This is a genomic window from Novosphingobium anseongense, assembly GCF_037482895.1.
GTDB classification, from domain to species: domain Bacteria; phylum Pseudomonadota; class Alphaproteobacteria; order Sphingomonadales; family Sphingomonadaceae; genus Novosphingobium; species Novosphingobium anseongense.
Window position 1 is genome coordinate 1 of the sequence record NZ_JBBHJZ010000010.1, and the last position, 54258, is coordinate 54258.

The 54258-nt window shown below is 63.8% G+C and carries 61 protein-coding genes (1 of these 61 only partly in view); 32 read left to right on the forward strand and 29 right to left on the reverse strand.

The genetic code is table 11. The features are described 5' to 3' along the window. Positions 1–187: 187 nt before the first annotated feature. Positions 188–643, reverse strand: coding sequence for a hypothetical protein (locus WG901_RS23255; RefSeq protein WP_339589529.1), 456 nt, complete (start codon positions 641–643; stop codon positions 188–190). Between the two features lie 458 nt (positions 644–1101). Between WG901_RS23255 and WG901_RS23260 the strand changes: the two genes are divergently transcribed. Then, complete coding sequence (locus WG901_RS23260) at positions 1102–1626, forward strand: PAS domain-containing protein (protein WP_339589530.1); 525 nt, start codon at positions 1102–1104, stop codon at positions 1624–1626. After that, positions 1527–2084, forward strand: coding sequence for a sensor histidine kinase (locus WG901_RS23265; RefSeq protein ID WP_339589531.1), 558 nt, complete (start codon positions 1527–1529; stop codon positions 2082–2084). Before WG901_RS23260 ends, WG901_RS23265 begins: the two co-directional genes overlap by 100 nt. 9 nt (positions 2085–2093) lie before the next feature. Here the strand turns inward: WG901_RS23265 and WG901_RS23270 are convergent, their stop codons facing one another. Continuing rightward, positions 2094–2321 (reverse strand): DUF3072 domain-containing protein, encoded by a 228-nt coding sequence (locus WG901_RS23270; protein ID WP_339589532.1) that lies wholly within the window; start codon positions 2319–2321, stop codon positions 2094–2096. Between the two features lie 148 nt (positions 2322–2469). Between WG901_RS23270 and WG901_RS23275 the strand changes: the two genes are divergently transcribed. Further along, positions 2470–2766: a plasmid stabilization protein gene (locus tag WG901_RS23275; protein WP_339589533.1), complete on the forward strand. Its 297-nt coding sequence runs from the start codon at positions 2470–2472 to the stop codon at positions 2764–2766. A 15-nt stretch (positions 2767–2781) separates the two neighbouring features. Here the strand turns inward: WG901_RS23275 and WG901_RS23280 are convergent, their stop codons facing one another. Continuing rightward, the gene (locus tag WG901_RS23280; protein WP_339589534.1) at positions 2782–3045 is read right to left on the reverse strand and encodes a hypothetical protein; all 264 of its coding nucleotides are present in this window, start codon (positions 3043–3045) and stop codon (positions 2782–2784) included. 168 nt (positions 3046–3213) lie between these two features. Between WG901_RS23280 and WG901_RS23285 the strand changes: the two genes are divergently transcribed. Together WG901_RS23285 and gstA are read left to right on the forward strand one after the other, a co-directional pair. Beyond that, a complete protein-coding gene (locus WG901_RS23285; RefSeq protein ID WP_339589535.1) occupies positions 3214–3546 on the forward strand; it encodes a hypothetical protein in 333 nt (110 codons plus the stop codon). Positions 3547–3562: 16 nt separating this feature from the next. Beyond that, a complete protein-coding gene (gene gstA / locus WG901_RS23290; protein ID WP_339589536.1) occupies positions 3563–4156 on the forward strand; it encodes a glutathione transferase GstA in 594 nt (197 codons plus the stop codon). A gap of 10 nt (positions 4157–4166) precedes the next feature. Here the strand turns inward: gstA and WG901_RS23295 are convergent, their stop codons facing one another. Further along, positions 4167–5018: an SDR family oxidoreductase gene (locus tag WG901_RS23295; RefSeq protein ID WP_339589537.1), complete on the reverse strand. Its 852-nt coding sequence runs from the start codon at positions 5016–5018 to the stop codon at positions 4167–4169. A gap of 110 nt (positions 5019–5128) precedes the next feature. Between WG901_RS23295 and WG901_RS23300 the strand changes: the two genes are divergently transcribed. Both WG901_RS23300 and msrB read left to right on the forward strand, forming a co-directional pair. After that, the gene (locus WG901_RS23300) at positions 5129–5734 is read left to right on the forward strand and encodes a flavodoxin family protein (RefSeq protein ID WP_339589538.1); all 606 of its coding nucleotides are present in this window, start codon (positions 5129–5131) and stop codon (positions 5732–5734) included. 269 nt (positions 5735–6003) lie between these two features. Next, complete coding sequence (gene msrB, locus WG901_RS23305) at positions 6004–6453, forward strand: peptide-methionine (R)-S-oxide reductase MsrB (RefSeq protein ID WP_339589539.1); 450 nt, start codon at positions 6004–6006, stop codon at positions 6451–6453. On the opposite strand, the gene WG901_RS23310 is transcribed toward msrB, so the two are convergent. The 3 genes from WG901_RS23310 to WG901_RS23320 form a co-directional block, all read right to left on the reverse strand. Then, positions 6423–6977 carry a DUF1993 domain-containing protein gene (locus WG901_RS23310; RefSeq protein ID WP_339589540.1) on the reverse strand — a complete coding sequence of 185 codons (555 nt, stop codon included), beginning with the start codon at positions 6975–6977 and terminating at the stop codon, positions 6423–6425. The two genes, msrB and WG901_RS23310, sit on opposite strands and share 31 nt — an antisense overlap. A 13-nt stretch (positions 6978–6990) precedes the next feature. After that, positions 6991–7659, reverse strand: coding sequence for a peptide-methionine (S)-S-oxide reductase MsrA (gene msrA / locus WG901_RS23315; RefSeq protein WP_339589597.1), 669 nt, complete (start codon positions 7657–7659; stop codon positions 6991–6993). A 145-nt stretch (positions 7660–7804) separates the two neighbouring features. Then, entirely contained in the window at positions 7805–8428 is a 624-nt protein-coding gene (locus tag WG901_RS23320; RefSeq protein ID WP_417603996.1) for a fasciclin domain-containing protein, read from the reverse strand. 237 nt (positions 8429–8665) lie between these two features. Between WG901_RS23320 and WG901_RS23325 the strand changes: the two genes are divergently transcribed. The 4 genes from WG901_RS23325 (at position 8666) to WG901_RS23340 (ending at position 11594) form a co-directional block, all read left to right on the forward strand. Continuing rightward, entirely contained in the window at positions 8666–9253 is a 588-nt protein-coding gene (locus WG901_RS23325; protein ID WP_339589542.1) for a sigma-70 family RNA polymerase sigma factor, read from the forward strand. Further along, positions 9246–9932: an anti-sigma factor gene (locus tag WG901_RS23330; protein WP_339589543.1), complete on the forward strand. Its 687-nt coding sequence runs from the start codon at positions 9246–9248 to the stop codon at positions 9930–9932. The genes WG901_RS23325 and WG901_RS23330 overlap by 8 nt, the downstream gene beginning before the upstream one ends. Before the next feature lie 104 nt (positions 9933–10036). Next, positions 10037–10546 (forward strand): fasciclin domain-containing protein, encoded by a 510-nt coding sequence (locus WG901_RS23335; protein ID WP_339589598.1) that lies wholly within the window; start codon positions 10037–10039, stop codon positions 10544–10546. 199 nt (positions 10547–10745) lie between these two features. Continuing rightward, positions 10746–11594 carry an outer membrane protein gene (locus tag WG901_RS23340; protein ID WP_339589544.1) on the forward strand — a complete coding sequence of 283 codons (849 nt, stop codon included), beginning with the start codon at positions 10746–10748 and terminating at the stop codon, positions 11592–11594. A 112-nt stretch (positions 11595–11706) separates the two neighbouring features. On the opposite strand, the gene WG901_RS23345 is transcribed toward WG901_RS23340, so the two are convergent. Genes WG901_RS23345 through WG901_RS23365 form a run of 5 tightly spaced genes read right to left on the reverse strand, consistent with a single transcriptional unit; the run spans position 11707 to position 14711 of the window. Then, a complete protein-coding gene (locus WG901_RS23345; protein ID WP_339589545.1) occupies positions 11707–12912 on the reverse strand; it encodes a serine hydrolase domain-containing protein in 1206 nt (401 codons plus the stop codon). 12 nt (positions 12913–12924) lie between these two features. Continuing rightward, positions 12925–13137 (reverse strand): hypothetical protein, encoded by a 213-nt coding sequence (locus WG901_RS23350; protein ID WP_339589546.1) that lies wholly within the window; start codon positions 13135–13137, stop codon positions 12925–12927. After that, positions 13137–13880: a DUF899 domain-containing protein gene (locus WG901_RS23355; protein WP_339589547.1), complete on the reverse strand. Its 744-nt coding sequence runs from the start codon at positions 13878–13880 to the stop codon at positions 13137–13139. Before WG901_RS23355 ends, WG901_RS23350 begins: the two co-directional genes overlap by 1 nt. Further along, positions 13870–14328, reverse strand: coding sequence for an SRPBCC family protein (locus WG901_RS23360; RefSeq protein ID WP_339589548.1), 459 nt, complete (start codon positions 14326–14328; stop codon positions 13870–13872). Before WG901_RS23360 ends, WG901_RS23355 begins: the two co-directional genes overlap by 11 nt. Continuing rightward, positions 14325–14711: an ArsR/SmtB family transcription factor gene (locus tag WG901_RS23365; protein WP_339589549.1), complete on the reverse strand. Its 387-nt coding sequence runs from the start codon at positions 14709–14711 to the stop codon at positions 14325–14327. Before WG901_RS23365 ends, WG901_RS23360 begins: the two co-directional genes overlap by 4 nt. An 85-nt stretch (positions 14712–14796) precedes the next feature. Between WG901_RS23365 and WG901_RS23370 the strand changes: the two genes are divergently transcribed. From WG901_RS23370 to WG901_RS23380, 3 genes are all read left to right on the forward strand, one after another. Further along, a complete protein-coding gene (locus WG901_RS23370) occupies positions 14797–15168 on the forward strand; it encodes a VOC family protein (protein WP_339589550.1) in 372 nt (123 codons plus the stop codon). Between the two features lie 14 nt (positions 15169–15182). Next, on the forward strand, positions 15183–15830 hold the full coding sequence (locus WG901_RS23375; RefSeq protein WP_339589551.1) for a glutathione S-transferase family protein: 648 nt from the start codon (positions 15183–15185) through the stop codon (positions 15828–15830). A 173-nt stretch (positions 15831–16003) separates the two neighbouring features. Further along, positions 16004–16630, forward strand: a complete 627-nt coding sequence (locus WG901_RS23380; RefSeq protein ID WP_339589552.1) for a glutathione S-transferase family protein — start codon at positions 16004–16006, stop codon at positions 16628–16630. A gap of 155 nt (positions 16631–16785) precedes the next feature. Here WG901_RS23380 and WG901_RS23385 read toward each other — a convergent pair whose 3' ends face one another. Further along, the gene (locus tag WG901_RS23385; RefSeq protein ID WP_339589553.1) at positions 16786–17316 is read right to left on the reverse strand and encodes a hypothetical protein; all 531 of its coding nucleotides are present in this window, start codon (positions 17314–17316) and stop codon (positions 16786–16788) included. Positions 17317–17394: 78 nt separating this feature from the next. Next, positions 17395–18081, reverse strand: a complete 687-nt coding sequence (locus WG901_RS23390) for a phytanoyl-CoA dioxygenase family protein (RefSeq protein WP_339589554.1) — start codon at positions 18079–18081, stop codon at positions 17395–17397. 266 nt (positions 18082–18347) lie between these two features. Between WG901_RS23390 and WG901_RS23395 the strand changes: the two genes are divergently transcribed. Continuing rightward, entirely contained in the window at positions 18348–19163 is an 816-nt protein-coding gene (locus WG901_RS23395) for a hypothetical protein (RefSeq protein ID WP_339589555.1), read from the forward strand. Between the two features lie 73 nt (positions 19164–19236). Here the strand turns inward: WG901_RS23395 and WG901_RS23400 are convergent, their stop codons facing one another. Together WG901_RS23400 and WG901_RS23405 are read right to left on the reverse strand one after the other, a co-directional pair. Beyond that, complete coding sequence (locus tag WG901_RS23400; RefSeq protein WP_339589556.1) at positions 19237–19749, reverse strand: nuclear transport factor 2 family protein; 513 nt, start codon at positions 19747–19749, stop codon at positions 19237–19239. Positions 19750–20046: 297 nt separating this feature from the next. After that, complete coding sequence (locus WG901_RS23405; protein ID WP_339589557.1) at positions 20047–20925, reverse strand: LysR family transcriptional regulator; 879 nt, start codon at positions 20923–20925, stop codon at positions 20047–20049. 133 nt (positions 20926–21058) lie between these two features. Between WG901_RS23405 and WG901_RS23410 the strand changes: the two genes are divergently transcribed. Beyond that, complete coding sequence (locus WG901_RS23410) at positions 21059–21811, forward strand: SDR family NAD(P)-dependent oxidoreductase (protein WP_339589558.1); 753 nt, start codon at positions 21059–21061, stop codon at positions 21809–21811. 55 nt (positions 21812–21866) lie between these two features. Next, positions 21867–22313 carry a nuclear transport factor 2 family protein gene (locus WG901_RS23415; RefSeq protein WP_339589559.1) on the forward strand — a complete coding sequence of 149 codons (447 nt, stop codon included), beginning with the start codon at positions 21867–21869 and terminating at the stop codon, positions 22311–22313. Between the two features lie 274 nt (positions 22314–22587). On the opposite strand, the gene WG901_RS23420 is transcribed toward WG901_RS23415, so the two are convergent. From WG901_RS23420 to WG901_RS23440, 5 genes are all read right to left on the reverse strand, one after another. Continuing rightward, the gene (locus tag WG901_RS23420; protein ID WP_339589560.1) at positions 22588–24168 is read right to left on the reverse strand and encodes a serine hydrolase domain-containing protein; all 1581 of its coding nucleotides are present in this window, start codon (positions 24166–24168) and stop codon (positions 22588–22590) included. A gap of 31 nt (positions 24169–24199) precedes the next feature. Further along, positions 24200–25525, reverse strand: coding sequence for an MFS transporter (locus WG901_RS23425; protein ID WP_339589561.1), 1326 nt, complete (start codon positions 25523–25525; stop codon positions 24200–24202). A 35-nt stretch (positions 25526–25560) separates the two neighbouring features. Continuing rightward, complete coding sequence (locus WG901_RS23430) at positions 25561–27762, reverse strand: TonB-dependent receptor (RefSeq protein ID WP_339589562.1); 2202 nt, start codon at positions 27760–27762, stop codon at positions 25561–25563. A gap of 173 nt (positions 27763–27935) precedes the next feature. Then, on the reverse strand, positions 27936–28601 hold the full coding sequence (locus WG901_RS23435) for an XRE family transcriptional regulator (RefSeq protein ID WP_264447716.1): 666 nt from the start codon (positions 28599–28601) through the stop codon (positions 27936–27938). A 118-nt stretch (positions 28602–28719) separates the two neighbouring features. After that, positions 28720–29766 carry a dipeptide epimerase gene (locus tag WG901_RS23440; RefSeq protein WP_339589563.1) on the reverse strand — a complete coding sequence of 349 codons (1047 nt, stop codon included), beginning with the start codon at positions 29764–29766 and terminating at the stop codon, positions 28720–28722. 51 nt (positions 29767–29817) lie between these two features. Here WG901_RS23440 and WG901_RS23445 point away from each other — a divergent pair, with 51 nt between their 5' ends. Next, a complete protein-coding gene (locus WG901_RS23445; protein ID WP_339589564.1) occupies positions 29818–30867 on the forward strand; it encodes a Glu/Leu/Phe/Val family dehydrogenase in 1050 nt (349 codons plus the stop codon). A gap of 97 nt (positions 30868–30964) precedes the next feature. Beyond that, the gene (locus WG901_RS23450) at positions 30965–31132 is read left to right on the forward strand and encodes a hypothetical protein (RefSeq protein WP_339589565.1); all 168 of its coding nucleotides are present in this window, start codon (positions 30965–30967) and stop codon (positions 31130–31132) included. Here the strand turns inward: WG901_RS23450 and WG901_RS23455 are convergent. After that, the gene (locus WG901_RS23455) at positions 31129–31953 is read right to left on the reverse strand and encodes a LytTR family DNA-binding domain-containing protein (RefSeq protein WP_339589566.1); all 825 of its coding nucleotides are present in this window, start codon (positions 31951–31953) and stop codon (positions 31129–31131) included. The two genes, WG901_RS23450 and WG901_RS23455, sit on opposite strands and share 4 nt — an antisense overlap. Positions 31954–32104: 151 nt before the next feature. On the opposite strand from WG901_RS23455, the gene WG901_RS23460 reads away from it, so the two are divergent. The 9 genes from WG901_RS23460 to WG901_RS23500 all read left to right on the forward strand — a co-directional run bounded on the left by WG901_RS23460 (position 32105) and on the right by WG901_RS23500 (position 43706). After that, on the forward strand, positions 32105–33658 hold the full coding sequence (locus WG901_RS23460) for a hypothetical protein (RefSeq protein WP_339589567.1): 1554 nt from the start codon (positions 32105–32107) through the stop codon (positions 33656–33658). Between the two features lie 237 nt (positions 33659–33895). Then, positions 33896–35362, forward strand: a complete 1467-nt coding sequence (locus WG901_RS23465; RefSeq protein ID WP_339589568.1) for a hypothetical protein — start codon at positions 33896–33898, stop codon at positions 35360–35362. A gap of 147 nt (positions 35363–35509) precedes the next feature. Continuing rightward, positions 35510–35806 (forward strand): hypothetical protein, encoded by a 297-nt coding sequence (locus WG901_RS23470; protein ID WP_339589569.1) that lies wholly within the window; start codon positions 35510–35512, stop codon positions 35804–35806. 158 nt (positions 35807–35964) lie between these two features. Continuing rightward, on the forward strand, positions 35965–36315 hold the full coding sequence (locus tag WG901_RS23475; RefSeq protein WP_339589570.1) for a DUF2200 domain-containing protein: 351 nt from the start codon (positions 35965–35967) through the stop codon (positions 36313–36315). Positions 36316–36496: 181 nt separating this feature from the next. After that, positions 36497–37624, forward strand: a complete 1128-nt coding sequence (locus WG901_RS23480) for a helix-turn-helix transcriptional regulator (protein WP_339589571.1) — start codon at positions 36497–36499, stop codon at positions 37622–37624. Positions 37625–37773: 149 nt separating this feature from the next. Beyond that, the gene (locus WG901_RS23485; RefSeq protein WP_339589572.1) at positions 37774–39972 is read left to right on the forward strand and encodes a TonB-dependent receptor; all 2199 of its coding nucleotides are present in this window, start codon (positions 37774–37776) and stop codon (positions 39970–39972) included. Positions 39973–40006: 34 nt separating this feature from the next. Continuing rightward, positions 40007–41278: a serine hydrolase domain-containing protein gene (locus tag WG901_RS23490; RefSeq protein ID WP_339589573.1), complete on the forward strand. Its 1272-nt coding sequence runs from the start codon at positions 40007–40009 to the stop codon at positions 41276–41278. Between the two features lie 35 nt (positions 41279–41313). Next, positions 41314–43113 (forward strand): CocE/NonD family hydrolase, encoded by a 1800-nt coding sequence (locus WG901_RS23495; protein ID WP_339589574.1) that lies wholly within the window; start codon positions 41314–41316, stop codon positions 43111–43113. After that, positions 43110–43706, forward strand: a complete 597-nt coding sequence (locus tag WG901_RS23500) for a DUF3237 domain-containing protein (RefSeq protein WP_339589575.1) — start codon at positions 43110–43112, stop codon at positions 43704–43706. The genes WG901_RS23495 and WG901_RS23500 overlap by 4 nt, the downstream gene beginning before the upstream one ends. A 387-nt stretch (positions 43707–44093) precedes the next feature. On the opposite strand, the gene WG901_RS23815 is transcribed toward WG901_RS23500, so the two are convergent. After that, positions 44094–44468, reverse strand: coding sequence for an energy transducer TonB (locus tag WG901_RS23815; protein ID WP_417603998.1), 375 nt, complete (start codon positions 44466–44468; stop codon positions 44094–44096). A 503-nt stretch (positions 44469–44971) separates the two neighbouring features. Here WG901_RS23815 and WG901_RS23505 point away from each other — a divergent pair. Further along, positions 44972–45331: a hypothetical protein gene (locus WG901_RS23505; protein ID WP_339589576.1), complete on the forward strand. Its 360-nt coding sequence runs from the start codon at positions 44972–44974 to the stop codon at positions 45329–45331. Positions 45332–46108: 777 nt separating this feature from the next. Here the strand turns inward: WG901_RS23505 and WG901_RS23510 are convergent. Genes WG901_RS23510 through WG901_RS23525 form a run of 4 tightly spaced genes read right to left on the reverse strand, consistent with a single transcriptional unit; the run spans position 46109 to position 47913 of the window. Then, the gene (locus WG901_RS23510) at positions 46109–46849 is read right to left on the reverse strand and encodes an SOS response-associated peptidase family protein (RefSeq protein WP_339589577.1); all 741 of its coding nucleotides are present in this window, start codon (positions 46847–46849) and stop codon (positions 46109–46111) included. A gap of 2 nt (positions 46850–46851) precedes the next feature. Beyond that, a complete protein-coding gene (locus tag WG901_RS23515; RefSeq protein WP_339589578.1) occupies positions 46852–47208 on the reverse strand; it encodes a hypothetical protein in 357 nt (118 codons plus the stop codon). A gap of 12 nt (positions 47209–47220) precedes the next feature. Further along, positions 47221–47544 carry a hypothetical protein gene (locus WG901_RS23520; RefSeq protein ID WP_339589579.1) on the reverse strand — a complete coding sequence of 108 codons (324 nt, stop codon included), beginning with the start codon at positions 47542–47544 and terminating at the stop codon, positions 47221–47223. A 3-nt stretch (positions 47545–47547) separates the two neighbouring features. After that, positions 47548–47913 (reverse strand): hypothetical protein, encoded by a 366-nt coding sequence (locus WG901_RS23525; RefSeq protein ID WP_339589580.1) that lies wholly within the window; start codon positions 47911–47913, stop codon positions 47548–47550. A 119-nt stretch (positions 47914–48032) separates the two neighbouring features. Between WG901_RS23525 and WG901_RS23530 the strand changes: the two genes are divergently transcribed. Beyond that, positions 48033–48446, forward strand: a complete 414-nt coding sequence (locus tag WG901_RS23530; protein ID WP_339589581.1) for a LexA family protein — start codon at positions 48033–48035, stop codon at positions 48444–48446. After that, complete coding sequence (locus WG901_RS23535; protein ID WP_339589582.1) at positions 48443–49711, forward strand: Y-family DNA polymerase; 1269 nt, start codon at positions 48443–48445, stop codon at positions 49709–49711. Before WG901_RS23530 ends, WG901_RS23535 begins: the two co-directional genes overlap by 4 nt. A gap of 167 nt (positions 49712–49878) precedes the next feature. Here WG901_RS23535 and WG901_RS23540 read toward each other — a convergent pair whose 3' ends face one another. Continuing rightward, positions 49879–50520, reverse strand: a complete 642-nt coding sequence (locus tag WG901_RS23540; RefSeq protein ID WP_339589583.1) for an SOS response-associated peptidase — start codon at positions 50518–50520, stop codon at positions 49879–49881. 532 nt (positions 50521–51052) lie between these two features. Next, a complete protein-coding gene (locus WG901_RS23545) occupies positions 51053–52744 on the reverse strand; it encodes a ShlB/FhaC/HecB family hemolysin secretion/activation protein (RefSeq protein WP_339589584.1) in 1692 nt (563 codons plus the stop codon). 148 nt (positions 52745–52892) lie between these two features. Here WG901_RS23545 and WG901_RS23550 point away from each other — a divergent pair, with 148 nt between their 5' ends. Beyond that, a protein-coding gene (locus WG901_RS23550) for a FecR family protein (RefSeq protein ID WP_339589585.1) crosses the window boundary here: on the forward strand, positions 52893–54258 show its 5' portion. The gene runs 329 nt beyond the window's last position; the window shows 1366 of its 1695 coding nt (coding positions 1–1366); the start codon lies at positions 52893–52895; its stop codon lies beyond the right edge, outside the window.

Below are 54258 nucleotides of genomic sequence, written 5' to 3' on the forward strand. Positions count from 1 at the left end.
GGAAACCGGACTGTCCGGAGCCCACGACCAGGCCGCCCCGTGCTCGAGCCGGCTAGGTGAGGGCGACTGGCGGCAACGTTTTTGGCCACTCCGCGGGCGATTGTGAGCCTCAAGACACGCCGTTTGTTCACGGGACGCATGGAAGACCCATGCATGAATATGCCGATAATCGGAATGCCTGAGGCCGCTACTCGAAACGGTTCATCTTCGGCCAGCAGGTCTCCAGTTTGGCCAGCGCCGCATCGATCCACGATCCGACGTGCCCGCTTCCACTGGTAATGATATCGACCTTGTCGCCATCAATCTGAAGCTCGACGGTCAGTCTGTACGTCGTCCCGTCGCCAACAATGATAGTGTCTGTTTTCGGGGAGAGCGCCGGAAGGTGAAGGCTTCGAATGCCCTCCGCGACGGATGAGATGGCGGGGCACCTGGTGCTGTTGCTGATTTTATCTCCTCGCTTGGCCCAGTAGACGATCGTTCCATCCGGATTGACGATTAACGTCCCAATTGCGCCAGTCGCGGGAGGGCCGCGCCGCGCGACAGAACGTGAAAATTCAGCCCATGGATTGGACGTGCCGGCTTCATCGCCTGACGGTACTCCGGCCGACGCAATCGATGCGGAAAGCAAAATCACGGAGATCATTGTTGAGACATATCATCTGGAGACTTCCTCTTCGTGAACAGCGAGAGATGCGACGGTCACTGTAATGAGCGCCAACGACTCGTCTGCACCTGTGTCACTCAGCGCCAACATTTTAGACATTCAGCGCTCCAAAGCGGCTCCCTGAAACCTGCCGATCATTCATATTACCGGTGCGGTGGTGGGAGCGACTTGCTTTGGGACAAACCCGTCGTTCGCGAGCACGATCTCGAAAGTCAGCTAAAGAGAAAATCGGACGATCACGAGAGGTCCGCTTCGGCGCCAATACAAGCAAGCGCAGCAAGCAGGATGGCTGACCAACCACGACACCGGCAGCCTGCCAAGGCGTTGCCGTCACCCGTCGATCTTTCTAAGTTCTTGCGACGAGTGCTGCGGCGACTCTGCTCACCGGCCGTCATAGTTTTTCACATGACTGCCGGGCATTCCGGGAACGAGAGAACATGAGCCAATCGACGATGTACGATCCCAAATTCGACGCCGGCTTGTGGCTCTCCTCGGTGGTCGACAATTCCGGCGATGCCATCCTCAGCAAGACCCTCGACGGCATTATCACCAGCTGGAATGCCGGAGCGGAGAGACTGTTCGGTTTCACCGCGAACGAGGCGATCGGCCAACCCATCACGCTGATCATCCCCGAAGACCGGCTCCATGAGGAAGCGGACATCATCAGCAAGCTGCGGGCCGGCGAACGCATCGACCGGTTCGAGACGGTGCGCCGCCGCAGTGATGGCGCGTCCGTGCATATCGAAGTCACCATCTCGCCGGTGCGCAACGCCGCGGGCGCGATCATCGGGCGTCAAAGATCGCGCGCGATATCGGCGAGCGTCTGTGTCATGCCGAGGACCAGCGGCTGCTGGTCCGCGAGATGCATCACCGCATCAAGAACCTGCTGTCTATCGTGCAGGGCCTCGTCAGCGTCGGCCGGCGACGGGCCGAAGACGTCGATGACTTCGCCGACGACCTGAGCAGCCGGATTACGGCGCTCGGCGCCGCACAGCAACTCGTCCTTGGGCTTCCGGGCGAAGAGCAGCCCGGTGCGGCGCTGAGCGAGGTCATCGGTGCGGTACTGGAGCCCTATCGCGACGACGGTCAGGTCACCGTCGCGCAGTGCGACGCACCTGTGGGCGCGCGTGCTTCGACCTCACTCGCGCTGCTACTGCACGAACTCGCCACCAACGCCGTGAAATATGGTGCTCTCTCCAATCCCGACGGTCGGCTCGTGGTCGACATCTCTACAATGGAAGCGAACGTCACCATCGCGTGGCGCGAACGCGGTGGAAGCGAAGACAATGGCGATCGGGGGTTCGGGACAGAGCTGATGCGCGCGGCGCTGCATGGGCTCGGTGGTACGATCGAACAGGCGTGGCAGGACGGCGAACGGGTCGTGACGATCTGCCTCGCGCGCGACCAGCTCACCAACTGACCACCGCAGTCAGTCGAGCCCGAGCTTCGCCTTGAGCGCGTCGATGCGCTTTGATGCCTCGGCCTTGCTGAGATCGGCAGGCGGCGGCGCTTCGCCCGCCTCCTCGCACAGCGTCGTCAGATAGGAGCCCTGCGCCCCGGTCATCGGATCATCGCCGGACACCCAGTCTTCGGGATTCTTTTCGGTGTTCGAGCCGGGATGCTCGTCGAGCTTGGGATTGTGCAGCTGTTTGGTCATGGCGATCTCATGTTCCTATATTGTTCCTCTTCAGAACGGAGACATGAACCGTCGGTTCCCGTACCGGCATCCGCGACGAAGCGAGGAAGCAAATTTGCGGGTTGGTCGTTCTCGCAGAATGCGGGGGCGAGTGTTCAGGAGACCAGCGATGCCGCAGGGCGACAAGTCGAGCTACACGGACAAGCAGAAGCGCAAGGCCGAGCATATCGAGGAAGGCTATGAGGACCGCGGTGTCGGCAAGAAGGAAGCCGAACGCCGTGCGTGGGCGACGGTGAACAAGGAATCCGGTGGCGGCAACAAATCCGGATCGGGCCGCGGCAAGCCCGAGAACCACAGCGCGTCGCGCAAGGGTGGTGGCAAGATCGGTTCGTCCCAGAGCCACGAGAAAAGGTCGGCCGCCGCAAAGAAAGGCTGGGAAACCCGCCGCAGGCAAGCGCGCGGCTAGACCTTCGCGATCGCCCTAGTCGTCAGCCTTCAGGCCGGCATACCAGTCGGCATAGGGACCGGTGCGCGCCATGTGGCGGTTGAGATCTGGCGCACCGTCGCTCCACCAGACCGGACCACGCTCGCCCAAGGCGCGTTTCGCCACGTCGACATCGGCGTGGGCTGCATCCTCGGTCGCCATGTCGCCGGCCCTTCTGGCCTGCGCGACCGCGCGCCGGGCCGCCATCAGTTGCCGGACCAGCCGCTCGCGCTTGTCCGGTTCGAGCGTGGGATTAGACATGCGCCAAAGCCGACCGCGCACGACGAAATATCGTCCATCAGGCGTGACGGGATGGTGTCCGGCCTTGGCCGGCGATGATCGTTCGTTCGCGATGCTAACTTCCACCAATGCTCTCGCGAAACCCTCTCCGCATCGACGGCGTTCCTCAACCGGACAGGAGTGACGGTGATGACCGCGAAGACTTTCAAACCCAATCTGAGGATGGCGTCAGCGGCCCGGCGCGGCCTGCGCCTGCGCGAGAAGTTCAACCGGGGCGGCACGCAGGTCGGTGTCGATCGCGCGCACCAACTCGCCGAGCAGCGGGACCTGAGCGAAGCGGATGTGAAGTCGATGCACAGCTTCTTCGCGCGCCATGCGGTCGACAAGGACACGAAAACGCACAAGTGGAACTCCGACGGTGATCCGTCCGCCGGCTTCATCGCCTGGCTGCTGTGGGGCGGCGATGCCGGCAAGCGCTGGGCGGACGCCAAGGCCCGCAGTCTCGAAACGTCCAGCCGATAATCGCAGGAGAGATGGCATGAAGCTTTATTATTCACCGGGCGCGTGCAGCCTCGCCGACCATATCGCGCTCATCGAGAGCGGCCTGGCGTTCGAGACAGAGCAGGTCGATCTGAAGTCCAAGACCACGGCAAGCAGCAAGGACTATACGACCATCAATCCCAAGGGCTATGTACCCGCGCTCGCGCTCGATGACAGCGGCGTTCTCACCGAGAATATCGCGATCCTGAGCTATATCGCCGACAAGGCGGGCAAGCTGATGCCGATAGGCGACCTTGGCCGCTTTCGCACCCTCGAAGCGCTCGCCTATATCTCGACCGAGCTACACAAGGGTTTCAAGCCGTTCTTCATGCCCGGCAGCAGCGAAGAAGAAAAGTCCGCCGCGAAAGAGACGCTGACCAAGCGCTTGTCCCTGTTCGAACAGGCCTTGGCATCGCAGCAGTTCGTGCTAGGCGATGGCTTCACGGTCGCCGACTGCTACCTGTTCGTGATGCTGTTCTGGGCCAAGACAAAGGTCGGGCTGGATATCGCTCCAAGCCTGTCAGCCTATTATGACCGACTGGTAGCGCGTGACAGCGTGGCCAAGGCCCTCGCTGACGAAGGCCTTGGTTGAAGCGTCTTATTCAGCCGTTAACGATCGTCCCGCCATTGGGATGCAGCACTTGCCCCGACATATAGATTGAGTCCTGGCAGGCGAGGAACAGGAAGGCGGGCGCGACCTCATTGGGCTGGCCCGGCCGTCCCATCGGGGTCTGCTCGCCGAATGTCTCCAGCTTCTCCGGGCTGGCCCCGCCACAGGGATTGAGCGGGGTCCAGATCGGCCCAGGCGCGACGGCATTCACGCGGATGCCATGCTCTATCAGGTTTTCGCTGAGTGAGCGCGTGAACGCGGTGATCGCGCCTTTGGTCGAGCTGTAATCAAGCAGTTCCTTCGATCCCTGGTACATGGTGACCGAGGTGCAGTTGACGATCGCCGCGCCGGATTTGAGGTGCGGCCGCGCCGCCTGCACGAGGAAGAACATCCCGAAGATGTTGGTTTGGAAGGTGCGGCGAAGCTGCTCCTCGGTGATGTCGGTGATGTCCTTGTCGGGATGCTGTTCGCCGGCATTGTTGACGACGATGTCGATCTTCCCGAACGCCTCGACCGTCCGGGCCACGATCTCGTCGGCGAAGTCGCGCTCGCCGATGTCGCCGCGGATCGTGATCGCCTTGCGACCTTCCGCCTCGACGATCCGCTTGGTTTCCGCAGCATCGTCATCCTCCAGCAGATATACGATCGCGATGTCGGCGCCCTCGCGCGCGTAGAGCGCCGCGACTGCGCGGCCGATGCCGCTGTCCGCGCCCGTGATGATCGCGACCTTGCCCGCGAGACGATCGGAACCCTTGTACCGCGGCTGCCACTCCGGCTTGGGTTCAAGCTTGCTCTCGTGGCCGGGCAGCTTGTCTTCGTGGATCATTTCGGTGGTCTCGGTCATCGCGCTGTCTCCTTTGCCATGAAGAACCCTTTCCCGGCCGAAGAGTTCTCATGGAGCACAGACGGCTGATCGCACCTCCAGCGGCGCCCGACACGCGAAGGAGAGATGCGATGCCCCTCAAAGCCCTTGCCATCAACTGCACCCTCAAGGCCGATGCGAGCGAGGAGAGTTCGACCGACGCCATGATCGCGGTGCTCGAGAAGGCATTCGCCAAGCATGATGTGACGATCAGCGAGACAGTGCGGGTCGCCGCGCTCGACATAAAGCCGGGCGTCACCTCCGACGAAGGCGATGGCGACGAATGGCCCGGCTTGCGGACCAAGATCCTCGCGCACGACATCCTGATCTTCGGCGGCCCGATCTGGATGGGCCAGATCGGTAGCGTCGCCAAACGCGTGCTCGAACGCATGGATGCCTTTCTCAGCGAGACCGACAATGCCGGCCGGATGCCGAGCTATGGCAAGGTCGCGGTCGCTGCGATCGTCGGCAACGAGGATGGCGCGCATTTCTCCTCCGCCCAGCTTTTCCAGTCGCTGAACGATGTCGGCTGGACCATTCCAGCGGTTGCCGCCTGCTATTGGGTCGGCGAGGCGATGGGCTCGGTCGACTTCAAGGATATGAAGGCAACGCCCGACAAGGTTACCGAGACCGCGAAGATGGTCGCCGGCAATGCCGCGCACTTGGCTGGATTGCTTAAGGCGAACCCATATCCATGAGCGCGTTCCAAGCCGGTTTTGGCGCAAGCTGCCATTCCCGGCGCTTCGTCAGAACGGCGTAAGATGGTCGGGACCAGCCGCTTTCGTGACATGGCTGTCGTTCCACGGCTTAAAATGACTTTCTGAAACCTGCCCTTCGTTCATCGGACCATTGAGAGTGTGTGGACGGCCGGAAGTGGGAAGATGCAGCCTGCAATCAGTGGTATGGCGGCCTAGCGGCTGGCGGGATGGCCGATGCGATCCAACATTCGAATGCAAAGGAGATCCCCATGGCAGACTATCGCAAGACATCCGATGCCATCGCCGCGCTATCGCCCGAGCAGTATCACATCACCCAGGAAAGCGGCACCGAGCGGCCGGGGACCGGGCAATACCTGTATAACAAGGAGCCGGGCATTTACGTCGACATCGTCTCTGGCGAGCCGCTGTTCGCCTCGTCCGACAAGTACGAATCCGGCTGCGGCTGGCCGAGCTTCACCAAACCCATCGAGCCGGCCAACGTGGCCGAGCTGCGCGACGCGTCGCTCGGCATGGTTCGCACCGAAGTGCGCTCGGCGCACGGCGACAGCCATCTCGGCCATGTCTTCGACGACGGTCCGCGCGATCGCGGCGGGTTGCGCTATTGCATCAACTCGGCGTCGCTGCGCTTTGTCCACCGCGACGACATGGAAGCCCAGGGCTACGGCGCCTACCTGCCGCAGGTCGAGGAGGTCGGCTGACCCGAGGCGCGCTTGCGCACGCGGCCGTTGAATTCGCGCTTGCCGAGCGGAACGCCCTTCATGCGCAGGATGTCGTAGGCGGTCGTCGCGTGGAAATAGAAATTCGGTTGCGAGAACGAGAGCAGGAAGTCCTCGGCTGCGAAGTCCATCGTGTGCTCGCCGAAGGCGAAGCGCATGTCGCAGCCGATGAAACCTTCGACCTCGTCCGGCTCGATCGCTTCCAGCTTGGCGATGGTTTCGGCGATCCGCTCGCGCAAGCCCTCGAAACTGGCCGGCGGCGTGAACATGTCGGGCGCGAACACGCCCTGGCGCACGCCTTCGATCGCGCCGATCGAATGGCGTGCAGTCGATCTCACTTGATAGGCGAAAGGCAGCATGTCGTCGGCGAGCCTTGCCTGGATCAGGTCTTCGGGCGCCAGTCCGGCATCGGCGCAGAAACTTTCGGCCTTCCCGATCAGCCGCGACACGGATCCCAGGATTTGCAGGTAGGACGGGATGATCGCGGCGTAGAGCGTGAAGGCCATTTCCTTACCCTGGTCAGCCCTTCCAGCGCGCTGGAAACAGGCGGCGCAGCGCTTCGACCTTCGGCCGATCGTTGACGACGATATAGGGGTAAGCGGGATTGCGAGCCATGAAATCCTGGTGGTGCTCTTCGGCCGGATAGAACGCCTTGCCCGTCTCGATCCGCGTCGCGATCGGCCGGGCGAAGGTGCGCGCGGCGGTCAGCTGAGCAATATAGGCCTGCGCGACCCGTTGCTGGCCGGTCGAAGTCGGGAACAGCGCGGTACGATACTGCGTGCCGGTGTTCGGCCCCTGCCGGTTGACTTGCGTCGGGTCGGCCACGACCGAGAAGTAGATCCGCAATAGATCGGCATAGTTGACCTGCGCGGGATCAAACACGATCCGCACCGATTCCGCATGGCCCGTGGTTCCGCCGGACACGATCTCGTAATTCGCCGTGGAAGCCGCGCCGCCGGCATAGCCTGAGGTCGCGCTGATCACGCCCTTTACGTGGCTGAAAACGCCCTCGACGCCCCAGAAGCATCCACCGGCGAAAACCGCCGTCTCGCGGTGACCGACTACCGGCTCGGTAACGGCGGCGGCCGGCGTGAGCACCGCGCGCTCGGCCGCGCTGCCGGGGGCCGTCCCGTAAACCAGCGCGGCTCCGACGAGGAGGACGGCGGCGATCGGTGCGATACGGTTCATGGGCAGATTCCTTGAAAAGCTGTTGCTCGAAATACGTTCGAACGGCGGCACCGGTTACAGCGCCCGCCGCAAAAACGCCGGTGCTCCGGTATGTGTGAGGATGGCGCCGGACCGCGGATCCGCACGGTCCGGCGCCAAGCTGGATTTACATCTTGGGCATGAGCACGCCGTCCACGACGTGAACGACGCCGTTGGACTGCATCACGTCGGCCTGGCTGACCATCGCCATGCTGCCGCCCATGCCGGCGATCTTCACGTTGCTGCCGTCCATCGTCAGCGTAAGAGGCTCGCCTTCGACCGTGGACAGCATCGCCTTGCCGCCGCCGGCCTTGATCTTGGCCATCAGGTCGGCCGCGGTCATCTTGCCGGATACGACGTGATAGGTGAGGACCTTCTTCAGGCTGTCTTTCATGCCGGGCTTCATCAGCCCGTCGAGCGCGGCCTGGTCGACCTTGCCGAAAGCCTCGTTGGTCGGCGCGAAAACCGTGAACGGGCCGGGACCGGACAGGGTGTCGACCAGGCCGGCCTGCTTCAGGGCGCTCACCAGCGTCGTGAGGTTCGGCGCGGCCGAGGCGTTGGCGGCGATCGGCTTGTTCGGGAACATCTCGGCGCCGCCGACCATCGGATGGGCCATCGATGCCTCGGCCATCGGCTCAGCGGCGGCGTCCTCGGGCGCCATGGTATCGCGCGCGGTCGGCTCGGTAGTCGAACCGCAGCCGGTGAGGGCGAGGACGGCCGCTCCGGCCAGGAGCAAGTTCATGGTGCGCATATCGGTCATCCTTTTATGTTCTTCATTCACTGGCGGGTGAAGTCGTGTGGGAGCGCCCCGGTTTGACAGCTTCGATGAGCCGGCCGGGTCGTCCGCGGGAAGCTACGAAGGCACCCGGCGAAAAGCTTCAAACCGCCTGCGATTCTTTCCGACGCTTCGCGGCGACGCCGCCACAGATTGTTCTTCGCATCGTCGAAATCCGATTGTGTGGGCCGGGACAGGCCCTATTCGTGCGGCATGGGGAGATCGGAAGACAATCTGTCGGGCGGGTCGGGCGATGCCGCGCGCGTCCGCCTGACGGAAGCGCTCGTCGGGACCGGGGAAGAGGACCGTTCGGCCTTCCAGCGCGTCTATGCGCTGACCTCGGCGAAGCTTTTTGGTATCTGCTTTCGTATCTGCGGAGATCGCCAAGCCGCGGAGGATGTGTTGCATGAAGTCTATCTGACGATCTGGAAGCGCGCAGGCAGCTTCCAGCCCGGCCGGGCCAGCCCTATCACCTGGCTCGCGACGGTCGCGCGCAACCGGGCGATCGACTGGCGCCGTGCAAACCCCGCGCGCCGGACCGGTCCGTTCGAGTGGGCCGATGATATTGCCGATGGCGGCATCGCGGCCGACGACGCGATCATCGCCGGCGAAAGCGATCGGCGTCTGCACCTCTGCCTCGACTCGCTCGACGCCAACCAGCGGAGCGCCATCCGCGCGGCATTCTTCGACGGGCTGACCTATGCCGAACTGGCCCAGCGCAAGGAGGTGCCGCTCGGCACGATGAAGAGCTGGGTGCGGCGAGGGCTTGCCCGGCTCAAGGACTGCCTCGACGATGACTGACGCCGAAGAAGATATCACCGCCGCCGAATTGGCGCTGGGTGTCCTCGACGGCGAGGAACGCGCGGCCGCCATGCGCCGTGTGCTGGCCGAACCCGGCTTCGCGCGCGAGGTCGAGCGCTGGCGCGAGCATTTCGGCGGGCTGTTCGCGCAGTGGCCCGAGGAGGAGCCGCCCGCCCATCTCGGCGGACGAGTCCAGGCATCTGTATCACCCGCCGGCGCCCCACGCCGCTTCTGGCCGGCGCTCGCTATGGCGGCGAGCGCGATCGCGGCCGTCCTCGCCGGCATTATCGTCTTCCGGCCGGCGCAGGTCGCACCACCGGTTATCCCAATGCAGAGCGCCGCGCCGACATTGGTCGCGAGCCTTGCTCCCGCCAAACCGGGAACCACGCCCGTCCCCGCTTTTTACGATTCCGGGCGGCACGAGATATACGTGGCTGCGGCCGCGCTCGTACCTTCGGGGCGGAGCGCCGAGCTCTGGCTGATCCCGGCCGACGGCGTCCCGCGTTCGCTCGGCGTGCTGGCCGGCGGAACCCGAACCTCGGTGAAGCTGAGCTCCGAACAGCGCGCGCTCGTTGACGCGAACGCGGTGCTGGCCGTCACCGACGAGCCTTTGGGCGGATCGCCCAGCGGCAAGCCGACCGGCCCCGTCGTCGCCAGCGGAAGTTTAATTCCGGTCTGACGCATCCGCGCCGAAGGGAACTCCGTATCTCTCCGCGGGTGGAAACTCAGGAGAATACGATGCCTTCGATCCGCAAGACAATTTTCGCGCTCGCCGCGGCCTCCATGGCCGTCGCTGGCACCGCCGCGATCGCCAAGAATCCCATGGTCGGCGGGGCCGCGATGTACCCGACCAAGACCATCGTCGAGAACGCTGTGAACTCGCGCGACCACACCACGCTCGTTGCCGCGGTCAAGGCGGCCGGTCTGGTCGACACCCTGTCGGGCACCGGGCCTTTCACCGTCTTCGCGCCGACCAACATGGCCTTTGGCAAGCTGCCCGCCGGCACGGTGGACACGCTGGTCAAGCCCGAGAACAAGGCGATGCTCACCTCGATCCTGACCTACCACGTGGTCCCGGGCAGCATCACCGCGCAGGATATCGCCTCCAACGCCAAGGCCCACGGCGGCACCGCGACCTACACCACGGTCCAGGGCGGCACGCTGACTTTCAGCAAGTCGGGCATGGGCTGGATGGTGATGGACGCCAAGGGCGGCCACGCGATGATCACCACGGCCAACGTCATGCAGTCCAACGGCGTGATCCACGTGATCGACACCGTCCTGATGCCGTAACCGAAACCTCCCAGGACCGCGAAAACACGATACCCATAGATCCGCGGTCCTCACTGGTCCCCTTCCCGACAAGGAAGGGGACCTTTTGTCGGGTTGGATTCAGCTGAGGGGCACTCCCGGCCAAGGCTCCCACCCATCACTCGCCGCATCGCCACGGCAAGCAGGTTGCCCCCGGCATGCAAAATAGGAGGACTTGCAGATGAAACTCACACTAATTCCCGCCGCTATCGCGACAACCGTCGTGTTTGTCGCCGGCCCGGCGCTGGCACAGGACGCGGCGCAGGACACTGCGATGCATTTCGACGGACTCTATGTCTCGGGCATCGTCGGCGCCACAGCTCAGAACAATGATGGCGGCGAAGGCGTGGTGTTCGATAACGGCCGGAACGGCAGCTTTGGCGACGTCGTGCGCACCGCCGCCGGCGCCGATGCCTTCAGTCCCGGCTTCTGCAATGGGGTTGCGCTCGGCAACAACCCCGGCGCGGGCTGCCGCAAGGACCGGAACAACATCGAGTACGGCGGCCGCATCGGCTACGACATGCGCATGGGCGAAAACTTCGTCGTGGGCGGCCTGTTCGAAGTGAGCCGCAACAAATCGCGCGACGGCGTCTCGGCGTTCAGCACGACGCCGGCGAGCTATTCGTTCGACCGGCAGCTCGACAACGCGCTCTCGCTGCGCGCCCGCGCTGGTTACACGCCGGGCGGCGGGATCCTGTTCTACGCCACGGGCGGCGCGAGCTATGCGAAGATCGACCACGATTTCGCCACGACCAACACCGCCAACAGCTTCACCGAAGTGCGCGACGAGAAGCGCGTCTGGGGCTGGCAGGCCGGAGGCGGCGGTGAGGTCATGCTCACCGACAACATCAGCCTCGGCCTCGAGTATCTCTACAACCGCTATCGCGACAACAAATATGCCGTCGCCGTCGGCCAGGGAACTGCACCTGCCACCAATCCCTTCGTGCTGGCGGGCGGCGTGAACATGCGCCCGTCCGACACGCGCTACGATTTCCATTCCTTGCGGGCGACCGTCAGCTTCCAGTTTTGAGAGGCGCCGACGTAGCGAACGATATTTGCGGGCGGTTCTCATGGAGGGCCGTCCGTTTTCGCCAACTTAGCGGCCATTCGACTGGCACTTCCACTTCACCAAAAGCTGCGGTTCATTCATCTGCGAGCGTGAGATAGGCTGCGGCCTGAAATGCCCGGTGTATCGGCGGGCCGCTCGGATCCTCGAACGCGCGCTGCGTCAGCAGAATTGCGGTCAGGTCCGCGGCCGGATCGCTGAACCAGGACGTGCCCAGTCCGCCCGACCAGCCGATCGCGCCGGCCCTGGGGCTCTCGGCTCCCGCATCTTTTACGACCGAAAGGCCGTAACCCCAGCCATGCCCTTCGCCGAGGATCATCGCCCCGCCCTTGCGTTGGGCAGCGGTGAGATGGTCGGTCATCATCGCCGCCACCGAGGCTTCGGACAGGATCGTCCTGCCGTCGTGCTTGCCCCCCGACAGCATCATCCGCGCGAAGACGAGAAAGTCGTCGACCGTCGAGACCAGCCCCGCGTCGCCGGCTTCGAAGGCCGGCGGACGCCCCCAGTCGCTTGCGGCCGGATCGTCGTAGCAGATGAGGTCCGCGGCCGGGCCGCTGTAGGCCGGCACGAGGCGGCCCTGCCTGGCGGGAGGAGTCCAGAAGCCGGTATCAGCCATGCCGAGCGGTGCGAATATCCGCTCGTCCATGAAGCGCGACAGCGGCATGCCGGCGACACGCGCGACGAGCACGCCCTGCACGTTCGCCCCCGCGGTGTAGAGCCATTGCTCGCCCGGCTGCGCCATCAGCGGCAGGCTGCCGAGCCCCCGCATCCAGGCGCCGTTATCCAGCGGGGATGCCGGATCGGGCGGACCGAAGCCCATCAGGCCCAGCCGCTCGATCTCGCGCTGGATCGGATAGGTTCCCGGCGGGGCCATGACGAGGCCAAGGCCCAGCCGGAAGCTCAGGACGTCCTCGACCGTGATCGGCCGAGCGGCCGGCACGGTATCGTCGAGCTGGGCATCGAGGCTCCGGAGCACGCGCCGGTCGGCGAGTTCGGGCAGCCAGCGCTCGACCGGATCGCTCAACGCTATCAGACCACCGTCGATCAGCATCATCACCGCAGCGGCCGTGACGGGCTTGGTCATCGAGGCGATGCGGAAAATGGCGTCGCGCGTCATCGGTTCACCGCCGCCGATCGCCGTGGTCCCGACCGCCATGACATGCGTTTCGCCGCGGCGATGCACCAGGCCTACCGCGCCGGGCGCCGCATCGCTGGCGACATGGCGCGCGATCGTGTCGTGCAGCGCAGCGAGGCCGCCGGCACTGAAAGCTTGTCCGCTCATCGGTCTTCTTTCCTATTCGAGCGCCGGGCCGCAAAGTATCTGCATCGTGTGCGCCGCGATGGCCGCCCGGCTCAGCGGAGCGTTCTGTCCACCTACGCTCAATGCGAGGGCGGGGATCGCCAGCAGGCTGGCCGCCGCCGGCACGATCCAACGCGCCGCACCCAGCCGCCGCCACGATCCCGCTATGCCGGCCGCGATCATGGCCAGCAGGCCGCAGCACAGCATCAGCCGGCTCCCGCGGCGGCGATTTCGCGGGTACGGCCGTCGTCGGGATAGTTATCGTGCCGTTTCACCCAGTCGCTGAGATTGCCGCCGGCGCCTTCGTCGCGTCCCTTCGGCACCATGTCGATCCAGCCATAGGCCGGCAGCGTCGTCTCGTTGCCGCGGGCGTAGCTAGAGTAGGTGTGATAGATCGCGCCGTCCTCGCCCAGCGCGAAGACGCTGGCGCCGGGCAGTTCGTCGATCTCGGGATCGGGCTGATCCGCGAAATTGTAGAAGATGCCGTTCCGCCGCTGCTCCTCGGTGAAGGAGACGTGGAAATCGAAATTGAAGTCGCTCGCCGCCGAAGATACCCAGCGGAAACTCCAGCCCATCCGCTTGCGGTAGGCTTCCAGCTTCGTGATCGGCGCGCGCGACACGGCGACCCAGCTGACGTCCTTGTGCTCGAAGTGCTGGCGGGCGCCGTCGACCTGGTCGGACAGGAACGAGCAGCCCGTGCAGCCTTCCTGCCATTCGGACGCGAACATGAAATGATAGACGATGAGCTGGCTGCGGCCGTCGAACAGCTCGGCAAGCGTGACGGGGCCGTCGGCGCCCTCGAACACATAGTCCTTGTCGAGCCGGACCCAGGGCAGGGCCCGGCGTTTGGCGGAAATCCGGTCGCGCTCATGCGTCCAGGCCTTTTCCTCCGCGAGCAGCGCGCGCGATGCCTCGAGCCATTCGGCCCGCGATACGATCTCATGCTTCATCGTCGGTCTCCTCACTTGCGAAATGGCGCACCAGCTTGCCGAGCGCGCCGGTCCAGCCCTCCTCGTGGCTGGCGCGCGATGCTTCGTTTGCGAGCATGGCGTGGGTGAAGGTCAGCTCGGTGCCGGTCTCGATGGGCTTGAGGTCGATCTCGACGCGCGAGACGGCGCCGTTCTCCTCGGGCTCGCCGCCCGTGGTCCAGCACCAGCTCATCACCAGCCGCCGGGGCTCATCGACCTCGAGATATTCGCCTTCGCTCTGATGCTCGCTGCCGTCGAGCATGCGGAACCGCACCTTGAAGCGGCCGCCGACGCGCACGTCGGTCTCGGCGAGCAGTACCGGTCCAGCGTCCGGGCCCCACCAGCAAGCGATCCCGTCCGGCTCGGTGAGGGCCGCGAACACGATCGACGGACGCGCTGCGATCCGGCGCACCAGGGTAAGGCTCGTCATTCATCCTTCTCCTTTGCTTCGGCTCCGCCAGTTTCGATCGCGCGTGCCTTCGCCTCCTGAGCCTCGGCAAAGGCGGCGAGCCTGTCGAGGCTGGCCGACCAGAAGCGTTCGTAACGGCTGAGCCAGCGCATCGCTTCCTCCATCGGTTCGGGTGCGAGCCGGATCGAGACGGTGCGGCCCTCCTTGGACCGCGTGATCAGGCCTGCATCGCCGAGCACGTCGAGATGCTTCATCACCGCGGGCATCTTGATCGCGAAGGGCCGCGCCAGTTCGGTGATCGAGAGCGCGTCCTCTTGTTCCAGCCGCGCCAGGATCGCCCGGCGGGTAGGATCGACGAGTGCCGCGAATGTACGGTCGAGACTTGATTCCGGTAACTTCACCATATAGTGAAGTATTGAGAATCGCGGAGCCGCTGTCAAGGGCCGACCTTCAGGCGGCCAGCGGCCGAGCAGCGGAAGGAGAACGGACATGCTGCGCAAGGTTGCCTTCACGATGTACCCGGTCACCGACATGGCGGCGGCGCGCGCCTTCTACGAAGGTCCGCTCGGCCTCCTGACCGCAAGCTCGCCCACTACGCCGTGGGTCGAGTATGATCTGCCCGGTGGCGGATGCTTCGCGATCACGACGGTCCTTTCGGATGCGCCTAGCGCTTCTGCCGGCGGAACTATCGCCTTCGAGGTGGAGGACATTGAGGCGCTCGTCGCCCGGCTGCGGTCGAGCGGAGTCCGGCTTGCCGGCGAGGCACTAATCAAAGGGCCGCACTGCTGGATGATGACCTGCTTCGACCCGGACGGAAATTCGGTGCTGCTGCACCAGCTCGACCACGACCACGTGAACTGAAGGGATGCCGATCGATGAGCAATGATCTGACCATCTGGACGTTGGACTGGGTGCCCGAGGGACCCCGCGGCTTCGTGCGCGATCTGCGGCTGCGCTGGGCCTGCGAGGAAGCCGGGCTTGCCTATACCGTGCGGACGGTGCCGTTCGAGGGACGCGAGACCAATCACCTGTCGCGTCAGCCTTTCGGCCAGGTGCCCTATCTGGACGACGGTGAACTGAAGATGTTCGAAAGCGGTGCAGGGCTGCTGCATCTCGCCCGCAAGAGCGAAAACCTGATGCCGCGCGATCCGGCGGGCGAGGCGGAAACGCTGCAGTGGATCATCGCCGCGCTCAACTCGGTCGAGATGGTCACCGTGCCCTGGTGGTTCCTCGGCCTGTCGGGCGTCAAGGACAATGGGCTCGACGGCTGGGTGCAAAGCCGCCTCGATCATCTCGAGACGGTCCTGAGCGAGCGGGAGTGGCTGGCTGCGGATCGTTTCACCGCTGCGGATCTCCTGACGGCGGATATTCTGCGCATCCCGAAAGTCCGGTCCTATGGCGATCGGCCAGCCACTGAAAGATACGTGGCCCGGATGACCGATCGTCCGTCGTTCAGGAAGGCGCACTTCGATCAACTGGCGCATTTCGCCGCGGCCGATGCGCAAAGATCCGTCGCAGGCTGACGATAGAGGGCGCGGTTCCAGGAACTCTGCGTCAGCGAGATCAATAAGGCCCGGACAAGACCATCTGTCCGGGCGCCGGGTTGGGTCAGGCGAAATTTGTATTTGGCTGGTGTGACAATGTCATAAAATGATTGTTAGCGCTGATCCTCAATGACGCTTGGAAAGGAGTGGGAATGATCACCGTTTGGGGCGGACAGACCTCCCGATCGATGCGAGTCGTCTGGGTGCTGGAGGAGATGGGACTTCCCTACCACGTGCGGCAGGTCGACATGCTTGCAGGAGAGCAGGACCCCGAGTTCCTGGCGGTAAACCCCGCCGACTACATTCCGGCGATTCAGGATGGTGATGTCGCCATGGTCGAATCTATTGCGATCATGGAATATCTGATGGCACGGTACGGGCCGACGCCGCTGGCACCCGCGCCGCACGATCCGAACTTCGCCGCCTATCAGCAGTTCCTGCATCTGGGCGAAGCCGGCCTCGCGACCCTGATGATGCCTGTCGTCGTCAGCCGCTTCCTCGCACCAGAGGCCGAGCGGGAGAACTGGGGCGCGTCGTGGTGCCTGCAGTCATTTCAGAAGCGGCTTCGGCTGGTCAGGGGGCGGCTTGCCAGCTCGCCCTATCTCGCGGGCGAAGCATTCACTGCCGCCGACATTTCGGTGACGTACGCCTTGAACTTGGGGCAAAGAAACTGCGGCATCGCTCTGGGCGACGTCGAACGAGCCTACCTTGATCGCACCATGGGACGCGATGCATACAAGCGTGCGATCGAGCGTTCGCATGAAGGCGTGATCACATAAGCTCCGCCTGCCGAAAGTGGTATCCGTCTCCGCGACGTAGCCGCCGTTCGAGCGGCCTCCCGAACACCCTGAGAGCTGCCGTTCATTCACTCGGCCAAGGAAGGGCAGCGGGGGCGGGCAGGCGGCCTGTGAGAGGCTGAGCTCGAAATCGGTCTTCAGCCCTCGTCGGGAGCGGCTGGACATGGCGGAGCGAGCGCTTCGAGTCGAACGATCTTCTCGTCTCCGTAATATGGACTGATGACAAAGCTTACGCGCACGCGGCTCGTGGAGTGAACTAGGCCATCCCTCGCCTGGACGGCATGATAGTACGGCAGTGCCTGTCCTTGGCCGTAGTCGAACCCGTGACCGGCCACGCTCCAATGCTCGTGTCCGGAGGTCGTCTTTGAGCCAGTAGGGGAACCCGGGTGAAACGATTGCAGGCAGCCTTCCAGCACGGAGTAATGTCCTTGCTTGACCAGTTCTCGAACTTGCAAGACGTCGCGGGCATCGAAAAAGAGAAGGGTGCCGGAGCCGATAATCCACAACGGAGCGAAGACGCATAAATATTTGCGCCATCTCCAATGCAGGCGAACCGCTAAGGTCGTCATCGTCGCAAGTACGATGCCTGCCCCCACGAACACGGCGTAGAAGCCATAGTCAGGTCGGATGAGGTCTGGACTAACGATCAAGTCGAACGTGGGCGGCACGGTTCGGAGGGTGGCACAGTTTGATGATGTCTGCAATTTTGCTATCACCGGGAACTTCGGATTTCGGAAATTTTGGCGTCAGATGCCAAGCCAGTCCAATCCTCCGGGAAGGTCATCAGCGGAATAGTCGATCTGCAGAACACGACGATGCCCGGCCATCGCAGTCGCTTCAGATGCATGCAGAATGGGAGTCGCGTAAGCCCAAATGTCTCCGGCTTTAGCCAGGCATGCGAACGACCCGAACTGCTGAACCACGACGGCATAGTCCTCAACCGGCACCGCTCCCGCGAGGTGAGAGCCAGGCGCAATCAGCAGCGGCGAGTTTTCCGCCGGCACGTCATCAAGATGGACACGAAGCGTCACCATCCGTGAGAGAAGCTCATAGGGCGGCGCTACATGGTTCATCCCGCGTTTGATTGTCCAAGGGCCATAGCCATCAACTTCGCGCCTCTGCTTCACGCAGATAGTGCGATCCTGATGCCAGGCCAGCGACCAATTCGTCGATGCTGTCTTGTCGAACAAGATCGCGCGGGCAGCGAGGCACGGTCGCGCCAGCAGTCCGTGGGCAACGCGCCCAATGGTGCCGCGAGGGCCTAACATTGCCGAGAGTGCTAAATTGCCATGGATGCGAACACCTGCCTGATTGGTTGGCAGTTCGGCAATCGCTGTGCCAATCTCTTGCAATGCGCCCAGCGCAGCCGCAGGAAAATGTTGGGCGCCATCCACCGCTAGGTTGAGATCTGATGCGAGTGCGCCTGCTGCCATGGGGGCGCTTTTAGATGGTACGCCCTGGTGTGAGCAATGTCCGGATTTGTTGCCCTTTGAGAAGTGCTGGACGGCCGTAATGTGGGTGGCAGCGGCCCCCAGCGGCCGGGCGCCGAGGCGAGGGCATCAGCCGCCGACGTAGCTGACGAAATTAGGCCGAGCGAAGGTCGCCCAAAGCCGCCGTCCGTTCATCATGAGGATGATCGATAGACGCGCTGTCGGAAGATGGTAGCCTCAACCCCGTCGCGTGATTTCGGGGGGAATGCATGCCGTATCGCCATGCCTGGGTGTTTATCGTTGCACTGCTCGCTGCGACAATCTTTGCCTTCTGGCGTAGCTATTTCAGCATATTATCCACGGCATCAGTAGGATTCCACATACATGGGATCACGGCATCGTTGTGGATGCTGTTGCTTCTCGCGCAGAGTTGGACTCCGCACCACGGTCAGATCGCCGTGCACCGCAGATTGGGGCAAGCGACTTTCGTAGCGATACCTCTATTTGGCGCTGGCTCCATGGGCGTGATCCATTCGATGGCGGTCGGCACTGCCGCCGGCGATCCTTTTTATGCGTTTTGGGGCGCGCCCCTCGCTTTCATCGACTGGCTGGCGTTTGGCACCGTGCTCTATTCAGTGGGGATGGCATTACGACATCGTCGCGAGGTGCGGCTGCATTCCGCATATATGTTGTCGACCGCGCTGATGCTGCTCAGCCCGGTGCTTGGGCGGGTGATTAACAAGACAGTGCCAGGTCTTCTTATTCGAGGTCCGCAAGATTTCCCCGTCTTCGGATGGGGCGTCCAACTGGCCAATGTCATTGCAGGTTTGATCGCCTTTTGGCTCTGGCGGCGCGATCTGCGCGCGGGCCGTCCCTGGGCGGTGGTGCTGGGCGTAATCGTCGTCCAGATCGTTGGATTTCAGATTGGAGGCACAAGCGACAGCTGGCGTTCGGTATCGATAGCGATTGGCACGCAACCCTTGGTAGCGCTGCTGGCTTTCGGCTTTGTGGCGGGCGCAGCGTGCGTGGTTATCGGCTGGTCTACCTCGGGCACTCGCAGCTCGCGTTCGCCTGCTGAGCCTTGAGGGTCGCGATCAACAACGCCAACAAAGTCGACCCGCGGCGACCTTTTTCAGCTGATCAAAAGCGGTCGGTTGTTCAGTTTCCAGGCCGTCGGTTGAGGTCGGTGCGTTCGCCCGACTTAGACAGTGCATTTTCAAAGAAAGGGGACCGGTCAATTCGGTCGATTTGCCCGCCGTCGAATGTGATGGTTTCGGTAAGGTAGAATACGCAGCAGTCTCCTGCGGGCGCTCCATTTGGCCGAGTGGCGAAGTTTGTCACCCTTTCAACCACCATCGCGCGCTGTCGATATTGGCCACTCACGATCTGGCCGCCTTGAAACACATTCAAGACGGTGACGTGGAAGCCGGGGCTTGCGAATGCGCCTGAAATCTCACTGAGCCAGGTGGCTCGGTCTTTCGATTTCTCGCTATGGCCATCGTGCCCGACGAAGTCTTCGGCCAACAATGCATCATATACGTCGCGGTCCTTGCTCGTGAGCGCGCGAATGTAGTTTTGGGTTGCCTCGAGCGTGACTGGCACCGGGGGTGGAGGCGGAACTGCGGAGAGCGGAGCAGCGGCGAGCAGGACGATCAGCGGGAATTTACGCATAGGCCACCCTAGCGCTCAGCGAGATGGCGGCGAAACGCGATTGCCTCCGAAATGGGGCAAGCTTTCCGCCCGTCGGCGTCCGCCGACTTAGCCGACGCTCCGAGGCTCGAATTTGCTTCGTGGAAGCTGCCGGTCATTCATGAGCTGATTTTGCCAGCCCTGGCTTGCATCGCAAGGCTGGCAAAGATCGGACCCTGTTACCCCATCTACTTCCATCACTCCGGCGTTTGGCGCCCATATGGCATGCGATGATTGGCGCCGGAATGCTGATAAGCGCACCCAAAAGCGCTGGCCTGCTCAGGCCGTAAGGATGTCGCGGGGAAAGCCCCCAGCAAGGTGATCGATGAAAGCCCGCACCGTGGGGGGCAAGCCGCGTCGTGTCGTAAAAACCAGATGCACGATTCCGCGCTGCCCTCGCCAGGCGGGCAGCACCCGGACCAGTTGACCCGCCTGCAACGCTTCGCGGCAGACGTGGTCGGGTAGCAGTGCAATCCCGAGGCCATGGATGGCGGCGTTTCGCACTTCCGCCATGTCGCCGCAGCTCATCCGGGGCTCACCGCGCACCGCGTGCGTGCCTCCGTCGTCCGTTTCCAGGTGCCATTCGACGGCGTCGGCGGTGTCGTCGGTGGCCAGCAGGGGAAGTGCGGGGACCTGCTCGATCGCGGAGATCTGGCGGGCGACTTGCGGACTGGCGACGAGGATGCGGGTCGATATGCCCAGCGAGCGCATGGTCAGCGCCGCATCGCTGGTAAGCGCCACTCGGACGCGCAGGGCGAGGTCGATGCGTTCCTCGATCAGGTCCACCGCCCGATCGGTGGCGACGAGCTGAAGTCGCACTTTCGGATACCGCACCAGAAAGGACGAGACGAGGGCGGAGATCGGCTCGACCATGCCCACCGGGCAACTGAACCGCAGGCGCCCATGGGGTTCGGCCTGCGCCTGGATCACGAGCGCCTCGGCCCGTTCCGCCTCTTCCAGCATCGCCCGGCAGCGTTCATAGAAGGCCTGTCCGGTATCGGTGACGCGGAAACGTCGGCTCGACCGCTCGATCAGTCGCAGGCCGAGACGCGTCTCTAGCCCGGCGATACGCCGGCTGAGTTTCGATTTGGGTTCGCGCAGCGCGCGGCCTGCAGCTGCGAAGCCCCCGTGGGCCACCACTTCGGCGAAGTAAGCCAAGTCGTTGAGATCCGAGCGTATCAGCGTTCCTCCTGTAGAACGCTAAGTGCCACATATGCTGGCTACACGCATCATCGTTCCAGTTGCATTTGAAACGGGCAGCGGCACTTCGCCGCCAACGTGGAGACAGACGATGAGCAACAGGTTCCAGAACAAGGTCGTGGTGGTCACCGGCGGCACCAGCGGGATCGGCCTGGCGACCGCCAGGGCGTTCGCGGACGAGGGGGCATCGGTGTTCATCACCGGCCGCCGTCAAGACGCGCTCGACGCCGCGGTGAAGGCGATCGGCGGCCAGATCACCGGCGTCCGCGGCGACATGGCCGAACTCGCGGACATCGATCGGCTCTACGACGCGGTCCAGCAGAAGCACGCGCGCACCGATGTGGTGTTCGCCAATGCCGGTGGCGGCGAACTGGCGCCGCTCGGAGCGATCACGGAAGAGCACTACCGGCGCACGTTCGACACCAACGTGAAGGGCGTGCTGTTCACAGTGCAAAAGGCGCTGCCGCTGCTGCGGGACGGGGCATCGGTCATTCTGACCGGTTCGACCACCAGCGTTTCGGGCACCCCGGCGTTCAGCGTCTATTCCGCGACCAAGGCCGCAGTGCGCAACTTCGCGCGCAACTGGATCCTTGATCTCAAGGATCGCCGCATCCGCGTCAACGCCGTGAGCCCCGGCGTGACCGACACCGCCGGCCTGGACCACCTGTTCGGCGGCGGCGACGCGGCGTCGGGCACCAAGGACTACCTGGCCGGTCTGATCCCTGCCGGCCGGATCGGCCAGCCCGAGGAAATCGCCAAGGCCGTGCTGTTCCTCGCTTCGGAGGAGGCGAGCTTCGTCAACGGCATCGAACTGTTCGTGGACGGCGGCCAGGTCCAGATCTGACCTGCCATCGGACCGGCCTCATCCGGTCCGACACCTCTCATCAAAGGACGATATCATGCCTACCAACGAAGAGATCATTCGCACGCTTTATGCCGTGGCCGAAGCGGGCAGCCGCGACACGGCGAAGTTCGTATCGCTGTTCGCGGACGACGGCTACTTCTTCGACGTCCCGGCCGGGATCAAATACTACGGGAGCGACATCGGCATTCCGTTGGATGCCTATGCCGCCGCGTTCCCCGACATGCATCGTGAGTTGTTCGAGCTTACCGTGGCCGGCGACGTGGTGGTGGTCGAGCTCGCGCTCCAAGGCACACATTTGGGCGATCTCCCCCTTCCGGGCGGGACTCTGCGGCCCACCGGCAAGCGGATGGACGTGCCGTGCTGCGATGTGTTCCATCTCAAGGATGGTAAGGTCACGTCCTTTCACTGCTACAATGCGGCCTCGGTCTTGCTGCAGCAGCTAGGCGTGCTCGGCAATCTTGAGGCGGCACTGCGTAGCTGAAGGGCTAAGTCGTGGGCCGCCCTCTCGAAACACGAGGTATCCTGATGCTGGGCAGGCGGCGCGCGCCAACATTGCGGCCGTTCGGCGGCCGATGCTTGTCCTTGGAAGCGGCCATTCGTTCAGCAAGAAATGAAGAGGTTCGTAGAGACAGTGCTGTCGAAGCAAAAAAATTTAGGATGCGGCGATTTGGCTTGCTGCGTTGTTTACCCGCTCCTTCTGTTGGTTCGCAGCGCTCATCGTAAAGGAGGAATGCCACCGGGTTCATCTAAGTTTTTCATGAACTCCGGGCGAAACGAATTCCCTTCATGCGCCCAAGGTTGAATGCAAAGCTCTGGCCATCTGGCGCAAAGACCAAGACGCCGCCAAACATCGTGAATGGTCCCGCAGCATTTGCCTTCCAGAGGAGTTCGGTGATCGGCATGAGATCATAGAATGCGGTGCCATTTTGACCAATGATCGTCAGACGACGGCAATCTCCATCCTCGGTAACGCTCGCCGAGGCTCCGACGCCGGGTGACGCATAGTGACCCGCTCGATCTGCGATGGATGCCCCGGGTTCAGGCGCGATCTCGTCGAACCTCGTTTCGTTTCCAAATTCGGTCAGCACCAAGCAGGATTCGTGGACCCGCGCGCTCTGCAGGATGAAGGACATGATCTCGGGCAAGCGGAGATTGCCGTCGGCGTCTGCCGTAATGGGAAGCGGAGGTCCGCCATCGGTCGCCAACAGTTGCAGATCACCATGTGCGAGCAACTCGATCAAGCGATCGCCTTGCGCTGACGCGAAGATGCCGCTGCGCGCGGCAAGGTGCTCGCTGACCTTCGGGCCGAGGCCTACGACGCAAGCGTCGATGATCTGATTGGCAAGATCGGCGGCGCTGACGTCGGCGCGGTTGACCGCGATCGAAATGTCGAGGCCGGCCGCGGGCACCTTGATCATCTGCGAGTTGCCGGCGACCACGCCGCCGCCATGCGAAATCGTCTCGACACCCCGGTAGGGAGCGGAGACCAGGCCCAGCCCGTATACCGTTGCGCTGCCGTTCCGCAGCCGATGCGGCTCGCGCATCACGCGCCACGTTTCGGCGGAGCCGATTGTTGGTATATCCATGTGACGGAGCCAGCGCAGCATGTCGTCCATCGTCGAAACGATGCCGCCCGCGCCGCTGATCTCCGCACCCATGTAGTCGCGCGAGAAGGATCCGTCGGGATGGCGAAAATGCAGCGTCGCGCTGTTGGGGACGAAATCGGTATCCCGGCGCCGTAGCATCGTGTCGAACATCCCCACGGGCTCGAAGATGCGTTGCCGCAACACGTCGTCGAGCCGCTCGTCGGTCAGCCGCTCGATTGCCGCCGTCAGCAGGACGTAGCCGCCATTGTTGTAGCTCCAGCTCGTTCCGGGCGCGAAGTCGACATCGTCGATCGTCGTGTAATACCCAAGAAGGTCGGCGTCGCTGACCGGGGCCGGGCCGCCGTTCGTCGCCAGCGACACGGCCATGGCATCGCGGATACCGCTGGTATGACCCATGAGCTGGCGCATGGTGACGTTTCGGCTGGCCGGGTGGAGTTCCGGCAGATGGGCGCCGATCGAGTCATCGAGACCGGCGCGTCCCTCCTCGCAGAGCAGCAGGTAGGCCAAGGCGGTGAAATGCTTGGTCGTCGACCCGATCCGCATCCGCATCCCGGGGGCGAGCTGCACGGGCAGCTCCATGTTCGCGAGCCCGAAGCCGCGCCGATAGACGGGGACGCCGTCGATCGCCACGGCAACCGCGGCGCCGGGAAGGGCGCTTTGGTCCACGACCGAGAATATCGCGTCGACCCGCGAATCGTCGAAATGCGTGCGCACAATGGGATCGGTCACGCTGACCTCCTGACTTGCAACGAATAGAAGTTCAAACGGGCCTCCGTCGGGCAACGACCAGATCTTCGTGCGAAAGCTCGTCATGCACCGCCGGCCGCGAGGCCCACCAGAAGCTCAGCGCGGCTAGGCAGGCCGAAGGCGCGCCGACCGCGGCCATCCCGCGGCCCAGCATGTCCTCGCCCCCTAGTGCCGCTCCGACCCAGGCCACCAGGGGCGCGGCCACGACGCCGGCCAGGGAGACCGTGACGATATAGAATCCCATCGCCGCGCCGCGCAGTTGGTTCGGGATTCGAAGCGCGATAGCGATCATGGGGATCGAGATTGCGATGGCATAAGCGATCGTGAAGCAGACCGTGCTCGCGGCGAACCAGGCGAGATCGGGCATCATCGCCATGAATGACGCTGGAGCGCATACCGCGGCCGCCACGGCGGCGGGCCGCAGGACACCGTCCCGGCCCGCGTGCCGGTGGAATCGTTCGCCGAGCTTGCCGCCCGCCAGCATGCCGGCAAGGACGGAGACGAGCGAAACCGTGCCGAACCAGCCGGCGAATTGGCTTGGCTCCTGGCCATACAGACGCGTCAGGGCTGGCGGGATCCAGTTCAGGACGCCCGTCGACATGCCCGAAAGGAATGTCGTGCCGGCCAGCAGCGGCACGAGGAAGTCGCGGTAAGCCCACAGTTCGCGAAGCGTTCCGCCGCCAGCCTGCCGCCCTTCCATGCGCTGAGGTTCGCGCAGTGTCAGGATCACCGGTATCAGCAAGGCGCCCGCGGCGGCGAAGCTCAGCGATACAAGCCGCCATGGTGCCAGGCCGAACAGAAAGCCGGGATCGCCCATTGCCGCGCGCGTGAGCGCTCCGAGTCCGATACCGCCGATGAAGACGGCGCCGGCCTGGCCAAAGCCCTGGCCCAGACCATAGGACATCGTCGCCATAGCCCGCCGTTCGGGCGCGAAATAGTCGGCCAGCAGCGACATGGCCGCTGGCAGTGTCATGGCGTTGGCGATCCCCAGCACCGCCTTGCTGCCGACCAGCAGCCAGAGCCCCTGCGAGAATGCGGCCAGGAGCAGGCCGAGGCACCACATGGCCATCGCGACCGCCAGCATCCTGACGCGGTTCGACCGGTCGACGAGAAGGCCCATAGGGATACAGAACAAGGCATAGGCGCCATAGAGCGCAGAAGTGTTCGCGATGCCCACCTCGACATCCGTCAGGCCCAGGTCATGCTTGATCGGCTCGACCAGCAGCGAGATGACATAGATGTCCATCGCCGTGAAAAAGGCGATAGCCACGAGAATGGCCTGCGAATAGCGGGCGCGCCGCGAGCTCGGATAGGACGGGACGCTGGCTTCAAAGGACATCGGATTTCCCAGCCGCTTGCTGCTCTTCCCGAGGATCAGAAGTGCGACGACAGCCGCAGGCCGAATGTTCTGGGGCGCAGCATCAGAACCTGGGCGGGGCCGCCGAGCTGCGAGAGGATCGTCTGGGCGGTCAGCTGAGCATGGGTGTCGAACAGGTTCTGCACGTAGACCTGCGCATCGACAGGGCCGAGCGACAGGCCCGCGCGCAGATCGACGGTCGCATAATCGGGCAGGTGGTATTGCCGCAGCGAAGGGCTCGCATCGAAGCTGGCCGTGCTGTCCGTGGCGAAGCGGACCGTCGCGCCGAAGCTCGGCTTGGCGGCGCTGCTGTTGACGCTGTAGTCGAGGTTGATCGTTGCCGTGAAATGCGGGGTGTTGGGCAGGCGTTCGCCCTTCCTGGCGCCGAGCACGGGTACGGCCTGGGTGAGATAGCCGTCGTTGTAGGCGAAGCTGCCGGTGGCGACGAAGCCCGGCTCAGGTCGTGCCGTCATGACGAGCTCGGCGCCCTTCACGTGCGCGCCGCCGCCGTTGGTGTAGTTCGTCACACCCGCGACCGGGTTCAGCAGCTGGATGTCTTTCCAGTCGATGAAATAGCCCGACAGGTCGATCGCGAAACTGCGGTCGCTCGTCTCCGCCTTGATCCCCAGTTCATAGCTGTTGAGCGAATCGGAATCGAACGTCGCGGGCGAGGGGTTGCCCGTCGCGGGATCGATCACGCGGTAGTTCGGGCCGCCCGGGCGATACCCCGTGGCGAACCGCGCATAGGCCGTGGCGTTCCTGCTGAAGCGATAGCGGGCATTGGCCAGATAGGTGACGACGCCTTCCTGCGACTTGGAGCCGGGTGCCGAGACCACGAAGATACCCGAGGCGTCCTGGGTGAACTTCTGGTTATTGTGGGCATAGCGAAGGCCGCCGGTCACGTCGAACTTATCGGTCAGGTGCCAGGTCAGGTCGCCGAAGAAGGCGTATTCCTCATAGGTGCTGTCGATCGCCGCCGTGACGGCATTCACGCCGGGCAGCGGGACGAGACCCGCGCCGAAGGTGTCCGCCACTTGGCGCAGCAGGCTCTTCTCATGTGTGTAGAAACCGCCCACCAGCCATTCCACGGACTGGCCCGTCGGCGATGCCAGGCGGACTTCCTGGGTGAACTTGCGCGTGCGGGCGAGCTCGTCGATGGCCACGGCCTGGGCCGGGATGTTCGCCAGAACCTGCAGGTAAGTCGCATAGACAGCCGAGCCGTCGGTCGTCGCATATGTGTCGTTCGACTGGTAGCTGGTCACCGAGGTCAAGGTGACGCCGCCCAGATCGTAGCCGATCGTCGCGCTTGCGAGGCGGAAGTTCGAACGGAAGGGCTCGGCCAGCGGATGAGCCTGGTCGAGATATCCGGCGACCGGAACGCCGTCGAGGCCGATGTTCGCATAGCTGCCGCCATGGCGGCGGATGTTCTGGGCAAAGCCGGTGAGACGGACCGACAGGTCGTCCGAGGGGGCGAGCAGCACGTCGACGCGCCCGCCGTAGACCTTGCCGCGATCGACGTCCTTCTCGCCTGTGGCGACGTTGTCGAAATAGCCGCCGTCGCGCGAGTAGTAGCCACTCGCGCGCACCGCCACCTTGTCGGTGACAAGCGGCGCGTTGACCACGGCGGAGCCGTCGTAACTGGTTCCGCCCTGCCGCGTCGTCGATACACCGGCCTGGACCTTGCCCTCGAACTCGGTGAGCGACGGCTTGGCCATGACATACTTGAGTACGCCGCCCATCGAGCTCGCGCCGTAGAGCGTGCCCTGCGGCCCGCGCAGCACCTCAACGCGATCGATGTCGAACAGCCCGACGTCGAGCGCACGGCGCGCGCCGTTGGCGAAGGCCGAGCTCGAGCCATAGGGCACCTCGTCGACGTAGATGCCGACCGTAGATGACACGTCGGCACCGCTCGTGATGCCGCGGATGCTCACCTGCGACGTGCCCGCCCCCTGGGAGGTGTATTGCAGGCCCGGAACCGTATTGGCGAAGTCGACGAACTGCTTGGCGGCGAGCCGCGACAGGGCCGCCGACGACAGCGCCGAGATCGACTGCGGCGCCTCGATCAGCCGCTCCTCGCGCTTCTGCGCTGTTACGATGATCTCCCCATGGTCGGTGTCATCCGCAGGGGCCTGCTGGGCGTAGGCGGGTGAAATCGTGCTCAGTGCTACCGCGCTCGATGCCAGGAAAAGCCGCGACTTAACGGTCGTGATCGACGTCATCATAACCCCCATGTTTGCTCGAAATCGCGCCGACATTCTGCGTGTCTGTTCGCGCTTGATTTTGCAGTATATGCAATATCGCGAAATAAATTGCATTTCAAGCAAGTTTTTATAGGCGGGCGAACGGGGGCGTCCGGAGGTTCGAGCCTTCGGACAGAAGCGTGCGGTGCGCGTCAGTCTTCCTGAATTGCGGCCCAGCTTTCGGGTGTGAACGTCTGCGTCTCGAACACACCCTCTCGAGCCTGCGGTCCGTGGTAGTAGGTCACCAGGAGCTCGGCGGGCTGGCCGTGCACCGCAACGGTGCTGTGCCAGACGTTCGCGTCCATGAATACGGCGTCGCCCGTCTCAAGGATCAGCGGGGGCTGGCCTTCGCAGTAAACCACCAGGTCCCCGCGCAGGACATAGATGATCTTCTCGCCGGGATGCCGGACGAATTCCGAATCCCAGACGCTGATCGACTGAATCGTGCACTGCATGCATTCCAGCGCGCGTTCGGCGTCGGGATCGAAGAGATACTTGGTGTTGAGCTCGCGATAGGCGCTTGCCTTGCGCGTGCGTTCGCGGTCGACCATCAAACGCCTTGAGCCATTATTGCGCGACGGTGAGGGCTCGGCCAGGCTCGGCTCGATCGCTTCTTGATTGCGGGAGATCAGGTCCTCGGGTGCGATTTCCAGCGCCTTCGCCAGCAGCTCGACCTTCTCCAGCGTCAATCCGAGCTGCGTGTTCTCGATGCGCGATAGCGAGGAAGGGGAAATTCCGGTCAGCTCGGACAAGCGATCCAGCGTCATCTTGCGGCGCTTGCGAAGTGTCCGCAGAAGCGCACCGATCGTTTCCGGCATATTGTACCCTCGAGCCGCCGTTGCTGCGACGTCACCTCTCACGATTCCCTAACCCGTGCGTTCGGTGTTGGCTAGATTGACGGCAAGCGGTTTGCGCGCGGCTTTGCGGCGGCGCCGATCAGCCCCACAGGTCCGCGCCGAATTGGTGGAGCTGGCGGCCGTCGTGCTTTACGCCGCGATGCGCGGGATCCTTGACGATCAGGGGAGCGTCCAGATCGACGACGTCGCAGATCGACGCGAGGACATAGGCCGGCGCCATGGCCAGTCCCGTCCCGAGCATGCAGCCCACCATGATGCCGAAGCCCCGCTGCCGCGCTGCCTCGGCCAGGGCGAGCGCCTCGGTCAGGCCGCCGGTCTTGTCGAGCTTAATGTTCACGTACTGGTATCGGCCCTCCAGCCGGTCGAGATCGCTTCGGTCGTGGCAAGATTCGTCGGCGCAGATCGGAACCGCGCGGCCGTATTCGTCGAGCTGCGGATCGTCCTGTGGCGCGAGTGGCTGTTCGATCATGAAGACCTTGGCATCGGCCAGCTGCGGAGCGAGGGCATTGAGGCGATCCAGCGTCCACCCGGCGTTGACGTCGACGAACAGCGGGGTGTCTGGCAGGACCGACCGGACCGCGGCCAGGCATTCGAGGTCGTGCTCGCCGCCGAGCTTGAGCTTGATCGACGATGCGCCGCACAGGCCTGCGGCGAAAGTGGCGGTTTCCTCTGGCGTCATGATGCCAATCGTCACATCCGACGGGATGATGCTGGGAGCTTCGAGACCGGCGATGTCCCACACCGATCGGCCGGACAGCTTCGCCTCGACATCCCAGAATGCGCAGTCGATCGCATTGCGCGCCGACTGCGCGGGAAGAACCTTCTGAAGCGAGGTGCGGTCCAAATCGCCGCTCTCGATCTGCGGGGTGATGGCGGCGATCTCTGCCAGCGTTGTATCGGCGTCCTGACCATAAATGGCCATGGGGCAGCATTCGCCGCGCCCGACCACGCCCTCATGCGAAAGCTCGACCTCCACGACGTCGAGGCCCGCGATCGTGCCGAATGCGACCCGGAAGGGCTGGGTGAGCTCGACGTATTTCTTGCGCGCGAGAAGCTTCACCATCTGATCCTCAAAAATTGCTGTTTCTGCAATATCTGCTAAAACTTGCATTTCAAGCAAAATCATCGAGGGCCTGCGCGGTGGCCTGAGATTACGCCGTGAGTGCAAAAGGAAACAATGATGGTTCGAACTGCCACCCAAGACTGCCTTGAGAGCCTGCACGTGCTCGACGATGGAGAGACGGGCCTCAAAGGCGTGATCGCCATCCACTCGACGGCGCTGGGGCCGGCGGCGGGTGGTTGTCGGTTCTGGCGCTACGCGGAGCGCGAGGAACTCGTCGCGGATGCCGTTCGCCTGGCTCGCGGCATGAGCTACAAGAATGCTTTGGCCGGTCTGCCTTTTGGCGGCGGTAAAGCGGTGCTCCTGCGACCCGAGGAGCCCTTCGATCGGGTTGCCTATTTCGCGGCTTTCGGTCGCGCCGTCGCGGAGCTCGAAGGGCGATACGTTACGGCGGAGGATGTGGGCACCACGGTCGCCGACATGGGCGTGGTAAGCGATCAGACGCGGTTCGTGGCAGGTCTCGACGCCGTCGGCGGACGGGCAGGCGGCGATCCTTCGCCTTGGACGGCACTGGGGGTTTTCGAGAGCATGAAGGCTGCCGGTGCGATGCTCGGCATCCCGCTCGGCGACGCTTCGGTGGCGGTGCAGGGAACGGGCAATGTCGGGGCCGCGCTGTGCCGTCTGCTCGCACGAGAGGGCGCGAAACTGATCGTCGCCGACATCGAGGAGAAACGAGCTGCCTTGGTCGCCAGAGAGATTGGTGCGGTTCAAGTGGGCGTCGACGAGATCCTCGAGGTGAAGTCGGATATCCTGGCGCCCTGCGCGCTAGGGGCAGTCCTCAATCAGCGCAGCATACCAAGACTTAAGGCTGGGCTCGTGTGCGGTGCGGCCAACAACCAACTCGCCGAGGAACACCATGGCGACCTCCTGCGCGATCGCGGCATCGTCTACGCACCCGACTATCTCGTGAACGCAGGTGGCATCATCAACGTCTGTGCCGAATACCGGGGCGAGCGAGCAGACGGCGTCGAGGCACGCGTCATGGCGATCGCGCCGCGACTGATATCCGTTCTCGAGCGCGCGCGACACGATGGTCTTGCGTCAAATCGCGTCGCGGACGATCTCGCGCGCGCGCATATCGCCAACGTCTACCGGCAGGGTGTTTGAGCGTCGGCGTGGCTCGGCATCGGCTGACGAGGATTGAAAGAGTAATATCATGGCTCGAACGGCTTGGCCGCGATGACCATTGTAAGATGTCGAAGTCATGACCAATTCGCCTCGCGGTTCTGTGCGCATCGAAAGCAGTGAGGCCTACAGTGAGCGATCGCCGACATTGCCGCCGTTCAAGCGCTTCTCCAAGCTCCTTGAAAGCGGCCATCCGTTCATTTTCGACGCCGTTGTTCGCAAATGGCCGAAGCGCTCTGATTCCTAAATCGAGCCGTCTGTAAGTTCGCGCAGAAATCCGGATCGGCGCAAACGATCGACCGACTCTCGTGCCACAGGTGCAAGCTGGCCGTTGATGAGGCGGATGGTCCAGCCCCTTCCTGACTTCGCCAGTCCTTCCACTCCGTCGCGCGCGACCCACCAGCTGCGATGGACCTGCTCGCCCGGTATCCCGTCCATTTCGGCGATGGCGTCGCGAAGGCGCATCAGCAACAGTTCGCTGCCGTTCGCACCGTGGACGCGGACATAGTGGTCCTCGCTTTGAAGCGCGACGATCGGGAACCTAAAGGCGGAGCCGAGGCGCGCCATGAGCTTGGGCGCGCCATCCGCGTTTTTGATATCGGCGTTCCCGTCGATCTCCGGCTGCGGTTCTTCCGGCAAGGCAGGAACCGCAGCTCCTGCCGAGCGGATTTGCAGCCGCCGGCTCGTGCTGTGCGCCCAGCGGGTCACGCCCAGTACCGCCAGCGCGCAGAGGAGGGCGAAGGGCACTAGCACGGCGTAGCCGTTCAGCGCGCGGAAGGCGTCCTGGCCGACCGCTCGCCAGACCATCGCCAGAGGGACCGACATCGCGGCGGCGCTCCAGAAGGCGAGTGCTTCCCTCGGCAAGTCGGTTCGCCGGGCAAGATGGTCAGATCCCCAGATCAATGGGCGCACGAATACGTAAGCGCCCAGCAAAAGCCCGCCCCATGTCTGCACGCGGTAAACCAGCGTGTTGCCGGTGTAGCTTCCGAAGGGCCCAAGAAATCCGACGATGACGGCAAACACCGCCATGCCCCAGGCCTCGAGCAGCGCGCCGCGCAGCCAATTCACGAACCGTCCTCCTTCAATTCGCGAAGCGTGAGCTGGCAAGATAGGCGCAAATCCGGGCCGTTCTCAACCCGCTGGTTCGAATGACGCATCGAGACTTGCCGGTCAGGCGCGGCAAGGTACGCGCCGGGAGATGCAGCGCAAAGGAGACAGGATGAGGAGCCTCAAGGCACTGGCGGGTATCGGTATCGGACTTATCGCGACGACGGGCGGCATGGCCGCGACATTGCAGCCAGTAGCGATCGACGCAGGCGCCCTGCCGCTAGTCCGCGAGATCGACGAACGGTTCATGTCGTTTCAGATTGGCTTCTCGCACCTGACCGGTGGTGAGACTTGGAAGGCCTATGACGAGATGCCTTCCGCCGACACGGGAAAGCGCGATTTCGCGGCGATCCGTGAAGCGCGCGTACCCACCGACCTGGCCAGCCCCAGGTTGCGGACGCTGACCAAGGCGCTTGGGCCGCTCTACATCCGCTACAGCGGCACCACCGCCAACTCTGTCTACTTCCACGACAGCGACGCGCCGCCCCCTGCGAGCGCGCCCGCAGGCTATACCGTCCTCTTGACGCGCAAGGCGTGGAAAGGCGCGATCGACTTCGCCCACGCGGTCGACGCCAAGGTCCTGACCTCGTTCACCAATAGCGAAGGGGTGCGCGATGTCTCGCATGCCTGGACGCCCCGGATGGCCGCGTCGTGGATGGCCTATACCCGCGCGATCGGCGGCGAACTCTACGCGGCCGAACTGTTCAACGAACCCAACGCGCCCGAGCCGCCGCGCATTCCCAAGGGGCACACCGCGGAGGAATATGCCCGTGACTTCGCGGCCTTCCGCGGTTTCATGTCGCAGGCTGCGCCGCGCACGAAGCTGGCTGGTCCCGGCACGGCCAAAATGGGCGTCGGCGGCATCCCGTCGATCGAATGGGTGACTTCGGAGGACTATGCCACCGCCAGCCCGGCGCCGAAGTTCGACATCGTCTCGTACCATTACTATCCCGCGTTGGCCGAGCGCTGCGCACCAGCGAGCTCGGTGCAGGGGATGAGCGCCGACCGAGCGCTGAGCGATGACTGGCTGGCGCGTCCCGAAAAGGAGTTCCAGGCGCAGAAGGCGCTGCGCGACCGCCATGCGCCCGGCGCGAAGATCTGGCTGACCGAGACCGGCGGCGCGGCCTGCGGCGGCCTGCGCTGGCAGCCGGCTTTCCTCGACGTCTTCCGCTTCGCTGACACGCACGCGCGACTGGCGCGCCAGGGGCTCGACGCGATGTTCACCCACGCGCTGATCAGCGGGAGCAACGGGGTGATCGACGAGAAGACGTTCGAGCCCAACGCCAGCTACTGGTCCGCCTTGCTGTGGCGCCGGCTGATGGGGACAAGGGTGCTCGACGCCGGCCCGAACCAAGCCGGTTTCCACCTCTACGCCCATTGCCAGCGCGGCGTGCCGAGTGGGGTGACGCTTCTTGCGATCAACCTTGAGGCCGCGACCAGAACCCTTCGGATCGGACGCGGCGCCGATCTCTACGCACTGACCGCTCCCGACCTGCTGGGTAGGGCCGTGCAGCTCAATGGCAAGACGCTGGCACTCGCCGTGGGAGACGCATTGCCGGCGATCGAGCCGAAGCGGGCGAGGGGAAGCGAAGTCACGCTCGCCCCGACCAGCATCAATTTCATTGCCATGCCCCGAGCAAACAATCCCGCCTGCCGGGTGAACTGACTCGCAGCAGCAGCTTATATCAAGGAGCCAAAGATGAGATCAAGTGCCTTCACCAGCCGCATCCGGCTACTTTGCATCCTATCCGCAGCCGCCGGCGCCAACATCGCGCAGGCCGCTCCCTCCCCGGTCGCCGCAGGCACGGCATCGTCGATCGGCCGCTATGAGATCTTCACCATCCCCTTCGATCCAACGCTCAGCTTCCGCACCGGCACCTATACGCCGTCGGGCAAGGTGCTGGTGTCCTATGCCAAGGATTCCTCGCAGCCGCGGCGCGAGATCATGCTGGCCACCCAGGACGATGATGGCGGCAACTTCCGTCCGTTCTTCTCGCAAGCGATCCCGGAGCGACCAAAGGACAATGGTCTCCGTTTCATGGTCTTCGCCGACAACAAGCGCATCTTCACCGGCGATCATGTCATCGAATGTTCGACCAGCCTCGAGACCTGCACAGACGCGAAGCTACTGCCGGTCGAATATCCGGCCGAAGTCGCGGCCGGCGATCATATCGGCCACCGCTGGTCGGAAATGATCATCGCTCCCGACAACAGACATGTGTCGTGGACCACGCTGTTCGCAAATTACTCTGCGATGGTCTTCACGGGCGAGTTGGAGCGGACTCCGGCCGGCTACCGCATCATCAAGACGCGGATTGTCAGCACGGTTGATCCCTTCGTTAGGGATCCCAGGCACGCCGACGGAGTGCTGCCGAAGCCCGTGCGCGGCGGCGAGGTCAAGCAGTTCGTCCACGGCGGCACCGCCATTTCGCTGGCCGGTGCGCGGCATCGCGACCTTGCCGACTCCACCGTCCTGCACCTGAAGAGCGGCGAGGTGGAAGCGATCACTGATACGCCGGGCTATGATGAGACGACGATCTTCTCGCCTGACGAGCGGCTCGGCGTGGTGATGAGTTCCAGGTTTTCGGCCGGAACCGATCTGGCTCTGCTGGGCCTCATGCCGCGGCCATACCCCGACAGCCTCAACATGGGTCTCAATTCGCTGGCCTACAATTATTCGGTCTCGGGCGTCCGACAGAAGCGTCCGGGCAGCATCGGCCCGGCGCTGATCGAGATCGCGCCGTCGAAGACCCGGCCCGGATACACGGGTACGAATTTGAACACTTCGCCAGCCTGGGTTTTCGCCTCGCCTCTATCGTGGCACCCGAGCAGCAGCAGGGCGATGTGGATCGAAGGGCAGCGAGGAGCTCGGGGCGAACAGCCTAGGCGGATGCAGGCCGTGCGCCTGCTCGACTATAAGCGCGGTCCAGTCGTGGCTGCCCGGCTGACGCCCCGGCGTATGGCCTATGCGTCGGGCGACCTGTCGATCGTTCCTGGCTATGCCGCCAAGGCGAAGGACGTCGACGTCAAGGTCTACGGCAAACACTCGGGCTACATCACTTACCGGCGCACGCCCGCCGGCACGATCGAGAAGACATACGCGAACTTCAGCGACGATGGCCGGGCCCTCTATGTTGGCCGCGAGACGATGCAGAACAACCCGCGCGGCAATTCCACCTACACCGCCGACGTCACGCTGCGCGGCCCGAAGCAGGGGGTGATGAAGCTTACGATGACCTTTGGCCCGGCCACCGACTTCTACGATCCGAGCAGAATATTGTTCACCCCTGACGCGTCGGGCGTGCCGCTGTCGCACGGCTACACTGAGTATGACGGCAAGCGGCTGGAAGTCAGTGCGCTGACCCCATGAGTGACTGCAAACGCGGCGTTTAGCAGTCTAAAACGCGTGGCGGTCATCGCCAACTATTCGGCCATCGGTCGTGCGATCGATGCAGCCTGAAACCGGACATTGCACATCGAGATGGAAAGAGGCCCGATGGGCAGATAGCTTTGCGTTATGAAGCAGGATCCCGAATACCTCCGAAATCAGAGCCGGCGGCTGCACGCGCAGTATCGGCGGAGGCGCCGTATGTTGAACATTTTTACGCCGCTCTGGGCTGCGTTCTTCGGGATCCTAGCGGTGGGAGCGATCATCGATCGCGCCTTCCAGATAGGTTGGGGACTCGCAGATGACCTTTGGTTCTTCCTGGGATTAGTTGCTGCCGCGCCGTGTTTTTGGATGTTTGCGACAATGATCCACAAATTTAATCTGGCCTACGTCCGGCACACTTACGGGCCTGATCCAACGGACTGAGGCTCTGCTCGCCGACAAAGCCGACGTGGCGCATCTGATGGTGCACCTGAAGCGGCCTCTCATCGCGCAGGCCGCGCCGGTGCCATTGCCGCGTCACTTGCTGACCCTCGGCGATTCTCTCATCATCCATCAGACACTAATGGGATGGAACGCGCGAAATGGCAGGTCATCGAATCTATTCGACGAGCGTCGCAAGTGTCTATCCGCTCTACGTCACGAAAGCAGAGAGGAAAGAGCGCACGAAAGGCCAGGTCGACGAGATCATCCGCTGGCTGACGGGGCATAGCCAGGATTCGCTCGATCGAGAATTGTCTGCTCAGACATCATTCGAGGACTTTTTCGCGAAAGCGCCTCGGATGAACCCCGCACGATCGCTGATTACCGGCATGGTGTGTGGGGTGCGGGTCGAGAACGTCGAGGAGACAACGATGCGAGAGATCCGCTATCTCGATAAGTTGATCGACGAGCTCGCCAAGGGCAAAGTGATGGAGAAGATTCTCAGGAAATAGCGTCGTGCCTCGCCGACATACCGGACATAGCCTATCACCTCGGTGCTCCTTGAAACCGGCCATTCATAGATGGAATTTCCGGGGGCGCCCAAGGCTCTGGGATCTGAAACCAACCTATCTGAGAGAATGCCCGTCTGCTATTGCAGGGCCAGACCACGCGACGATGGTCGGAGAGAGGTGAATGCAGAGTCAGCCCGACAACGAATTGATCAGCGGGATCTATGCGACCGCCGGATCGCAGGCGGCCTGGCTGCCCGTGCTCGACCGTATCCGTGCCAGTCTCGACGTCGAAAGCGCGGTGGTCCAGCGTCTCGGGCAACAGGGTGCGCGTCTCAAAGAGCTCTGGACCGCGCGTGATGCCTGGTCGCGCCATCACGCGGCGGCGCATGATCAGTGGGTGAACAATGCCGACAATCCGCGCTTTCGCCTGCGTCCCGCGATGGAGCCCGCGCCGATCGGCAGCGACCAGCGCTTCTTCGCGGGTGAGCCGCGGCTGCTCGGGCAGTTGAACGAGGGCCTCTCGCGGATCGGCCTGGGCCACGCGATCTGGGCGGGCTTTCCGCTGCCCGATCGCCAGCACTTCTCCTTGATAATTCACCGCAAGGCCGGCGATTTCCGCGATCTCTCGGCACACGAGGAGGCCTTCCTTCAGACGCTGTTGCCGCACTTCAAGCAGGCCGCGAGCCTGGCCGACCGGATTGACCGAACCACGGCGCGCACGCGCCAGTTGCAGTCGGCGATCGACGGCGTCGGCGCGGCGGTGCTCGTCTGCGATGTCGATCAGCAGGTCGAATGGGCGAACCCGCGCGCCAGCGAGATCGTCGATCGCAGCCCGCACCTGTCGCTGCGTGACGGCCAGCTGCGCTGCCGCAACGCCGGCGACAAGTCGCGCCTGCGCGCCGCTTTCGAGGCGATCGCGCAGAGTGGCCAGCCCTCGGCGGTCGTGGCCTTGGGCGGCGTTGGCGACCGGCCGCTCCATCTGCGGGTGACGCCGATTGTCTCGGCGAACGACCCGCGATCCTGCGCCGACGGGTTCGCGGTGAGCCTGACCGAGCCCGAGCAGGCGGGCGTGCTCGATGCCGGCGAGTTGGCGGCACTGTTCGGCCTGACCGCGGCCGAGAGCCGGCTGGCCGCGGCGATCGCCGCCGGCCTGTCGCTCGCCGAATTCGCCGAAGGGCGGGGCATCGCCCTTGGCACGGCCCGGTTCCAGCTGCGCCAGGTGCTGGCGAAGACGGGCGCGCGGCGCCAGGCCGAACTGGTCCAGCAGCTCTGGGCCTCGTCGGCGCGGATCGGCCGCGGCGACGGCTGACCACCTGCGGACGATTTCTGCGGCGTATATTCCATATGGCAGATGCGGGGGCCGACGGTACGGCCGATAGATCTATCTCATAGCAATCGCGTCCCGATCAAGGGCCGCCGCCGGGGCCACGCCCGCGCATGGGATAGGGGACGAAGGACATGAGGGTGAATTCCGCAAGCCTGTTGGCCGGGGGTCTGATTGCCGCCGCGACCGGTTGGACGCCGCAGGCCTCGGCGCAGACCGCTGCCGGTGAGACCGCCGCCAGCGAGGGCCGGCTCGAAGAGATCGTCGTCACCGCACAGCGTCGCCGCGAAAGCCTGCAGGACGTGCCGATCGCCGCCAGCGCGATCGCGGGATCGGCGCTCGAAGGCAAGGCGGTCGACCGACTCGCCGACCTCCAGTTCGCAACCCCGGGCCTCTCGGTCACCGATGCAGGCGAGACGCAGTCGGTCAATATCCGTGGCATCGGCCTGTCGAGCAACCTGCCCAGCGTCACAAACGGCGTGGCGACATATGTCGACGGGTTGTTCCAGGCGCAGATCGTCGGCGCCGTGCCATTCTACGATATTGCCTCGGTCGAGGTACTGCGCGGTCCGCAGGGTACGCTCGTCGGCAACAATTCGACCGGCGGCGCGATCTTCGTCAACTCGGCCTCGCCCGAGCTCGGCACAGTCAGCGGCTATGCCCAGGCGAGCTACGGCAATTACGACCGGCTCGAAGCCGAAGGCGCGGTCAACCTGCCGCTCGGCGATACCTTGGCCTTGCGCCTGGCCGGTATCGCGCGCCGGCGCGACAGCTTCTATACCGACGTCGGCGCCTTCGATAACGATGCCGGCAAGCTCGACGAGCAGGGCGGCCGCCTGGGCATCCTGTGGAAGCCGGGAGCCTTCCAGGCGCTGCTCAAGCTCCAGTACCACAATGCCGAGAGCGGCGGCTTCGCCTATCGCCCCGCGCCGGGCACGACCTTCGCGCCTGGCCTGGTCGGTGACGAGCGAACGCTGAGCTACGACGTGCCCACAAGCCAGGCCGAGCGCGCCTTCTCGGCCGCGCTCGAGCTGCGTTATGAATTCGCCGGCGGCGTCACCTTGCGCTCGCTCAGCGGCTATCAGTTCAAGCGCAACCGCTATTCGCAGGACACCGACGCCACCCAGATCCCGATCGCGCCGACTGGCGGCCTGGTCGTCGACTATCTGGCGCGCGACCGTCAATACAGCGAGGAGATCAACCTGATCTCGCCGACCGACGGACGGTTCGACTGGATCCTGGGCGGTTACTTCCAGAAGAACGACATCTACGTCGATTTCCTCCAGCGTTCGCCGACGCCCAACGTCGCCTACCTGCCGCGCCAGACACGCGACATCTGGGGGGTGTTCGGCCAGGGCAACTATGCGATGACCGAGGCGCTCGAGCTTCAGCTCGGCCTGCGCTATTCGCATGTGAAGACGAGTGGCACCGGCGCGGTGATTCTGGGCGCGGGCGAGGCGGGTTTTCCGCCCGCGGGCATTCCCGTTGCCGATCTCTCGGGCGCGCATTCCGACGCGCGGCTGACGGGCAAGGCGGCGCTCAACTGGAAGCTCGATGCCGACAACCTGATCTACGCCTTCGCCGCGCGTGGTTACAAGCCGGGCGGGTTCAACTCGGCCACGACGGGCTTCGCGCCCGAGACCGTGTGGGACTATGAGATCGGCTGGAAATCGACCTTCGCCGACGGTCGCCTGCGCACCCAGATCGGCGCCTTTTATAACGACTATAGCAACCTCCAGCTCGACGTGCTCGACCCCGCGACCGGCGTCAACGCGGTGCAGAACGTCGGCCATGCGACGATCAAGGGCCTGGAGGCCCAGGCTCAGGCGCGTTTCGGCGGGCTCGGGCTCGACCTCGGCGTCAGCTATGTCGACAGCAGGCTCGACGGGCTGAGCTTCATCAACACGCGGCTGTTGCCGCCGGGCACCCTCGGGCCGCAATGCCCCGCCGGCGTTGCGGCCAATCCGCCGTTCTGCTTCGACTATGCGCCCTTCGCGACGACGACGGGCGGCGGGCCCAACCTCTATTCGCCGAAGTGGACCTACAACGCCGGCCTCGAATACCGCTTCGATCTGGGCGAGACGCGGATCACGCCGCGGGTGAACTTCGGCTACGTCGGGCCGCGCTTCAACTACGTCGCCTATGGACCGGGTGACCGGCTGGCGGGCCGCGGCCTGCTCTCGGCGCTGCTGACCATCGAGCATGACGGCTGGCGGGTCGAGGCCTATGGCACCAACCTGACCGACAAGACCTATGTCAGCGGCCGTTCGGGCGACAACGAGTTCTACGGCGCGCCGCGCGAATACGGCCTGCGTCTGGGCGTCCGCTTCTAACCCTCCCATTTTTCCGAATTCTGGAGAGCTTCGCATGAAGACAACGATGACCTGTGCGGCCGCGCTGGCCGCAGCGCTGACGGCTGCCTGCCCCGCAGCGGCCCAGGATGCACCGAAATCGGCCTATCCCGCAGTCCTCGGGGCTGCCCCGGCCCGGACTGCGGACCAGCGCGCCGACGCGGAATCGCCGGTCTCACCGACCGTGCAGCAGGTTCGCCGGCAGGTGCTCAAGAGCGATGCCAACAGCTTCTACTTCCACACGATGGCGGCGCTTTTCGACACGCGCAAGGTCGGCCGATCAGGTCCGGTCTGGGCCTTGCCGCGCGCCGATGCGCCGGTCTCGATTGGCTACGAGTGGCAGGGCGCGCGCTATGGCTTCGAGCAGTTCCTCGACCGCACTTTCACCAATGCGCTGATCGTGATGAAGGACGGGCGTATCGTCAGCGAGATCTATCGCAATCGCACCGATGCGACCTCGTCCTTCATGGGCTGGTCGATGACCAAATCGTTCACCTCGACCCTGGTCGGGCTGGCGCTGGCCGACAAGCGCATCGCCTCGCTCGACGACCCGATCGTCAAGTATCTGCCCGAGCTCAAGCCCGGTGCCTACAACGGCGTGACGATCCGCCAGGTGCTCGAGATGAAGTCGGGTGTGTCCTACGAAGAGCGCTACGACTTCGACAATCCCGGCATTGCCGCGCGCAACCACGAGAACGCTCTGGTGCGCAACGTCGTGCGCTTCGCCGACGCCGCGCGCGACATCCAGCGCGCACACCCGCCCGGCCAGGTCTTCGAATACAAGACGATCGACACGGCCGTGCTCGGCTGGCTGGTCGAACGCGTAGCTCAGCGGCCGGTCGCCCACTACATGGCCGAGAAGCTGTGGGAGCCGCTGGGCGCCGAGGCCGATGGCTTCTTCATCATGGACGGTCCCGCGCCCGAGGGGCGCGAGTTCACCGGCGCCGGCTTCAACGCCGTCGCGCGCGACTATGCCCGCTTTGGCCAGATGATCCTCGACAAGGGCCGCGCCAACGGCCGCCAGATCGTCCCCGCGGCCTGGATCGCCGATGCCACATCGCCGCACGGCGCCGAGGGGCCGATGGGCGGCTACGGCTATCAGTGGTGGACCGTGACCAATTCGAACGCGTTCTATGCGCTCGGGCTCGAAGGGCAGTTCATCTACATCGATCCCGACACGCGCACGGTCGTCGTCAAGCTCAGCTATTTTCCGCCCGAGAACGACGCGGTCTATGGCGAGACGATCGCGGCGATGGGGGCGATCTCGGCCTGGCAGCCCGGTCGATGATCCTTGCTCGCAACCGACGGCTGCTGGGTGTCGCAATGGCAGCCCTGCTGGCGGGCGCCGCCACGGCGCAGACGCCGGTTGCCGAGCCGGCGGCGCCAATGCATCACGAAGCGTTCTGGGCTCGGCGGCTGACCGGCTATCTGACCACCCGCGATGGGATCCAGCTGCGCTATTCGGTGCTGCTGCCGCGCGGCGAGGGGCCGTTTCCGACGATCGTCAACTACAGCGGCTACGATCCCGGCGGGCTCGGCGGCCCGGCCTATATGGCCGACGATACCGCCATGTCGGTCAATCTCGACCGCGCGCTGGTCGAACGGGGCTATGCGGTGTTCGGCGTCAACGCCCGCGGCACGGGCTGTTCGGAAGGGCGGTTCGATTTCCTCGGCCCCGACTATGGCCGCGACGGGCGCGACGCGATCGAGTTCATCGCCGCGCAGCCCTGGTCGAACGGCGCGGTCGGAATGGCCAACTGGTCCTGGGCGGGAATGTCGCAGCTGGCCACGGCCGCCGAGCGCCCACCGAACCTCAAGGCGATCGCGCCGGGCATGGTCATGGCCGATGCCCGGCTCGACAGTTGGGCGCCGGGCGGTGTCCCCGCGCCGGCCTTCGTCGCGCACTGGTGGGAATATCTCCATTCGCGCTGGGCCTCGGTCCGCGCCAGCGCCGAGGCCGAGAACGATGCGGCCTGTCTGGCGCAGGTGGCCCAGAACCTCCGCACTGCCGAGCCCGAGAACCTTTCGAGCGTAATCATCCGCCACCCGCTGCGCGACGCCTACATCGAGCAGCGGCGGCTGGCGGCGCGCACTGCCCAGATCGCCGTGCCGGTGCTGTCGATGACGGCTTTCCAGGACGAGGCCGTGACCTCGCGCGAGGGGCACTATCACGACACGATTGATCCTTCGCGGCTCTGGCTGGTCCAGACCAACGGTGGCCACGATCTCTATGAATCGAAACGCTTCCGCGAGATCCTGCTCGGCTTCCTCGACCGTTTCGTGAAGGGCGAGGCGAACGGCTTCGAACGCAGGCCGAGGCTGCAGCTCTGGCTGGAGAGCCATTCCAGCGGCGAGGGGCACGTTTATCAGGAAGCGCTGTTGCCGGGTTTCTTGGTCGAGCGCGAAGGTTGGTCGCCGACGGTCCGGCCGATGCGCTTCGCGCTGAGCGGCGGCGGCGCGCTGGTCGCCGAAGGCAAGGGGTCGGGCGCCGCCGACGCCTATATCTATCCAATTGCCGGTGCGGCGGTGAACGTCGATGCCGAGGGCGACCGCTGGGGCTCGCTGGCACCGGATTGGCGACGCGGTAGCCTGGCCTATACCTCGGCCGCGCTCGGCGAAACGCTGTTGGCCTACGGCACTGCCAGCGCCGATCTTTGGCTCTCTTCGACCGCGACCGACACCGATCTCCAGGTCACCCTGACCGAACTGCGTCCCGACGGGCAGGAGATGTTCGTCCAACGCGGCTGGCTGCGCGCCTCGAACCGCGCGCAGGATGACGGCCGCGCTACGGCGCTGCGGCCGGTGCCGCTCGACCGGCCCGAGACGATGACCGCGCTGACACCCGGCGTGCCGATCTTGGCGAGGGTCGAGCTACCCAAGTTCGGTCATGCCTTCCGCGCCGGTTCGCGGATGCGGCTATGGATCGATGCGCCGAGCCGCTGGGGCGGCTATGGTTTCGCGCCGCATTCCGCGCCCGCGACAAACAGCATCTGGCACGATGCGTCGCACCCGTCGCAACTCGTGCTCGGCCTAATTGACGGCTTCACGGTGCCGACAGGCCGTCCCGCATGCGGTACCGTGCTCAAGCAACCGTGTCGCCTTGACCCCTTACGCCGCAAATGACCGAAGGACCGTCCACCATGCCCGAACTATCCCGCCGCCATGTCCTGGCCGCCGCTGGTGGCGGCCTGGCGCTGGCCGTCGTGCCCACCGCCGGTCGAGCCGCTGCTGCAACCCCGATGCGCGATCTCGATCCGGTCCGTACCGAACTGGTCATGAACCTCGTCGTGACCTGCAGCGCGCCCGAGCCGATGGGGCCAAGTCCGGAAAGCAAGGACGGTCGCCGCGGCGAGATCTGGCCGATCGTCGGGGGCCGTTTCGAGGGCCCGAATATCCGCGGCACCGTGGTTCCGGGTGGTGGCGACTTCCCCGTAACACGGCCCGATGGTGTCGAGGTCATCGACGCGCTCTATCGCTTGAAGACCGACGATGGCGTAACGATCCTGATCCATAATCGGGGGCTGATGTATCCGGGACGGAACGGTGAATGGCCGAAATTTCGTCTCGTGCCGGAGTTCACCGCGCCGGTTGGCCGCTACGACTGGCTCAACAAGGCGATCTTCCTTTCAACCTTGGTCGAGACCCCGAAAGAAATGGCACTGGCCAAGTCGTCAGCAGAAAACGATCGGTTGATTCAGGTTCATCGTGTTTTTTGAATTCGAGACGATAGCCGCCGACATTCCAGCCATTCGATTGTTTCCTGCGGATTATCGGAAGCTACCGTTCGTTCATCGTTGTCGTGTCCGTAGAAATCTCCGCGGATTCGAAAGCGATGGAGGGCGCTCATCTCCACCAAGCGGCTCGAAAAATCCGAAACGGACCTATCTCCAAGTTCGTATCTTGCTCAATTATAAAGGAACTGGATAAGCGAGCGCATTCGCTGGCGGGGGCCGGCGTGGGGGAAATCGCCGACACAGCCGACATACCGAGGTGCTTTAGCGTTCCCTGGAAGCGGCCAATCGTTCAACTGAGCAGAAGCGCGATTAGATGGAGGGTAGCACCTCGATAGCCAGAGTATGGGATCGTCAGGGACGCCAGATGGATCAATGCTCGTATCGACGTACCGGCGGTATCCATTGCCGGTAATATGCGAACGTGCCGATTGTAGGCCTTCCGGCCTTATCTCTCGCCGGCGCGAAGCGCGCGCGTTGTAGCGCGGCCCAGCACGTGGCTTGGTCGAAGTTCTCGTGGCCGCTTGATACGGTGATTTCACAATTAGAAACGCTGCCATCTGGACGGACGGTGAGGCGAAAGCTGGTTGTCCCTCCGACTTGCTCGCGGATCGCGCGCGAGGGGTAATCGTTTTGTGATTCCCAGCTGCGTGGCCCTCCAATCGGCTCCGAGGCGCGGCGAAGCGATTTCGCATGGACCACACTACTCGTAAGCAGGCCGCCGATTAGTAATGCCGCTTTCCACATTGAGGCCTCGTTGAACGGTGGCGGTGATTTCACTTATGCCTGACGCGCGAATCTTCACAATCTCCACGCTGTAACGATTGATCGACAGGGTCATCACAGTCGAGGACCTAGCCTGCCGTCCTGCCTAGCGCCTGGGGTTCGCTCCCGACCCCGGGACGGGCGCACAAGATCCAGCAGTTAAGATGACATGAACAAAAGTGCCTCCAGATCGAAGTAAGATCCCGTCGCAATTCCGTTGTCAGCGCATTCAAGAATGGCAAGAGCATTGGCGGAGAAAAGAGCATATCGCGCGTTTCAAATTAGCAGTCGGCGCGGCCATATATTGACCGACATGCTGAGCCGCATGCCGTCAACAGACGGCATGGTTGATTGTATATTTTTGATTCGAGAGGTGCATCGTGCGACTTTCAGGAAAAAATTTCGCCAATTTTCGCTTATTGCGATGCGCTATACATATAGCAGCGTTTGTAATAATCGCGCTCATAATTTTCGAAATGCACTTAGTGTCGAGCAGCGAACGTATGATAAAAAGAAACTATTTAGTCTCCACAATTGAGCGAGCTTGTAATTCAAGAAAATATTCATTGGTTATAATTAAAGAAAAAACTTTTTTCACACCCGGATGGTATGATTTTTATGCCGAACGGGGTTCCGTTACCACTGAAATTTTAAGCCAAGTTGCCCGATCGAAAGGGTTTCGGCCGGAATCGATGGAAACCCCTGCGATTATGGCAGTCGGATACTTTGGAGATGCCAATGCGCTTGACTGCATATCGACGAAAATGAAACAAAAAGGATATGAAGGTCATTTCATTTTAAATGATGACTTAGAACACGGGTTTGAGTGGGTAAATCAGGGGTAAGTTGATTCCGATGTCCGAGTTCCAGAGAAGTAATTTCAAGTTCTCCATTTCCGAAGCTTTTGAACATCTTTGCCAACAAATCTGCCCTTCGCGCCGGCGCTTCAGAGCTCCGATAGCGGCCATTAATTTGCCTATTGCCGACTGGTTCTGTCTTCAATTGCGATACTGTGATGAGGGCGGTTATGGTGCCTCGTGAAGAGAGCGATCCGATTTGTGAGCGTGTCGCCACTTGGCAAGGAAGGCATGCGCCTCATCACTTGCTGCGTCGAAGACAAAAGCGCTGCGGCATGGCTCCTCTACGACCGCCAGATGGCCCCAACGTGGAGCTGGGATAAACGCGCCATCGCGGCCACGGCGGGGTCGAATACCTCCGCTCACGCTCAGGTCCTCTAAAGCTATCAGAACTTGACCCTTTGGAGATCTTGGTCCCAACCCACCGTCAGGCCACTTGCCTACAATCGCGGAAATCAATTTATCCGCATGACCGGCTAGGACCTGCTCGACTGATATAAATATTCTCGAATACATGCTTAGGGGAATGGTGGCACCAAAACTGAGCCCCGCAGTGTTGTTGACCTTTTCATAGTCGGTTATGCGGCCGATCACTATGGTCTCCGCTCGGGCCCCATAGTCCAAGTTTGTCGGGCCCACGTAAGACTGACAAGCAAGCGCAGGAGCTGCAATCAGGCCGGCTAACGCGGGAAGAATTTGGAATGACTGTCGAGCCTTCATGCCAATCTCTTTCTCTCAAAACTCTGAGTGCTTAGAACCATCGGGCTAACCAGAAGGCATTAAGGAAGCATGTCTGCTTTGCACCAGATGGGCCTGAGAACAGACTGTCCGGACCCCACAACTTTTCTGCCGTCGTAACAACGTGAGCTGCTCGACGAAGGGAAGCTTCCCGCTCCGCCAACGATCCCTGGTCCGATTGACCAGCATGCGTTTGGGGGAAAGCGGTGGGGCGAACTGCAGGCCAATCACGTCCCGGATGCCGCCGTTGAGCCAAACGCCCCATTCGTGCCGTTCCAGCAGGACCGGCATGCGATCGTTGGTCGTCATGACCGCCGCATTCGCAGTCATGGTCATACCGGCATAGACGGGACCCGTCTCCTCGGTCTCGGCCCAGAAGCCCGCCCAGGCGACGATCGGTTGCTCCTTGACCGAAAACCACGTCCGCGTCTTCTCGCCGGAATCGCCTGCCGGGTTCGCGAAGTGCGTGAGCGGGATCAGGCAGCGGTTGTGCATGTCCTGGACCACCTCTTCCCAGAGCGGGTTCGTCAGGTCGGCGACGAGTCCTATGATGTCGTCCGCTTCACCGCGCTCGCGCATCTCGCGGGTTATGCGCGGGAAGCCCCAACGCATAGCCTCGAGTTGCCGATCGCCGCCGCGCTGGGTGACGACCGGCCCTTGCAGGCCTTCGACGATGTCGGTCGGTTGATAGTCCGAAATCCCGCACTCGGCATCGAAGTGAGTGGCGACGTCCTGGACCTGGGCGAGAAGCGCATAGAGGCGCGTCATGGCTAGTGGGCCGTCCTGGCGATCGGCGAAGCGAAATCTCCGAGCACCTGCTCGATCGGATGCTGACCGGTCTTCTCGTAGACGCCGCGGAAGAGCTTTGCATGGTAGTGAAGCTGCTTGCCGAAGTCCTCGCACTGTTTGCGCAGGTCCCGTGGCGTCGCCCCTTCCGGCGACTGCTCGAGCACGAGCGCCAAGGCCATAATCACGCCATCGATCGCCGCGTCGGGGTCGCGGCCAGCCAGGCCGGGCAGCGACCCGCTGACGATGATCCTGGCGACGAGATCTGCCACTTTGAGCGAGATTTCGTTTTCCTGGCTCAGGTCTTCGCCGTCGCCGGCGCCCAGTTTCTGATAGTCCATGGCTCTTACCTTTCAGGCCCGGAAGCGGCTCAGCGCGCGCTTCCATTCGCGTTCGTCGGGCATCTTGAGCTTGATCGTGGGAAGCTCGTCGCTCGCCTCGATCGTCTTCGGGCGGACTTTGCGATACCGTTCGCGCCAGCACCGCGAGCAGTAGAGGCGAGGGCGTAGGTCGCGAAACTCATCGCTCCAGCCCCGCTTCTCGCACAAATTCCATAGGCCGTGCGGTTGAAAGCAGGCGGTCTGCCCGCAGGAGCAGGCGGCGCGCACGCTGTTCTTCCACAAGGCTGCCTCGAAGACGTTGGTCGCGACCCTGAGGCCGTCTTGGTTGCGGCTCACAGGTCACGCCGCGGCATCCGCGACGAAATCGAACAGCGGCAGGCTGACGGGCCGCTTTTCGGCGAGCGCGGTCGAGGCGTGATCGGACGCGACGTTGACCCATTCGACGCTCCAGTCGAGCGAGAACGACTTGCCGGCGCGGTCGATCGTCACCGCGCCGGCGCCTTCGACGACGATCTCGAAGCGGGGATCGGCATGATGCCGCGCGCGGACCAGCGAGCCGTCCGAAAGCGCGATGCAGTAGGTGTCGACGAGCTCGATCTCGCCAAGCAGGCGAGGGGCTGCCGCGGGAATCGCAAGGTCGGCCTCGACGTCGCCGACGACGCACAGCCGCGGCTCTTTGGGCATGGGAATAACGGTGATGGCCAAGGCAGCTCTCCGACTCGGGGTGGCTGGTTGGTATAGAACAAAATAGGTACAAATCCAATGACGTCGTCCCAGCCTTGCGATACCCAAGGTCGGGTTTCCCTGATTCGCTGCAGGCCCCAATGCTCCACATCGTCCCCATCCACCTCGCGCCGATCGAGCTGCCGATACTGCTCGTCAGCGCCTCTGCGGGCTTTCCGTCACCCGCGCAGGACGACATGGAAGAGCCGATCAACCTCGGCGACTGGCTCGTCGAGCACCCGGCCGCGAGCTACGTCATGCGTGTCGAGGGTTGCTCGATGGTCGGCGCGGGGATCAACGACGGTGACCTTATCGTCGTCAGTCGCGCCAGGAAGCCCCGGCCTGGGCAGATCGTCGTGGCGCTCGTCCATGGCGACCGGACATTGAAGCGGCTGCGGCGGCGCGCCGACCGCCTCTGGCTCGTCGCGGAGGCCGAGGGCTACCCCGACATCATCGTCGACGAGCACGTCGAGATCTGGGGCGTCCTCGCAGGCCTTGCCCGGCGCTACCCATGAGCGCGCCGGTCGCCCTCATCGACTGCAATAACTACTATGTCTCGTGCGAACGCGCCTTCGACGCGAGCCTCGTCGGCGTGCCCGTCATCGTGCTCTCGAACAACGACGGCTGCGCGATCGCGCGATCGGCTGAGGCCAAGGCGCTCGGGGTCAAGATGGGCGATCCCATCCACCTGATCCAGGGCAAGGTGAAGGCGCACGGCATCCGCGTGCTCTCGTCGAACTATGCGCTCTATGGTGACATGCAGCGCCGCGTCGTCGCGGCGATCCAGCCCTTTGCGCGCGATTTCGAGATCTATTCGATCGACGAGACCTTCGTGGACTTCGCCGGCTTCGAACATCTCGATCTCGTCGCCCACGCACGCGCGATGAGCGCGCAGGTTCGCGAATGGACCACGATCCCGACCTGCGTCGGGATTGCGCCGACCAAGTCGCTCGCCAAACTCGCCAATGCCGCGGCTAAGAAGAATCCGCTGTTCGATGGCGTCGCGGATCTGCGCGACGAGGCGACCCGCAACTGGGTGCTCGACCGCTTCGCCGTGACCGACGTCTGGGGCGTGGGCCGGGCAACGGCTGCCAAACTCCACGGGCTTGGCATCAGGACGGCTGGGCAACTGCGCGACATGGCCATGAAGCAGGCGCGGGGTGTCGGCACAGTCGTCCTCGAGCGGCTGATCGCCGAACTGCGCGGCGTTCCCGCCGCCGCGGTCGAGACGATCGAACCGCAGCGCAAGGGCATGGCCGTGACTCGCTCGTTCGGCACGCCGGTCACCGACATCGACACGCTGATGGGTGCCGTCGCCCAGTACGCCATGCGGGCAGGGGAGAAGCTTCGCCAGCACGGTCTCGTCGCGCGCCGCGTGACCGCCTTCTTCCACACCAATCCGCACAAGCCCGAGCGGCCGCAATATTCGGCGACGCGTACGCTCAGCGCCCAGCCGATGACCAACGATGGCCTGGCGATCCTGGCACTGGCGCGCCGCGGCGTGGAGAGCGCCTGGCGCGAGGGCTACGGCATCACCAAGGCCGGGATCATGCTCGAGGACCTGATCGAGGAACGGCTTCGGCCCCTGACGCTGTTCGAGGGTGATACCGACAAGCGCGCGCGGCTTATGGCGGCCATGGACGAGGTGAACGGCCGTTTCGGCAAGTTCGCCGCGGTGCCGGCAACGCAGGGCTTCAAACGCGGCTGGGCGGCACGTTCGGACTCGCGCTCGCCCAACTACACCACCCGGATTGCTGACGTGCCTGCGGTGCGGGCCTGAGGCGCGCGCATGTGGCGGGGACCGCCTGGCGGCGTTGTCAGCCTGACATCGCGCGCTCTTGCGCCGGGCCATCATGACAGGACATAGGCGAGAACGACACCCAGAAGACCGCGATAGGGGCCTCCGCCAGTAGGGCATCGAGCAGGCGAGGCGCCGGGCGCCGCCCTCTAGAGAAGTGTGGTTCCACCAGGCGCGCTCCTCTTCGTCCAGAGTTCGGGCGTGCGATCGACCCGCAGTTCATCGTGGCAGGTTCGTACGAGCCCAAAGGCCTCCTCGTGCGAGCCAAGCATCCATTGATCGTACTGGTCGGGGCGCAGCAGAACCGGCATCCTGTCGTGCACGTCCGACATCTGCGGGCACCCATCGACCATCACCATTGAATAGGCCTCGCCCCACTCGATCGTATCGCGCCAGATGCCGCCGACCGCGAAAATCTCCGCATCGTGGAGCGAATACCAGGTCCGCGTCATCCGACCTTTCTCGCCCTCGGCTTCCGCCCAGCCGGTCAGGGGGATGAGGCAGCGGCGGTTGACGAAGCTGTCTTCCCAGAATGCGGTGTAGAGCTTGTCGTCACGCGCGTTGTTGACCTTGAGCGGCTTGGATTGAGGCTTCATCGTCTTGAGGCGGCGCGGGAAGCCCCAGATCATCGTCTCGAGGCGGCGCCTGTCATCGACTTCGCGCACGACCATACCGGGATAGCCGGGAAAGGTTTCCTCTGCCGCGTTGAACACAGCGATGTCGGGCGGCGCGACGTTGAAGTACGCGGCGACTTCGGCGGCGCTCTTACGAACGGTCGAGAGATTGCACATGCGGTCTGTATATCACGAAAGACGAGTGCGGTCAGGACGCGTCGACTTAGCTGTCGGTCGTTCACCCTTAGCGACGAAGCTTAGTTCGTGTGCGCGATGGACGGGAACCCAAACGAGCAAGGCCGCGTTAGCTTACCGTTCGCCAGGACGGGGAAGCTCGCATGGATGAACACAGGAGCCCCGAGCCAGCCGCCCGGGGCTCCTTTCATGAAAACTCGAGTACGCGGTCGTCTTGGCGTAGCTGGGAAGTGAAATGTGGCGAGTTACGGACAGGCTAGCAACTAGAGGTGAGGAAGGTAACCTCTACATTGTCATCGTAATGCGGAATGACGCTGAGTTGGACTATGTACTAGCCGACGGTAGGGCCGTCACTTTACAAAAAGACGGGTCTTTTCGGGTCGAGGAGACTGGAGAGACTCTTTACTTGGAGATGTAACGTTTTTCACCGACAAAGCGGTCGCACGGCGGTTCGATCAGTTTTTCTCAAAGCGGTCGATGGTTCATCTGCACCGCCAAATCCGGTGCGCGCCAGTCAAAAGCTTCTGATCAGTCCGAAATTCAGCTTAGGGCTCTCGTCGCCGGTATCGTAGCGAGGGCCGCTGAGCGGCACGGCGAGTTCGAAGGTGGCGCCGAAATTCCGGGCCACATCCATTCGGAATCCGCCACCGGCAGAGGCCAGTGCGCCGCCGCCGGGGCCTCGTTGCTGATTGGAGAGGCTGCCGCCGTCGACGAAGGCATAGATCTGCGCGCGCTTTACTAGGCCCAAGGGGCGGTCGATCAGGTAGCGCAGTTCCGCCAGGCCCATCACGCCTTCGTCCCCCGTACGCTCTCCCCAGTCGTACCCTCGCAGGAAGGCCGTACCGCCGAGGCTCGTTTCCTCGCTGATCAGCAGGGGCTGCGAGGCGACCTGGCCGGCAGCTGCCAGCCTCAGGCTTAACTTGCCGCCCAGATCGGTGGTCCAATCGCTCCAGGCGGACAAAGTGGTGAAAGTGCCATCGGCATCGGCGCGAGAGGCAAGGCGCGCGCCGGGCCGGGTGGCGCCGAGCAGGCCTAAGCCTTGGGTCAAGGTCGTGCTAAGGCGCAGACGCCCTCCCGCCAGCGCGCTGTTGCCGTAGATAGTCAGCCGCGCGGTCGCGACCTTGTCATTGCGGATGAGCAGGTCGCTCCGCCATTGCGATAGCTCGCGAAAGCCGAGCTCGCCCTCCAGCCAGACGCTGGCGCGGCGTCGGCGGAGTAGGGGCTGCATCAGGCTGCCAGCGACGTGCCACGAACGGTTCCGCAAATCGTAGGGGGCAAGATAGGCGCCAGGATGGGTAACCGAGATCGCGCCGGACACGGCCAGTTCCGTGCCCGTGGGGCTGATCCGCTTGGCATAGCGTGCGTAGCCGAACTGGAGCTGGCGAGGTTGCACGGGTGCGGTCGAATAGGACAGGGTCAGCGAATCGTCGGACGCGAACAGGCCGTTGAAATCGGCCTCGATCCGCGCCTGCTCATGCCCGATCGGCCGGGTTCCCTGGTTCGACAAGGCGACGCGCGCCTGGAAGCGGTCCTGGCTGGCGTCGACCAGCAATACGCCCTTGCCGCCTTCGCGCAGGTAGCGACTGCCCCCGATGCGCACGCCGTCGACGTCGCCGGCGATGAGCAGGCAGCGTTCGACCTCGGCCAGCCGTGCTGGCTTCCCGTCGATCAGCGCCGCCAGCGCACGGCGCACGGCGGCTGGAGCAGGCCGGGTGAAGCGAACTTCATCGATGCGACCCTCATCGACCTTGATGATGAGAATGCCGGTGGTTAGCCGTTGCATTTCGATCCAGGCCGATGCGAAGGCGAAACCCTTGGCGCGCAGACGTGCGGCGACCGCTTCGGTCAGTTGCTTCAGCTCAGCGGGCGACAAGGTCCGACCGATCCGCGCCGCGACGATGTCGGAGAAGTCGGCAGGAGAGAGAGACTGGAGACCCGACAGCGAGATCGCACCGACGAAGATCGCCGCGTGCGTGGGGGCGTTCGCCTGCGCGTCGGGCGCTTCGATGGCGACCGAGGCCTGCGGCGGGGGCTCGATCTCGCTAGTGCCTTGGCGGTCGGTGGCGATCAGCGTCGAGTCCGCGCGGACCGCGGCGTCGCTGCCCTGGGGCTGAGCCTTAGCCGGGACGACGCATAGCGAGAGTGCGCCCAGCATGGCGGTCGGCGTGGCAATCCGGCGCAGGCTCGCGGGGCGTTTCATGGCCATCGACCTAGCGGCCAAGCTGTTACGAATTCGTCAAAATTGCTCGAAATTAACCATATGCGCAAACTGCGACGCAACAGCGGAGGGCGTAGAAAACGGCGCAATGGGAGAGACCGCCGGGATTGCGGCCGGCTCCTGATGAGGGTCCATCATGCGCGCATTGTTGAAGTCGTTCACCTTTCTTCTGGGCCTTTGTCTTACGCAAACAGCCTGGGCCGATGCTGCTTCCCCCGATTGGCTGGTCAGCGAAGTCAGCGGTTCGGTCACGATCGCGCAGCAGGGGCGGGCGCAGCCGGCCGTTAGGGGGTCGCGCATCGTGCCCGGGGCGACGGTCTCGACCGCACCGGGTGCGCGAGCGGTGATTGTCCATGGTCGCGACTTCGTCACGGTCTCGCCGGGCAGTCGTGTGCGCGTTCCGGCAATTGCCGAGCGTCGCGGTCTGTTCCAGGTCGTCCAAGAGTGGGGCAACGCGATCTTCCAGATCGAGAAGCAGGGGGCGCCGCATTTCGGCGTGCAGACCCCCTATCTCGCGGCCGTGGTCAAAGGCACGACCTTCTCGATCACTGTCACGGGAGAGGGGACCTCGCTGCAGGTCGTTGAGGGCGCGGTCGAGACCTCGACGCTCGACGGGGGAGCTAGCGAGATCATTCGGCCCGGCATGGTCGCCAGCGTCGGCAGCTCGGACTTGTTCCGCATGACCGTGCAGGGCCAGGAAACGCGTCAGATCGATTCGCCGCAGCGGGACATGCCGCCTGCGGTCGACGCCGCTCCGGCGTCGGCGGGCGAGGCGACAGAGCCCCAAGCCAATGCGGCCGATGCCGGTCTGACGGATGGCGGTCTCCAGGAGATCGGCAGCGGCGAGGTCTACGAAAGTCAGGTGATTTCGAGCCCCATCATCGCCAAGCCAGTGGATCTCGGCCAAGCGACGGGTGGGCTCGTGGGCGGGAATGCCGTCGTTCAACTCGCGAGCGTTGATGCTGTCGCAGTCCGGGATCTCGGGCGCGGAGAGGATTCTGGGCTGGCCAGCCCTGCGATCGGCAATCCGCAACTCGCGGTCGGCGATGCCAGCCAGGGTGTTCCGGGGGCTTCTGTTGGCGTAACGCCCGGCCAGGGCAATGCCAGTGCCAATGGCCAGGGTAATGGCCAGGGCAATGGCAACGACGCTGCAGGTTTGGGGCTCGGGCTTGGTAACCCAAGTGTCGAGGTGGGACTTGGCAATTCCGGCAACACGAACTCGGGCAACGGCAACAGCGGCAACAGCGGCAACAGCGGCAACAGCGGCAACAGCGGCAACAGCGGCAATAATGGCAACGGCAACGCCAACGGCCAGGATAACGGCAATGGTGGCAATTCCGGCAGCAACGGTCTCGGGCTGGGGCTTGGCGTGGGGAACGCCGGTGTGGAGGTCGGGCTCGGCAATTCCGGCAACGACAGCACGAACTCGGGTAACGGCAACAGTGGCAATAGTGGCAATAGTGGCAATAGTGGCAATAGTGGCAATAGTGGCAATAGTGGCA

Excerpts from the sequence above, each read along its gene's own strand:
- WG901_RS23395 (WP_339589555.1), top strand. The coding sequence starts at position 18,348 with ATGCCGTATCGCCATGCCTGGGTGTTTATCGTTGCACTGCTCGCTGCG.
- WG901_RS23545 (WP_339589584.1), bottom strand. The coding sequence starts at position 52,744 with ATGGCCATGAAACGCCCCGCGAGCCTGCGCCGGATTGCCACGCCGACC.
- WG901_RS23275 (WP_339589533.1), top strand. The coding sequence starts at position 2,470 with ATGCCGCAGGGCGACAAGTCGAGCTACACGGACAAGCAGAAGCGCAAG.
- WG901_RS23460 (WP_339589567.1), top strand. The coding sequence starts at position 32,105 with ATGAGGAGCCTCAAGGCACTGGCGGGTATCGGTATCGGACTTATCGCG.
- WG901_RS23400 (WP_339589556.1), bottom strand. The coding sequence starts at position 19,749 with ATGCGTAAATTCCCGCTGATCGTCCTGCTCGCCGCTGCTCCGCTCTCC.
- WG901_RS23435 (WP_264447716.1), bottom strand. The coding sequence starts at position 28,601 with ATGCCGGAAACGATCGGTGCGCTTCTGCGGACACTTCGCAAGCGCCGC.
- WG901_RS23345 (WP_339589545.1), bottom strand. The coding sequence starts at position 12,912 with ATGAGCGGACAAGCTTTCAGTGCCGGCGGCCTCGCTGCGCTGCACGAC.
- WG901_RS23425 (WP_339589561.1), bottom strand. The coding sequence starts at position 25,525 with ATGTCCTTTGAAGCCAGCGTCCCGTCCTATCCGAGCTCGCGGCGCGCC.
- WG901_RS23260 (WP_339589530.1), top strand. The coding sequence starts at position 1,102 with ATGAGCCAATCGACGATGTACGATCCCAAATTCGACGCCGGCTTGTGG.
- WG901_RS23340 (WP_339589544.1), top strand. The coding sequence starts at position 10,746 with ATGAAACTCACACTAATTCCCGCCGCTATCGCGACAACCGTCGTGTTT.
- WG901_RS23490 (WP_339589573.1), top strand. The coding sequence starts at position 40,007 with ATGAAGACAACGATGACCTGTGCGGCCGCGCTGGCCGCAGCGCTGACG.
- WG901_RS23815 (WP_417603998.1), bottom strand. The coding sequence starts at position 44,468 with ATGTGGAAAGCGGCATTACTAATCGGCGGCCTGCTTACGAGTAGTGTG.
- WG901_RS23535 (WP_339589582.1), top strand. The coding sequence starts at position 48,443 with ATGAGCGCGCCGGTCGCCCTCATCGACTGCAATAACTACTATGTCTCG.
- WG901_RS23355 (WP_339589547.1), bottom strand. The coding sequence starts at position 13,880 with ATGAAGCATGAGATCGTATCGCGGGCCGAATGGCTCGAGGCATCGCGC.
- WG901_RS23515 (WP_339589578.1), bottom strand. The coding sequence starts at position 47,208 with ATGGACTATCAGAAACTGGGCGCCGGCGACGGCGAAGACCTGAGCCAG.
- WG901_RS23270 (WP_339589532.1), bottom strand. The coding sequence starts at position 2,321 with ATGACCAAACAGCTGCACAATCCCAAGCTCGACGAGCATCCCGGCTCG.
- WG901_RS23325 (WP_339589542.1), top strand. The coding sequence starts at position 8,666 with ATGGGGAGATCGGAAGACAATCTGTCGGGCGGGTCGGGCGATGCCGCG.
- WG901_RS23540 (WP_339589583.1), bottom strand. The coding sequence starts at position 50,520 with ATGTGCAATCTCTCGACCGTTCGTAAGAGCGCCGCCGAAGTCGCCGCG.
- WG901_RS23410 (WP_339589558.1), top strand. The coding sequence starts at position 21,059 with ATGAGCAACAGGTTCCAGAACAAGGTCGTGGTGGTCACCGGCGGCACC.
- WG901_RS23415 (WP_339589559.1), top strand. The coding sequence starts at position 21,867 with ATGCCTACCAACGAAGAGATCATTCGCACGCTTTATGCCGTGGCCGAA.
- WG901_RS23285 (WP_339589535.1), top strand. The coding sequence starts at position 3,214 with ATGACCGCGAAGACTTTCAAACCCAATCTGAGGATGGCGTCAGCGGCC.
- WG901_RS23320 (WP_417603996.1), bottom strand. The coding sequence starts at position 8,428 with ATGCGCACCATGAACTTGCTCCTGGCCGGAGCGGCCGTCCTCGCCCTC.
- WG901_RS23300 (WP_339589538.1), top strand. The coding sequence starts at position 5,129 with ATGCCCCTCAAAGCCCTTGCCATCAACTGCACCCTCAAGGCCGATGCG.
- msrB (WP_339589539.1), top strand. The coding sequence starts at position 6,004 with ATGGCAGACTATCGCAAGACATCCGATGCCATCGCCGCGCTATCGCCC.
- WG901_RS23500 (WP_339589575.1), top strand. The coding sequence starts at position 43,110 with ATGACCGAAGGACCGTCCACCATGCCCGAACTATCCCGCCGCCATGTC.
- WG901_RS23295 (WP_339589537.1), bottom strand. The coding sequence starts at position 5,018 with ATGACCGAGACCACCGAAATGATCCACGAAGACAAGCTGCCCGGCCAC.
- WG901_RS23335 (WP_339589598.1), top strand. The coding sequence starts at position 10,037 with ATGGCCGTCGCTGGCACCGCCGCGATCGCCAAGAATCCCATGGTCGGC.
- WG901_RS23475 (WP_339589570.1), top strand. The coding sequence starts at position 35,965 with ATGGCAGGTCATCGAATCTATTCGACGAGCGTCGCAAGTGTCTATCCG.
- WG901_RS23330 (WP_339589543.1), top strand. The coding sequence starts at position 9,246 with ATGACTGACGCCGAAGAAGATATCACCGCCGCCGAATTGGCGCTGGGT.
- WG901_RS23485 (WP_339589572.1), top strand. The coding sequence starts at position 37,774 with ATGAGGGTGAATTCCGCAAGCCTGTTGGCCGGGGGTCTGATTGCCGCC.
- WG901_RS23350 (WP_339589546.1), bottom strand. The coding sequence starts at position 13,137 with ATGCTGTGCTGCGGCCTGCTGGCCATGATCGCGGCCGGCATAGCGGGA.
- WG901_RS23450 (WP_339589565.1), top strand. The coding sequence starts at position 30,965 with ATGACCAATTCGCCTCGCGGTTCTGTGCGCATCGAAAGCAGTGAGGCC.
- WG901_RS23445 (WP_339589564.1), top strand. The coding sequence starts at position 29,818 with ATGATGGTTCGAACTGCCACCCAAGACTGCCTTGAGAGCCTGCACGTG.
- WG901_RS23370 (WP_339589550.1), top strand. The coding sequence starts at position 14,797 with ATGCTGCGCAAGGTTGCCTTCACGATGTACCCGGTCACCGACATGGCG.
- gstA (WP_339589536.1), top strand. The coding sequence starts at position 3,563 with ATGAAGCTTTATTATTCACCGGGCGCGTGCAGCCTCGCCGACCATATC.
- msrA (WP_339589597.1), bottom strand. The coding sequence starts at position 7,659 with ATGAACCGTATCGCACCGATCGCCGCCGTCCTCCTCGTCGGAGCCGCG.
- WG901_RS23440 (WP_339589563.1), bottom strand. The coding sequence starts at position 29,766 with ATGATTTTGCTTGAAATGCAAGTTTTAGCAGATATTGCAGAAACAGCA.
- WG901_RS23365 (WP_339589549.1), bottom strand. The coding sequence starts at position 14,711 with ATGGTGAAGTTACCGGAATCAAGTCTCGACCGTACATTCGCGGCACTC.
- WG901_RS23265 (WP_339589531.1), top strand. The coding sequence starts at position 1,527 with ATGCATCACCGCATCAAGAACCTGCTGTCTATCGTGCAGGGCCTCGTC.
- WG901_RS23375 (WP_339589551.1), top strand. The coding sequence starts at position 15,183 with ATGAGCAATGATCTGACCATCTGGACGTTGGACTGGGTGCCCGAGGGA.
- WG901_RS23510 (WP_339589577.1), bottom strand. The coding sequence starts at position 46,849 with ATGACGCGCCTCTATGCGCTTCTCGCCCAGGTCCAGGACGTCGCCACT.
- WG901_RS23470 (WP_339589569.1), top strand. The coding sequence starts at position 35,510 with ATGAAGCAGGATCCCGAATACCTCCGAAATCAGAGCCGGCGGCTGCAC.
- WG901_RS23530 (WP_339589581.1), top strand. The coding sequence starts at position 48,033 with ATGCTCCACATCGTCCCCATCCACCTCGCGCCGATCGAGCTGCCGATA.
- WG901_RS23280 (WP_339589534.1), bottom strand. The coding sequence starts at position 3,045 with ATGTCTAATCCCACGCTCGAACCGGACAAGCGCGAGCGGCTGGTCCGG.
- WG901_RS23430 (WP_339589562.1), bottom strand. The coding sequence starts at position 27,762 with ATGACGTCGATCACGACCGTTAAGTCGCGGCTTTTCCTGGCATCGAGC.
- WG901_RS23255 (WP_339589529.1), bottom strand. The coding sequence starts at position 643 with ATGATCTCCGTGATTTTGCTTTCCGCATCGATTGCGTCGGCCGGAGTA.
- WG901_RS23480 (WP_339589571.1), top strand. The coding sequence starts at position 36,497 with ATGCAGAGTCAGCCCGACAACGAATTGATCAGCGGGATCTATGCGACC.
- WG901_RS23380 (WP_339589552.1), top strand. The coding sequence starts at position 16,004 with ATGATCACCGTTTGGGGCGGACAGACCTCCCGATCGATGCGAGTCGTC.
- WG901_RS23310 (WP_339589540.1), bottom strand. The coding sequence starts at position 6,977 with ATGGCCTTCACGCTCTACGCCGCGATCATCCCGTCCTACCTGCAAATC.
- WG901_RS23360 (WP_339589548.1), bottom strand. The coding sequence starts at position 14,328 with ATGACGAGCCTTACCCTGGTGCGCCGGATCGCAGCGCGTCCGTCGATC.
- WG901_RS23390 (WP_339589554.1), bottom strand. The coding sequence starts at position 18,081 with ATGGCAGCAGGCGCACTCGCATCAGATCTCAACCTAGCGGTGGATGGC.
- WG901_RS23495 (WP_339589574.1), top strand. The coding sequence starts at position 41,314 with ATGGCAGCCCTGCTGGCGGGCGCCGCCACGGCGCAGACGCCGGTTGCC.